The 54,920-nt window shown below is 73.6% G+C and carries 54 protein-coding genes (2 of these 54 cut by a window edge); 25 read left to right on the forward strand and 29 right to left on the reverse strand.

Going from position 1 to position 54,920, the window contains the following annotated elements; genetic code table 11:
- Window positions 1-590, forward strand: the end of a protein-coding gene (locus ACZ2G1_RS09650) for a heavy metal translocating P-type ATPase (protein ID WP_242630446.1). 1,633 nt of this gene lie to the left of the window's left edge; 590 of the gene's 2,223 nt are visible here — the last part of the coding sequence; its start codon lies off the left edge, out of view; its stop codon occupies window positions 588-590.
- 83 nt (window positions 591-673) lie between these two features.
- Here ACZ2G1_RS09650 and ACZ2G1_RS09655 read toward each other — a convergent pair whose 3' ends face one another.
- The 4 genes from ACZ2G1_RS09655 to pdxR all read right to left on the reverse strand — a co-directional run bounded on the left by ACZ2G1_RS09655 (window position 674) and on the right by pdxR (window position 3,820).
- Complete coding sequence (locus ACZ2G1_RS09655) at window positions 674-865, reverse strand: hypothetical protein (RefSeq protein ID WP_017832953.1); 192 nt, start codon at window positions 863-865, stop codon at window positions 674-676.
- A 236-nt stretch (window positions 866-1,101) separates the two neighbouring features.
- Complete coding sequence (locus ACZ2G1_RS09660; RefSeq protein ID WP_035925642.1) at window positions 1,102-1,551, reverse strand: hypothetical protein; 450 nt, start codon at window positions 1,549-1,551, stop codon at window positions 1,102-1,104.
- 60 nt (window positions 1,552-1,611) lie between these two features.
- Window positions 1,612-2,202 carry a DUF308 domain-containing protein gene (locus ACZ2G1_RS09665; RefSeq protein ID WP_017832951.1) on the reverse strand — a complete coding sequence of 197 codons (591 nt, stop codon included), beginning with the start codon at window positions 2,200-2,202 and terminating at the stop codon, window positions 1,612-1,614.
- Between the two features lie 67 nt (window positions 2,203-2,269).
- A complete protein-coding gene (gene pdxR / locus ACZ2G1_RS09670) occupies window positions 2,270-3,820 on the reverse strand; it encodes a MocR-like pyridoxine biosynthesis transcription factor PdxR (RefSeq protein WP_126346891.1) in 1,551 nt (516 codons plus the stop codon).
- A 211-nt stretch (window positions 3,821-4,031) separates the two neighbouring features.
- On the opposite strand from pdxR, the gene pdxS reads away from it, so the two are divergent.
- Window positions 4,032-4,880, forward strand: a complete 849-nt coding sequence (gene pdxS, locus ACZ2G1_RS09675) for a pyridoxal 5'-phosphate synthase lyase subunit PdxS (protein WP_229587254.1) — start codon at window positions 4,032-4,034, stop codon at window positions 4,878-4,880.
- Window positions 4,877-5,479 carry a pyridoxal 5'-phosphate synthase glutaminase subunit PdxT gene (gene pdxT, locus ACZ2G1_RS09680; RefSeq protein ID WP_017832948.1) on the forward strand — a complete coding sequence of 201 codons (603 nt, stop codon included), beginning with the start codon at window positions 4,877-4,879 and terminating at the stop codon, window positions 5,477-5,479. Before pdxS ends, pdxT begins: the two co-directional genes overlap by 4 nt.
- A 25-nt stretch (window positions 5,480-5,504) precedes the next feature.
- Here the strand turns inward: pdxT and ACZ2G1_RS09685 are convergent, their stop codons facing one another.
- The 6 genes from ACZ2G1_RS09685 to ACZ2G1_RS09710 form a co-directional block, all read right to left on the reverse strand.
- Entirely contained in the window at window positions 5,505-6,389 is an 885-nt protein-coding gene (locus tag ACZ2G1_RS09685) for a TPM domain-containing protein (protein WP_470376633.1), read from the reverse strand.
- A gap of 135 nt (window positions 6,390-6,524) precedes the next feature.
- Window positions 6,525-7,418, reverse strand: coding sequence for a universal stress protein (locus ACZ2G1_RS09690; protein WP_470376634.1), 894 nt, complete (start codon window positions 7,416-7,418; stop codon window positions 6,525-6,527).
- A 39-nt stretch (window positions 7,419-7,457) separates the two neighbouring features.
- Window positions 7,458-8,450: a universal stress protein gene (locus ACZ2G1_RS09695; RefSeq protein WP_031282733.1), complete on the reverse strand. Its 993-nt coding sequence runs from the start codon at window positions 8,448-8,450 to the stop codon at window positions 7,458-7,460.
- A gap of 50 nt (window positions 8,451-8,500) precedes the next feature.
- On the reverse strand, window positions 8,501-9,853 hold the full coding sequence (locus tag ACZ2G1_RS09700) for an MATE family efflux transporter (protein WP_035925389.1): 1,353 nt from the start codon (window positions 9,851-9,853) through the stop codon (window positions 8,501-8,503).
- A 75-nt stretch (window positions 9,854-9,928) separates the two neighbouring features.
- On the reverse strand, window positions 9,929-11,386 hold the full coding sequence (locus ACZ2G1_RS09705) for a benzaldehyde dehydrogenase (RefSeq protein ID WP_017832943.1): 1,458 nt from the start codon (window positions 11,384-11,386) through the stop codon (window positions 9,929-9,931).
- Window positions 11,387-11,513: 127 nt separating this feature from the next.
- The gene (locus tag ACZ2G1_RS09710) at window positions 11,514-11,891 is read right to left on the reverse strand and encodes an RNA-binding S4 domain-containing protein (protein ID WP_109269219.1); all 378 of its coding nucleotides are present in this window, start codon (window positions 11,889-11,891) and stop codon (window positions 11,514-11,516) included.
- A 291-nt stretch (window positions 11,892-12,182) separates the two neighbouring features.
- Here ACZ2G1_RS09710 and ACZ2G1_RS09715 point away from each other — a divergent pair, with 291 nt between their 5' ends.
- Together ACZ2G1_RS09715 and ACZ2G1_RS09720 are read left to right on the forward strand one after the other, a co-directional pair.
- Window positions 12,183-13,013: an ABC transporter substrate-binding protein gene (locus tag ACZ2G1_RS09715; protein ID WP_144836397.1), complete on the forward strand. Its 831-nt coding sequence runs from the start codon at window positions 12,183-12,185 to the stop codon at window positions 13,011-13,013.
- A 148-nt stretch (window positions 13,014-13,161) separates the two neighbouring features.
- The gene (locus ACZ2G1_RS09720) at window positions 13,162-15,141 is read left to right on the forward strand and encodes a M13 family metallopeptidase (RefSeq protein WP_470376635.1); all 1,980 of its coding nucleotides are present in this window, start codon (window positions 13,162-13,164) and stop codon (window positions 15,139-15,141) included.
- Between the two features lie 10 nt (window positions 15,142-15,151).
- On the opposite strand, the gene ACZ2G1_RS09725 is transcribed toward ACZ2G1_RS09720, so the two are convergent.
- From ACZ2G1_RS09725 to ACZ2G1_RS09735, 3 genes are read right to left on the reverse strand one after another with little or no spacing between them, the layout of a single operon-like run.
- Window positions 15,152-16,672, reverse strand: a complete 1,521-nt coding sequence (locus tag ACZ2G1_RS09725; RefSeq protein WP_109269217.1) for an APC family permease — start codon at window positions 16,670-16,672, stop codon at window positions 15,152-15,154.
- Between the two features lie 2 nt (window positions 16,673-16,674).
- On the reverse strand, window positions 16,675-17,544 hold the full coding sequence (locus ACZ2G1_RS09730) for a universal stress protein (RefSeq protein WP_109244272.1): 870 nt from the start codon (window positions 17,542-17,544) through the stop codon (window positions 16,675-16,677).
- Window positions 17,541-18,977 (reverse strand): flavin monoamine oxidase family protein, encoded by a 1,437-nt coding sequence (locus tag ACZ2G1_RS09735; RefSeq protein ID WP_181821125.1) that lies wholly within the window; start codon window positions 18,975-18,977, stop codon window positions 17,541-17,543. The genes ACZ2G1_RS09730 and ACZ2G1_RS09735 overlap by 4 nt, the downstream gene beginning before the upstream one ends.
- 110 nt (window positions 18,978-19,087) lie before the next feature.
- Between ACZ2G1_RS09735 and ACZ2G1_RS09740 the strand changes: the two genes are divergently transcribed.
- A complete protein-coding gene (locus ACZ2G1_RS09740; RefSeq protein ID WP_336649529.1) occupies window positions 19,088-19,816 on the forward strand; it encodes a TetR/AcrR family transcriptional regulator in 729 nt (242 codons plus the stop codon).
- Window positions 19,817-19,833: 17 nt separating this feature from the next.
- Here ACZ2G1_RS09740 and ACZ2G1_RS09745 read toward each other — a convergent pair whose 3' ends face one another.
- The 3 genes from ACZ2G1_RS09745 to ACZ2G1_RS09755 form a co-directional block, all read right to left on the reverse strand.
- A complete protein-coding gene (locus ACZ2G1_RS09745; protein WP_470376636.1) occupies window positions 19,834-21,267 on the reverse strand; it encodes an aminobutyraldehyde dehydrogenase in 1,434 nt (477 codons plus the stop codon).
- 162 nt (window positions 21,268-21,429) lie between these two features.
- A complete protein-coding gene (locus ACZ2G1_RS09750) occupies window positions 21,430-21,657 on the reverse strand; it encodes a sulfurtransferase TusA family protein (protein ID WP_017833997.1) in 228 nt (75 codons plus the stop codon).
- 33 nt (window positions 21,658-21,690) lie between these two features.
- Window positions 21,691-22,746 carry a YeeE/YedE family protein gene (locus tag ACZ2G1_RS09755; protein ID WP_115163133.1) on the reverse strand — a complete coding sequence of 352 codons (1,056 nt, stop codon included), beginning with the start codon at window positions 22,744-22,746 and terminating at the stop codon, window positions 21,691-21,693.
- A 141-nt stretch (window positions 22,747-22,887) separates the two neighbouring features.
- On the opposite strand from ACZ2G1_RS09755, the gene ACZ2G1_RS09760 reads away from it, so the two are divergent.
- Entirely contained in the window at window positions 22,888-23,385 is a 498-nt protein-coding gene (locus ACZ2G1_RS09760; RefSeq protein WP_035925365.1) for a DUF427 domain-containing protein, read from the forward strand.
- Here the strand turns inward: ACZ2G1_RS09760 and ACZ2G1_RS09765 are convergent.
- Genes ACZ2G1_RS09765 through ACZ2G1_RS09775 form a run of 3 tightly spaced genes read right to left on the reverse strand, consistent with a single transcriptional unit; the run spans window position 23,354 to window position 26,924 of the window.
- Window positions 23,354-24,751, reverse strand: coding sequence for an MFS transporter (locus tag ACZ2G1_RS09765; RefSeq protein WP_052132831.1), 1,398 nt, complete (start codon window positions 24,749-24,751; stop codon window positions 23,354-23,356). The two genes, ACZ2G1_RS09760 and ACZ2G1_RS09765, sit on opposite strands and share 32 nt — an antisense overlap.
- Before the next feature lie 43 nt (window positions 24,752-24,794).
- Window positions 24,795-25,799 carry a PDR/VanB family oxidoreductase gene (locus ACZ2G1_RS09770; protein WP_109244268.1) on the reverse strand — a complete coding sequence of 335 codons (1,005 nt, stop codon included), beginning with the start codon at window positions 25,797-25,799 and terminating at the stop codon, window positions 24,795-24,797.
- Between the two features lie 9 nt (window positions 25,800-25,808).
- The gene (locus ACZ2G1_RS09775; protein WP_017834002.1) at window positions 25,809-26,924 is read right to left on the reverse strand and encodes an aromatic ring-hydroxylating dioxygenase subunit alpha; all 1,116 of its coding nucleotides are present in this window, start codon (window positions 26,922-26,924) and stop codon (window positions 25,809-25,811) included.
- 174 nt (window positions 26,925-27,098) lie between these two features.
- On the opposite strand from ACZ2G1_RS09775, the gene ACZ2G1_RS09780 reads away from it, so the two are divergent.
- The 6 genes from ACZ2G1_RS09780 to ACZ2G1_RS09805 all read left to right on the forward strand — a co-directional run bounded on the left by ACZ2G1_RS09780 (window position 27,099) and on the right by ACZ2G1_RS09805 (window position 32,758).
- Window positions 27,099-27,713 (forward strand): PadR family transcriptional regulator, encoded by a 615-nt coding sequence (locus ACZ2G1_RS09780; protein WP_017834003.1) that lies wholly within the window; start codon window positions 27,099-27,101, stop codon window positions 27,711-27,713.
- Between the two features lie 177 nt (window positions 27,714-27,890).
- Complete coding sequence (locus tag ACZ2G1_RS09785; RefSeq protein WP_470376637.1) at window positions 27,891-28,850, forward strand: hypothetical protein; 960 nt, start codon at window positions 27,891-27,893, stop codon at window positions 28,848-28,850.
- Window positions 28,851-28,933: 83 nt separating this feature from the next.
- The gene (locus tag ACZ2G1_RS09790; RefSeq protein WP_095649908.1) at window positions 28,934-29,986 is read left to right on the forward strand and encodes a zinc-dependent alcohol dehydrogenase family protein; all 1,053 of its coding nucleotides are present in this window, start codon (window positions 28,934-28,936) and stop codon (window positions 29,984-29,986) included.
- A gap of 32 nt (window positions 29,987-30,018) precedes the next feature.
- On the forward strand, window positions 30,019-30,522 hold the full coding sequence (locus tag ACZ2G1_RS09795; protein WP_336649521.1) for a hypothetical protein: 504 nt from the start codon (window positions 30,019-30,021) through the stop codon (window positions 30,520-30,522).
- 115 nt (window positions 30,523-30,637) lie between these two features.
- The gene (locus ACZ2G1_RS09800; RefSeq protein WP_017834007.1) at window positions 30,638-30,826 is read left to right on the forward strand and encodes a CsbD family protein; all 189 of its coding nucleotides are present in this window, start codon (window positions 30,638-30,640) and stop codon (window positions 30,824-30,826) included.
- A gap of 264 nt (window positions 30,827-31,090) precedes the next feature.
- Window positions 31,091-32,758, forward strand: a complete 1,668-nt coding sequence (locus ACZ2G1_RS09805) for an NERD domain-containing protein (RefSeq protein WP_470376638.1) — start codon at window positions 31,091-31,093, stop codon at window positions 32,756-32,758.
- Window positions 32,759-32,786: 28 nt separating this feature from the next.
- Here ACZ2G1_RS09805 and ACZ2G1_RS09810 read toward each other — a convergent pair whose 3' ends face one another.
- The 4 genes from ACZ2G1_RS09810 to ACZ2G1_RS09825 form a co-directional block, all read right to left on the reverse strand.
- The gene (locus ACZ2G1_RS09810; RefSeq protein ID WP_144836389.1) at window positions 32,787-33,176 is read right to left on the reverse strand and encodes a CBS domain-containing protein; all 390 of its coding nucleotides are present in this window, start codon (window positions 33,174-33,176) and stop codon (window positions 32,787-32,789) included.
- Between the two features lie 73 nt (window positions 33,177-33,249).
- The gene (locus tag ACZ2G1_RS09815) at window positions 33,250-33,603 is read right to left on the reverse strand and encodes a P-II family nitrogen regulator (RefSeq protein WP_035925343.1); all 354 of its coding nucleotides are present in this window, start codon (window positions 33,601-33,603) and stop codon (window positions 33,250-33,252) included.
- Window positions 33,600-35,081, reverse strand: coding sequence for a DUF1538 domain-containing protein (locus ACZ2G1_RS09820; RefSeq protein WP_323632661.1), 1,482 nt, complete (start codon window positions 35,079-35,081; stop codon window positions 33,600-33,602). The genes ACZ2G1_RS09815 and ACZ2G1_RS09820 overlap by 4 nt, the downstream gene beginning before the upstream one ends.
- 78 nt (window positions 35,082-35,159) lie before the next feature.
- The gene (locus ACZ2G1_RS09825; RefSeq protein ID WP_109244262.1) at window positions 35,160-36,194 is read right to left on the reverse strand and encodes a DUF368 domain-containing protein; all 1,035 of its coding nucleotides are present in this window, start codon (window positions 36,192-36,194) and stop codon (window positions 35,160-35,162) included.
- Between the two features lie 139 nt (window positions 36,195-36,333).
- Between ACZ2G1_RS09825 and ACZ2G1_RS09830 the strand changes: the two genes are divergently transcribed.
- The 8 genes from ACZ2G1_RS09830 (at window position 36,334) to ACZ2G1_RS09865 (ending at window position 43,329) form a co-directional block, all read left to right on the forward strand.
- Window positions 36,334-37,776, forward strand: a complete 1,443-nt coding sequence (locus tag ACZ2G1_RS09830; protein WP_109244261.1) for a sodium/glutamate symporter — start codon at window positions 36,334-36,336, stop codon at window positions 37,774-37,776.
- A gap of 6 nt (window positions 37,777-37,782) precedes the next feature.
- On the forward strand, window positions 37,783-38,541 hold the full coding sequence (locus tag ACZ2G1_RS09835; RefSeq protein WP_470376639.1) for a dienelactone hydrolase family protein: 759 nt from the start codon (window positions 37,783-37,785) through the stop codon (window positions 38,539-38,541).
- 271 nt (window positions 38,542-38,812) lie between these two features.
- Complete coding sequence (locus ACZ2G1_RS09840; protein WP_035925329.1) at window positions 38,813-39,034, forward strand: hypothetical protein; 222 nt, start codon at window positions 38,813-38,815, stop codon at window positions 39,032-39,034.
- Window positions 39,035-39,137: 103 nt separating this feature from the next.
- Window positions 39,138-40,010 (forward strand): N-acetylglucosamine kinase, encoded by an 873-nt coding sequence (locus ACZ2G1_RS09845; RefSeq protein ID WP_095649914.1) that lies wholly within the window; start codon window positions 39,138-39,140, stop codon window positions 40,008-40,010.
- A 34-nt stretch (window positions 40,011-40,044) separates the two neighbouring features.
- Window positions 40,045-40,959, forward strand: coding sequence for an EamA family transporter (locus ACZ2G1_RS09850; RefSeq protein WP_095649915.1), 915 nt, complete (start codon window positions 40,045-40,047; stop codon window positions 40,957-40,959).
- Window positions 40,960-41,004: 45 nt separating this feature from the next.
- Window positions 41,005-41,211: a hypothetical protein gene (locus tag ACZ2G1_RS09855; RefSeq protein WP_035925322.1), complete on the forward strand. Its 207-nt coding sequence runs from the start codon at window positions 41,005-41,007 to the stop codon at window positions 41,209-41,211.
- A gap of 55 nt (window positions 41,212-41,266) precedes the next feature.
- Complete coding sequence (locus tag ACZ2G1_RS09860) at window positions 41,267-42,406, forward strand: NAD(P)/FAD-dependent oxidoreductase (protein ID WP_470376640.1); 1,140 nt, start codon at window positions 41,267-41,269, stop codon at window positions 42,404-42,406.
- A 137-nt stretch (window positions 42,407-42,543) separates the two neighbouring features.
- A complete protein-coding gene (locus ACZ2G1_RS09865) occupies window positions 42,544-43,329 on the forward strand; it encodes a VOC family protein (protein WP_470376641.1) in 786 nt (261 codons plus the stop codon).
- Between the two features lie 18 nt (window positions 43,330-43,347).
- On the opposite strand, the gene ACZ2G1_RS09870 is transcribed toward ACZ2G1_RS09865, so the two are convergent.
- Both ACZ2G1_RS09870 and ACZ2G1_RS09875 read right to left on the reverse strand, forming a co-directional pair.
- Entirely contained in the window at window positions 43,348-44,181 is an 834-nt protein-coding gene (locus tag ACZ2G1_RS09870; RefSeq protein WP_470376642.1) for a hypothetical protein, read from the reverse strand.
- The gene (locus ACZ2G1_RS09875) at window positions 44,178-44,972 is read right to left on the reverse strand and encodes a hypothetical protein (protein ID WP_035925308.1); all 795 of its coding nucleotides are present in this window, start codon (window positions 44,970-44,972) and stop codon (window positions 44,178-44,180) included. The genes ACZ2G1_RS09870 and ACZ2G1_RS09875 overlap by 4 nt, the downstream gene beginning before the upstream one ends.
- Window positions 44,973-45,037: 65 nt before the next feature.
- Between ACZ2G1_RS09875 and ACZ2G1_RS09880 the strand changes: the two genes are divergently transcribed.
- Window positions 45,038-45,247, forward strand: a complete 210-nt coding sequence (locus tag ACZ2G1_RS09880) for a hypothetical protein (protein WP_109269202.1) — start codon at window positions 45,038-45,040, stop codon at window positions 45,245-45,247.
- A gap of 84 nt (window positions 45,248-45,331) precedes the next feature.
- Here ACZ2G1_RS09880 and ACZ2G1_RS09885 read toward each other — a convergent pair whose 3' ends face one another.
- The 4 genes from ACZ2G1_RS09885 to rhaI are packed head-to-tail and all read right to left on the reverse strand — an operon-like array spanning window position 45,332 to window position 52,639.
- Window positions 45,332-47,857, reverse strand: coding sequence for a glycoside hydrolase family 3 protein (locus ACZ2G1_RS09885; protein ID WP_470376643.1), 2,526 nt, complete (start codon window positions 47,855-47,857; stop codon window positions 45,332-45,334).
- A 50-nt stretch (window positions 47,858-47,907) separates the two neighbouring features.
- On the reverse strand, window positions 47,908-49,380 hold the full coding sequence (locus tag ACZ2G1_RS09890) for a rhamnulokinase (protein WP_017834022.1): 1,473 nt from the start codon (window positions 49,378-49,380) through the stop codon (window positions 47,908-47,910).
- 5 nt (window positions 49,381-49,385) lie between these two features.
- Window positions 49,386-51,431 (reverse strand): bifunctional rhamnulose-1-phosphate aldolase/short-chain dehydrogenase, encoded by a 2,046-nt coding sequence (locus ACZ2G1_RS09895; protein ID WP_017834023.1) that lies wholly within the window; start codon window positions 51,429-51,431, stop codon window positions 49,386-49,388.
- Window positions 51,432-51,472: 41 nt separating this feature from the next.
- Complete coding sequence (gene rhaI, locus ACZ2G1_RS09900) at window positions 51,473-52,639, reverse strand: L-rhamnose isomerase (protein ID WP_017834024.1); 1,167 nt, start codon at window positions 52,637-52,639, stop codon at window positions 51,473-51,475.
- 333 nt (window positions 52,640-52,972) lie between these two features.
- Between rhaI and ACZ2G1_RS09905 the strand changes: the two genes are divergently transcribed.
- From ACZ2G1_RS09905 to ACZ2G1_RS09915, 3 genes are all read left to right on the forward strand, one after another.
- Entirely contained in the window at window positions 52,973-53,341 is a 369-nt protein-coding gene (locus ACZ2G1_RS09905; protein WP_284563147.1) for an L-rhamnose mutarotase, read from the forward strand.
- Between the two features lie 77 nt (window positions 53,342-53,418).
- The gene (locus ACZ2G1_RS09910; protein WP_017834026.1) at window positions 53,419-54,717 is read left to right on the forward strand and encodes an MFS transporter; all 1,299 of its coding nucleotides are present in this window, start codon (window positions 53,419-53,421) and stop codon (window positions 54,715-54,717) included.
- Between the two features lie 168 nt (window positions 54,718-54,885).
- On the forward strand, window positions 54,886-54,920 hold the 5' portion of the coding sequence (locus tag ACZ2G1_RS09915; protein ID WP_229587110.1) for a LacI family DNA-binding transcriptional regulator. It continues 991 nt past the right edge of the window; the window shows 35 of its 1,026 coding nt (coding positions 1-35); the start codon lies at window positions 54,886-54,888; its stop codon lies off the right edge, out of view.

A 54,920-nucleotide genomic window follows, 5' to 3' on the forward strand; every position in this document is an offset into this window, starting at 1 on the left:
CGATCCTCGTGGCCGTCGACGGGGCCCTCGTCGGCTTCGTCGACCTGCGCGACACCGTCAAGGACGACGCCCGCGAGGCGGTCGCCCGGCTCAAGGAGCTGGGCCTGCGGCCCATGCTGCTGACCGGCGACAACGAGCCCGTGGCCCGGGCCGTCGCCGCAGAGGCGGGCATCGCCGCCGAGGACGTCGTGGCCGACGTCAGCCCGGAGGGCAAGGTCGCGGTGGTCCGCGACCTCCAGGACGACGGCCGCGTGGTCGCCATGGTGGGCGACGGGGTCAACGACGCCGCGGCCCTGGCGCAGGCCGACCTCGGGATCGCGATGGGCGCCGGCACGGACGCGGCGATCGAGGCCGCGGACATCACGGTGGTGCGCAGCGACGTCGGGTCGGTGCCCACGGCCATCGCCCTGTCCCGCCGGACCCTGTCGATCATCAAGTCGAACCTGTTCTGGGCCTTCGCCTACAACACGGTGGCCATCCCCGTGGCCGCCGCGGGGCTGCTCAACCCCGTGATCGCGGGTGCCGCCATGGCCTTCAGCTCCGTGTTCGTGGTGCTGAACTCTCTGCGGCTGCGGAGCTTCGGCCGCTGAGCCCGCCGGACGCGACGACGCCCCGGGAAGGACCATCGGCCCTTCCCGGGGCGTCGTGCGTTGTGTCAGGCGCTGGTCCGGGGTCAGACGGAGCCCGGGTCGACCGGGCTCTCCTCGTTCTCCTCGAGCTCGGGCACCTCGGACTTGTGGTCCTCCTGGGCCACGTCCGTGGGGTCCTCGTCGGCGCCGTCCTCCTGCTGGTCGGCCATCCGCTGCTGGACCTTGCGCTCGAACTCCTCGTCGCCCTCGGTGGGCGGTTCCGGCTGCTGGCTCATGCTGGTTCCCGTCGTCCGGTCTCGAGCAGGGCGCGGGTTCGGGCCCTGCTGCTCAGGTGCCGTCCCAATCTACCCAGCGCCCGGCCGGACGCGACAGGGCTGTCCGCCGGAGCGGGCCCCTCCCGGGAGCGGGCGCGGAGCGCGCAGGGCCCCGGAACGAGCGGGACCCCCGGGCGAGCGGGGTCCGGCTCGTTCGGGGGCCTCAGGCGGGCGGGATGCTCAGGCGGGCGGGATGCTCAGGCGCGCGGGGCGGGGCCGTCGTCGTCCGGGCCGTCCGCCGGGGCGGGGCCGTCGGCGGGGCGGCGGCCGAGGAGGTCCTCGCCCTCGGTGTCGGGCCGGACGCGCTGGCCGAACTCGGCCTCGCCGGGGGGCCGCGCGGCGGCCTGCCGCCGGGCCCGGGCCTCGGCGTAGAGCTTGGCCGAGGAGCGGTTGACGCCCGTGCCCGCGCCGAGGTGGGGGTCGTTGGGCTTCTCGACGATCATCAGCGTGGCGCTGATCACGAGCGTCACGATGAACGCGATGCCGGCGGCGATGAAGGCGAGGTCCAGGCGCAGGGCGTTGTCCGTGCCGCCGCTGGCGAAGATGCCCACGGCGACGAACGCGATCGCCGCGAGCACGGCGGACAGGATCAGGGGGCCCTTGACGTCGGCCCGGAAGCCGCCTCTCGAGCCCTTGCGCTGTGCCACTGGTCCTCCTCGTGAGCTGATGTCCCCGGCGGGCCGGGGCCTGCCGTGCGGTAGCCCAGTCTACGCGGTCCCGGCGGGGGCCCGTCCCCGGCGGTCCTCGTGCCGGAGCGTGAGGGCGGCCAGCAGGTGGGTGACGCCGATGACCACCGCGGCGGCCCCCACCACCCCGAAGAGCGCCTTGGGGCCGAGGTCCACCACGAGCACGAGACCGGTGGCGGCGAGGACCGTGACCAGCCCGGCGATGGTCCAGTCGCGGCCCAGCGGGAAGGTCGTGCGGAACTTCAGCCCGAGCGCCAGCTCCGTGAGCCCGGCCAGGCCCATGATGGACGCCGCGTAGACCACGAGCCACGCGGGGGTGTCGGCGCCGAGGATCGTGAAGACCCCGCCCAGGAGGTACAGCACGCCGTAGGACTGCGGGATCTGCCGGGTGGGGCCCATGTCCACGTGGTCGTTGCCGTTGAGGCGCAGCTGCAGGAGCACGCTCGCCGCGCCCGTGAGCACGAGGTACAGCCCCACGCCCCAGGCCACCACGGGCAGCGTCGGCTCCTGCCAGAACACGGTCACGGCGCCGAACACCAGCGCCACGAGCGCGCGCAGCAGCGTGGGCGCGAACAGGTCGCGGTGGATGCCGGTGCTCGGGTCGGGGTTCACGGTGCGCCTTTCGGGAACGTGCTCGCGGGAGGACCCCGGCGGGGAGACCCCCGGGGCACCGGCCAGTCTAGCGACCGCGTGCGGGGCCGGGCGCCGAGAGCACCCGGGCCAGGACCGCGAGGGCGTCCGGCAGGGCGTCCCCCTCCGGGGCGGCACCGGTGGCGCCGAAGCCGACGACGACGCCGCGGCGGCCACCCCCCGCGCCGTGCGCCCAGTACGAGCCCAGCGCCGCCACCCGCACGCCCGCGGCCGCGGCCCGGTCCACGACGTCCTGCTCCGCCAGGGGCACCTCCCCGGTGAACTCGAGGACGGCGTGCAGCCCCCCGTCCATGGGCACGGCCCGCACCCCGTGGACCCCGGCGAGGGCCGCGGTGAGCAGGTCCCGCCGGCGCCGGTACTCCCGCCGCATCCGGGCGGTGTGCCGGCGCAGGCCGCCGTCGGCCAGGAAACGGGCCATGGCGTCCTGGGCGACCGCGGAGGCCGGGTTGCCCAGGTCCGTGCGCAGCCGCAGCAGGTCCTCCCGGAGGGCGGGCGGGGCCAGCAGGTAGCCGACCCCCAGCCCGGGCGCGAGGACCTTGGTAAAGGAGCCCAGCGTGGCCACGTGGCCGCCGGCGCCGAGCAGCCGGCCGGGGGCGGGGGGCTCCGGGACGGCGCCCGGGGCGTGGTCGAGGGAGGACAGCGCGGGCAGCGGCTCGCCCACGTAGCGCAGCTCGGAGTCGTAGTCGTCCTCGACGATCAGCGCGTCGTGGGCGCGCGCCCAGCCGAGCAGCTCGAGCCGGCGGGCGGCGGGCATCGACGCCCCGAGGGGGTACTGGTGGCTGGGGGTGACGATCACGGCGTCCGGGGGCCGCTCGATCTCCCACTCCCCCGGGCCGGCCCACGCCCCGGACGGCAGCCGGGCGGGGTCGAGGCCCTGGTCGTCGATCGGCACCGGCAGCACCTCGTGGCCGAGCCGCTCCGGCACCCGGCGCAGCGAGGGGTAGCCGGGGTCCTCGACGGCGACGCGCAGCCCGCGGCCCGCGTGGCCGCCGAGCACCGCGAGCAGCAGCTGGAGCCCGTCCCGCGCGCCCGCCGTGACGAAGAGGTCCTCGGGGTCCCGGACCACGCCGCGCATCAGCCGCAGGTGCTCGGCGATCTGCTCGCGCAGCGGCTCCGAGCCCTGGGGCGGGGGCGCCCCCGTGCCGGCGGCGGCCGCGGCGTCCCGCCACGCGGCGCGCCACTGCGGGGTGGCCAGCCGTCCGGTGTCGGGCCGGCCGGGCGTGAGGTCGATCATGGGCCGCTCCCGGGTCCGGCGCCGCGGCGCCGCGGCCGGGCGGGGGCCGGGCCGGGCCGCCGGGGGCTCCGTGCGGGAGCGGGCCAGGTCGGGGTGGACCACGGTGGCGCCGTTGGTCGCGTGCAGATAGCCCTCGCCGTGGAGCTGGTCGTAGGCGGTGACCACGGAGCCGCGCGAGATCCCCAGCCGGGCGGCGAGCCCGCGGGTGGAGGGCAGCGCGTCCCCCGGGCGCAGGGTCCCGGAGACCACCAGCTCCCGCAGCTGCTGGACGAGCTGGGCGGGCAGCGGCGCGGGATCGGCCCGGTCCACGCGCACGGGCAGCTCGACGTCGTGGGGGTGCCGCACGGTCCGCTCCTCTCCCTCGGAACTCCTGTGGTCCAACAGATTCTATCGATGGTGGACCTGTCGGTGGACCACTTCCGGCCGCAGGATGGACTCCATGACCGATCTGCAGACTGCCCATGCCCAGAACCCCGCCGGCGGCACCACCCGCCCCACCGCCTCGGACGCGACCCCGCTGACCGGCTCCCCGCTCGTCAAGCGCGGCCTCGCCGACATGCTCAAGGGCGGCGTCATCATGGACGTCGTCACCGCCGAGCAGGCCCGCATCGCCGAGGACGCCGGCGCCGTGGCCGTGATGGCCCTCGAGCGCGTGCCTGCCGACATCCGCGCCCAGGGCGGCGTGGCCCGCATGTCCGACCCCGACCTGATCGAGGGCATCCAGGCCGCCGTCTCCATCCCCGTCATGGCGAAGGTGCGCATCGGCCACTTCGTGGAGGCGCAGGTGCTCGAGCACCTGAAGGTCGACTACATCGACGAGTCCGAGGTCCTCTCCCCCGCCGACTACGTCAACCACATCGACAAGCAGCGCTTCACCGTCCCGTTCGTGTGCGGGGCCACCAACCTGGGCGAGGCCCTGCGCCGGCTCGCCGAGGGCGCCGCGATGATCCGCTCCAAGGGCGAGGCCGGCACCGGCGACGTCTCCGAGGCCACCAAGCACATCCGCACCATCCGCGGGCAGATCGCCGAGCTGCAGGCCCTCTACCGGATCTCCCCCGACGCCCTCTACGTGAAGGCGAAGGAGCTCGCGGCCTCCTACGACATCGTCCTCGAGGTCGCCCGCACCGGGAAGCTGCCGGTCGTGCTGTTCACCGCCGGCGGCGTGGCCACCCCCGCAGACGCCGCCATGATGATGCAGCTCGGTGCCGACGGCGTGTTCGTGGGCTCCGGGATCTTCAAGTCCGGCAACCCCGCGGCCCGGGCGCAGGCCATCGTGAAGGCCACCGCCTACTTCGACGACCCCGAGAAGATCGCCGAGGCCTCCCGCGGGCTCGGCGAGGCGATGGTCGGCATCAACGTGGGCGACCTCCCGGCCCCGCACCGGCTCGCGGAGCGCGGCTGGTGAGTTCCGCGCCCCGCGTGGGCGTCCTCGCCCTCCAGGGCGGGGTCGCCGAGCACGCCGCGATGCTGCGGGAGCTGGGCGCCGAGCCCGTGCTCGTGAAGACGGCCGAGCAGCTCGCCGGGCTGGACGCGATCGTCCTGCCCGGCGGGGAGTCCTCCACCGTGGACCGGCTGCTGCGCCTGTTCGGGCTGCGGGAGCCGCTGCGGGACGCCGTGCTCGGCGGCCTGCCCACGCTGGGCACGTGCGCCGGCCTCATCCTGCTCGCGTCCGGCATCGAGGACCCAGCCCCCGGCCAGCAGACCCTCGAGGTCCTGGACGTCACCGTGGCCCGCAACGCGTTCGGACCCCAGACGGCCTCCGAGGAGGTCGTGCTCGCGTGGGGCCGCGGCGGGGACGTGGTGCGCGCGGCCTTCATCCGCGCCCCCGCGGTGACCCGCGTCGGCGAGGGCGTCGAGGTCCTCGCCCGGCACCGGGGCGAGGTGGTCGCGGTGGCGAGCGGCGCCGTCGTCGGCATCTCGTTCCACCCCGAGCTGACCGGGGAGACCACGGTGCACCGGCACCTGCTCTCCCTCGTGGCCGCCCGGCGCGGACTCCCCGCCTGAGCCGCCCCGCCCCGTGCGGGGCGGCTCAGTAGCTGCCGGACGCCCCGCCGCCGGTGAATCCGCCGCCCCCGCCGAACGAGGAGCCGCCCTGCCCGTCCCCGCTCGTGCCTCCGCCCGAGCCGCCGGAGTACAGCCCCGGGTTGGCCAGGTAGAGCGGGAGCCACACGGCCGGGTTCGTGACGGCGTCCGGCTTGCGGTGGTGGTAGCGGTACGTCCGGTACGCCGCGTGCTGCTCCTCGGTGAGCCGCAGCTCCGGGTCGCGCTGCCGGGCCGCCCGCAGCTCCTCGTCGGCGATCCGGCGCCGGCGGCGGAGGTCCGCGGCGATCCACCACGCCACCAGCACGCCGACCAGGCCGAAGCCGCCCGCGACCCAGCCGAGCAGGGCCCAGTCGAAGGGCTCCCGCGGCGGCTCCCCGCCCTGCGCGTAGACGTGGATCTGCTCGACGGCCTCGCCGAGGCCCTGCGCGTAGCGCTCGTCCGCGAAGGCCGGCGCCAGCACGTCCTCCACCACGCGTTCCGCCTCGTCGTCCGAGAACCGCTCGCGCACCCCGTCCGCGGTCTCGATCCGCAGCTCCCGGTCCCCGGTGGCGGCGACCACGAGCACGCCGTTGTCCGCCCCGGCGTCGCCCACCTCCCAGGCGGTGGCGACCTCGCGGGCGTAGTCCTCGATCGACCCGGTCGCCTCCTCCACCGTGAGCACGGCGACGCGTGCCGCGTCCGTGCCGGCCCCGCGGTCCTCGATCAGGGCGTCGAGCTGCTGCTCCTGCGCGTCCGTCAGGACGCCGGCGGAGTCCAGGACGTTGGACCCGGCCGACCGGGCGGGGACCTCCACCGGGTCCTCCGCCCCGCCCGAGCACCCGGTGAGCGCGGCGAGGGCCAGGGCGGTCGCGGCGAGTGCTCTGCGGTCCACGGTGTGCTCCCGTCCGTCCGCGGGCGCTCCGCGGGCTCGTCCCCAGGATGGCCCGCCGGCACCGCTCGGCGGATCCGCCCGCAGGAGGAGCCCCCGGTCCTGGACGGGCGGGGGCTCCTCCTGCGGGCGGACGGGTCAGCTCTTCCGGCGGTTCGGGACCACCATCACGGGGCCCTCGCCCTCCTGCAGCACGGCCTGGGAGACGGAGCCCATGAGCAGCCCGCGGAACCCGCCGTAGCCGCGGCTGCCGACCACCACGAGCTCCGCCGACCGCCCGGCCTCCACGAGCTGGTCCGCCGGCTGGCCGGAGAAGACGAACGTCTCGACGTCCAGCTCCGGGTGGTCCTCCCGGACCGACTCCGCCACCTGGTCCACGAGGGACTGGGCGGGCTCGGTGAGCTGCTCGCGCACGGCCCGGTCCAGGTCCGCGGAGCCCGTCGGCATGCTCATGGCCTCCGGCACCACGGTGACCAGCGCCAGGCCCGCGCCGTGCCGTGCGGCGTACCGCCCGGCCGCCAGGACGGCCGGGTTGTCCCGGCCGAGCCGGTCCACGCCGACCACCACGCGGCCCGCGAAGGGGCCGGTCGCCCCGCGGGCGTCCCGTGCCCGCGGGTCCCAGCGGTCCGGGAGGACGATCACGGGGCACTTCGCGTGCGCCGCCGCCGCGGCCGTGACCGATCCGAGGCGGCCCCGCACCCCGCGCCGGCCCCGGCGGCCGAGCACCAGGGACGCGGCGTCCTCCGACTCGTGCACCAGCACCCCGGCCGCGTCACCGCGCTCGACGACCGCGACCGCGGTGACGCCGGCGTCCCGGGCCCGGGTGACGGCGGCGGCGGCGACCTTGTCCGCCTCCTCCTCGATCGCCTCCAGGAACGGCCCGTAGAGACTGGGGTCCACGGCGACGGGCCGGCCCATGGAGACCACCACCCTGAGCTCGCCGGCGAGGGTGCCGGCCTCCTGGATCGCCCAGTCCAGGGCCCGTTCGCTGTTCTCGGAGCCGTCGTAGCCGACGACGATCTGTTCCGGCATGGGGTGCCGCCTCCTGGTCTCGCCGTGGGGGTGGGGTGCTCAGGGGCGGTGCGCGGGCACCACCATGACCGGGCCGGTGGCGTTCTCCAGCACCGCCTGGGAGACCGAGCCGAGCAGCAGCCCCCGGAAGCCGCCGATGCCGCGGGAGCCCACCACGACCATGTCCGCGGAGTGCGTGGCGTTCATCAGGATGCGGGCGGGCCGGCCCACGAAGATGTGGTGCTCGACCGTCAGCTCGGGGTGCTGCGCGGCGATCTCGTCGGAGATCTGGGTGAGCTTCTGGTCCGCCTCGTGGAAGTACCGGGCCTGGTTGAACTCGTCCTGGAACCAGGAGGGCGTGCCGGACAGGGCCCCGTTCACGGAGACCAGCGCCAGGGCCTTGCCGTGCTCCTGGGCGTAGGCCACGGCCTTGCCCAGCGCCGGGCTGCGGGAGCCGAGGGCGTCCAGGCCCACGACCACCCGGCCGGTGAAGTCGATCTGGTCGGCCTTGACCGGCCCGTCGGCCTCGAGCGCGAAGTCGCCCGCGCTGCCGCCGCGCCGCTCGGGGTGCCGTTCGGGGCTCCGGCTCTCGGCGGCCTCGGGGACGATGATCACCGGGCACTTCGCGTGCGCGGCGACCGCCGCGGACACCGAGCCCAGCCGGCCGCGCAGCGCGCCGCCGCGGCCGCGCTTGCCCATGACCACGAGCGCGGCCTCGCCCGACTGCTCCACGACGGCCTTGGCGGCGTCCCCACCCGCCTCAACGACCTCGACGGGCAGCCCCGCCTGCTCCACGGTCTGCCGGGCCTCGGCCAGGTGGCCGGCGTTCTCCTTCATCACGGCCTCGGTGAACCGCATCTCGAGGCCGGGGTCCCCGACCCCGATGACCGGATAGGCGCCGAGCAGGCGCACGGTCAGGTCCTGGGCGCGAGCCTCCTCGAGGGCGCGCTCGAGCGCGTGGCGGGCCTGGTCGGATCCGTCGATGCCGACGAGCACGACGTTGTGCCCGGAGTCGGCGGTGGGCTGGTTCTCTGCGCGAGGATCACTGTTCATGTCTGCATCGTAGGTGATCCGCCCCACAACACCGGGTGCGCTCCGGGTTGTTACCGTGCGTTCCGGAGCAGCCAGGAGTCGCCGCGGGCCCGCAGCCCCAGGGTCAGGGCCCGGGCCCCCAGGTAGCCGCCGGCGTAGGCGGTCCACAGCCACACGAACCCTCCGGTCCCCGTCCCGGCGGAGTGCGCCACGAGCAGCAGCAGCGGGGCGTAGACCGCCAGGTTGAGCACTCCGGCCACCGCGAGGTAGCGGGCGTCCCCGGCCCCGATGAGCACCCCGTCCAGGACGAAGACGTACGCGGCCAGCGGCTGGCCGACCGCCACCACCAGCAGGGCCGCCGCGAACAGGGCCTGCACCGCGGGATCGGGGCTGAGCAGGAACCCCAGCCGGGTGCCGACCAGGGCCACCAGGAGGCCCGTGACCACGCCGAAGCCGAGCCCCCACAGGACCAGCCGGTTCATGAGAGCCCGGACCGCCCGCCGCTGCACGGGGTCGGTCACGTCCCGCGCCCCCATGTCCCGGCCCAGCAGCGCCTGCGCCGCGATGGCGAGGGCGTCGAGGGCGTAGGCCAGGAAGTTGAAGAACGTCATCACGAGCTGGTGCGCGGCGAGGTTCTGGGCGCCCTGTCCCGTGACCACCAGGACGGTCGCGAGGATCGCGACCCGCAGGGAGACGGTGCGCAGCATGAGCCAGGAGCCCACCGTGAGGTGCGAGCGCAGCCGGGGCCACGTGGTCGCGGGCCCCACGCCGTGCTCGCGGGCGAGCCGGCGGAGGATCCGCAGGTACGCCAGCGCCATGGCCCACTGCACGGCGCTCGTGCCGATCGCCGCGCCGGCCACCCCCAGGCCCGCCCCGTGCACGAGCAGGAGGTTGAGCCCCGCGTTGGCCGCGGCCCCGACCCCGGCGATGAGCAGCGGGGTCCTGGTGTCCTGGAGGCCGCGGAGCACACCGGTGGCCGCGAGCACCAGGAGCATGGCGGTCAGTCCGGGCAGGGACCAGTGCAGGTAGACGACGGCGTGCTCCAGGACCTCGCCGCGCGCGCCCATCAGCGCCAGCAGCGGCCGGCCCAGCGCCCAGCCCGCCGCGGACAGGAGCAGGCCGAACCCCGCGGCCACCCACAGCCCGTCCCGGCCCACCGCCACGGCCTCCTGGAGCCGGCCCGCACCGAGGTGCCGGGCCACCGCAGGGGTGGTGCTGTAGGCGAGGAAGACCATGAGCCCCACGACCGTCTGCAGGACGGCCGCGGCCACGCCCACGCCGGCGAGCTGGGGGGTGCCGAGGTGGCCGACGATCGCGGAGTCCGCCAGCAGGAACAGCGGCTCGGCCACGAGCGCCCCGAAGGCGGGGACGGCCAGGGCCAGGATCTGCCGGTTGAGGCCGCGGGGGCGGGAGGTCGTCGTCACCGGTCCAGGCTACCGACGACCTCCCGCCCCCCGCGGCGCACCCCCGGACGGGACGCGGCCCGGGAGCGGCGGTGCTCAGAAGGGGTAGTGCGGGACGTCCGGGCTGATCGTGATCCACTGCGTCTCGGTGAACGCGTCGATGTTGGCGGTCGGCCCGCCGAACCGGGAGCCGGTGCCGGAGGCGCCCATGCCGCCGAAGGGGGCGTTGGCCTCGTCGGCGACCGTCATCTCGTTGATGTGGATCTTGCCGGAGCGGATCCTGTCGGCGATCTTCATGGCCTCGCCGACGTCCCCGACGATGGACACCGAGAGCCCGTACTCGGAGGCGTTGGCGAACTCCACCGCCTCCTCCGCGCTGGACACCTTCATCACGGGCGCCACCGGCCCGAAGATCTCGTCCTTCCAGGCCGTCATCTCGTGGGTCAGCTCGGAGAGCACCGTGGGCCGGTAGAACAGGCCCTCGTGGGACCCCCCGGCCACCACCCGGGCGCCGGCGATGGCGGTCTCCTGCACGATCGCGTCGATGGCCTTGAGCTGGCGCTCGTCGATGATCGGGCCGAGGTGCACGGGTCCGCCGGAGGGGTCCCCGACCACCAGGGCCTCCGCCTTCGCCGCGAGCTTGTCCACGTACTCGTCGTGCAGGTCCTCGTGCACCAGGTGGCGCCCGGTGGTCATGCAGATCTGTCCCTGGTGGAAGAAGGAGCCCATCGCCCCGACCCCCGCGGCCAGGTCCACGTCCGCGCCGGGCAGGACGATGACCACGTTGTTGCCGCCCAGCTCGAGGTGGGCGCGCTTGAGGTGCTGCGCCGCCGCGGCGCCCACGTGCCGGCCGGCGGCCGTGGACCCGGTGAAGGACACGACGTTCACGTGCGGGGCCTCGACCGTGGCGGCCCCGACGTCACCGCCGCCGGGCAGCAGCTGCAGGACGCCGGGCGGCAGCCCGGCCTCCTCGAAGACGCGCATGATGAGCGCGCCGCCGGTGACCGAGGTGCGGGGGTCCGGCTTGAGCAGCACCGCGTTGCCCAGGGCCAGGGCGGGGGCCACGGAGCGGATCGAGAGGATCAGCGGGAAGTTGAACGGCGAGATCACGGAGACCACCCCGACCGGCACCCGGCGGGACAGCGACCAGTGCGGGGCGTCGGAGGGCAGGTACTCCCCGTGCGGGTGGCTCGGCAGCGCCGAGGACTCGTAGCACTCCGCGGCCGCAACCGAGGCCTCCAGCCCGGCCTTGGGCTGGATCGCCCCGGTCTCCCGGACCACCCAGTCCATGACCTCCTCGGCGTGCTCCTCGAACAGCAGGCCGGCGCGACGCAGCACCGCGGCGCGCTCGGAGGGCTTCAGCGCCGCCCACTCCTTCTGGGCCGCTGCGGCCTTCTCGGCCGCCTCGTACACGTCCTCGGGGGAGGCGAAGCCGATCTGCCCCAGCGTCTCGTCCGTCGACGGGTTCGTGACGTCCTCGGTGCCGCCGCGGCCGTCGCGCCATCCGTTGACGTAGATCTTTCCGGTCCACACCGATGTGTCCAGCAGTGCCATGGGTCGAACTCCTCGGGTTCCGGCCGCGGGTCGGACCGCCGGACGGCGGGGTGACCCACGGCACACGTGCAGTGCGGATTATTCTGCGCCTTCCTGGGAGCGCGCACGGAACGCCGCGCGGACGCCGTCACAGCCCCCGGAGGCGGTCCATCTCCCGGCGGTCCTTCTTGGTGGGCCGCCCGGTGCCCCGGTCCCGCCGCGGGACCGCGGCGTGCAGCGCCGGGGGCGGGGGCGGGCTGTGGTCGACGTAGGCCTTCGCGGCGACGGGCGCCCCGACGCGCTTGGTCAGCAGCTGCACCACCTCCAGGACCTGTTCGTGACCGGGACGGCGCACGGTCACCCGCTGGCCGGGCCGCACCGGCTGGGCGGCCTTGACCGAGGTGCCGTCGATCTTCACGTGGCCGGCGCGGCACGCGGCCGTGGCGGCGGAGCGGGTCTTGAACACGCGCACCGCCCACAGCCACACGTCCACGCGCACGCTCGCGGGGGCCTGCGGCGCGGTCATCGCGCGCCCCGGTCGCTGCGGCGCTGGTCCTCGGTGCGGGTCATGGGGCCATTGTGCCGAATCCGCCGAGCACGGCCGACGCCGGACGGCTCCGCCGCGGCCGCCCGGGCGCGCCGCCCCGGAGGTGTCGCCCGGAGTGGGGACAATGAATTGACTACCGACCAGTGGTGTGCAACATCCCGGCAACGCGCGAACACCTACACTGAGGCACATTCACCGGCGGGCCGCGCACGGGGCACGACGCCGTGCAGCCGGCGGCGGCCCGCCACCTCCCGAGGGAAGGACAGATCCATGAAGAGCAGGTTCCACGGGGCAGCGACCCTGTCCGTGCTGGCCGTCTCCGCGCTGGCCCTGAGCGCGTGCACGAGCACCGGAGGGGGCGAGGAGGCCGCCGGCGAGGGCGAGCTGAGCCTGATCAGCTCCGGCACCCTCACGGTCTGCTCGGACATCCCCTACGCCCCGTTCGAGTACGTCGAGAACGGCGAGACCGTGGGCTTCGACATCGACCTGGTCGACCGGATCGCACAGGACCTCGGCGTGGAGTCGAACGTCATCACCACGCCCTTCGAGGCCATCGAGACGGGCTCCGCGCTGGACACCGACCAGTGCGACCTCGCCGCGTCCGGCATGACGATCACCGAGGAGCGCGAGTCGGTGATGGACTTCTCCGAGCCGTACCTCGACGACAACCTCGCCCTCCTGGTCGCGCCCGGCTCGGACATCCGCTCCGTGGCGGACATCGCGGGCAAGCGCATCGGCGTGCAGCAGGCCACCACCGGGGAGGCCTACGCCCAGGACAACGGGGCGGACGTGGTCCAGTACGAGACCTCCTCGCTGATGATCCAGGGGCTCAACACCGACGACGTCGAGGCCGCGCTCGGCAACATCTCCGTGACCGGCCCCGCGATCGAGGACAACCCCGAGCTGCAGCTGGTCGAGGAGATCGAGACCGGGGAGCAGCTGGGCCTGGCCGTCAAGACCGGCAACACGGCCCTGCTGGAGCGGGTCAACGAGACGCTGGCGGCCATGCAGGAGGACGGCTCCCTCGAGGAGCTCGAGGCCGAGTGGCTGGGCGCCGACGAGGCGGCAGGGTCCGCGAGCCCGGAGCCGGCCGCGAGCTGACCCGTCGTCGCCCCCGGTGCACGGGGGTGACGAGCAGCACGGACGCCGTGGCCCGCGCGAAGCGGGCCGCGGCGCCGTCGTCCGCAGGCTGGAGCCGGGCGGACGCCCCCGCGCCCTCCGCCCCGCCACGACGACAGGGGAAGCTCCCGTGACCACCGACTCCGGCCTCGAGCTGCAGCACGTCCATCCCGGCGTCCGGCCGCAGGACGACCTGTACCGCCACGTCAACGGCGGCTGGATCGAGGCGCACGAGCTGCCGGACGACCGCGCGTTCGACGGCGCCTCCGCGATCCTCACCGACCGCAACACGCAGCGGGTGCACGAGATCGTGCAGGAGGCGCCCGCCGGGTCGCGGGTGGGGGCGCTGTACCGGTCCTTCCTCGACGAGGCGGAGATCGAGCGCCGCGGCCTGGCCGCCCTGGCCCCGGACCTCGCGGTGCTCGACGCCGCCCGAGGCCGGGAGGGACTCGCCCGCGCCTCGGCCGCCCTGCACCGCACCGGCGTGGACGGGCCGCTGTCCTTCTTCGTGGAGAACGACTCCCGGGACTCCTCCCGCTACTCCTTCTTCCTGCGTCAGGACGGGCTGTCCCTGCCCACGGACAGCTACTACACGGACCCGCAGCACGAGCGGCTGCGCACGGCGTTCACCGCCCACGTCGCGGCGATGCTCGAGCTCGCGGGCCTGCCGGCCCGCTGGGGCGTGCCCGCCCGGGACGCCGCGGCGACCGTGCTCGCCATGGAGACGCAGCTCGCCGCCGCCCACTGGGACACCGTCTCCGCACGGGACGTCGAGGAGATGTACAACCCCGTGGACGTGGCCGGCCTGGAGGCCATGGCGCCCGGCTTCCCGTGGACGGCGTGGCTCGAGGGCACCGCCCCGGAGCGCGGCGCGGGGATCTTCGACCGGGTCATCGTGCGCCAGCCCTCCTTCGTGGCGCAGCTGGGCGGGCTGTGGCAGGAGTGGTCCGAGGAGCAGATCCGGATCTGGCAGTCGTGGCGGATCGTGTCCAAGCGCGCCCCGTTCCTGCCCCGGCCGTTCGTCGAGGAGAACTTCCGCTTCTACAGCACCGCCCTGTCCGGGATCACACGCCCCCGCGAGCGCTGGAAGCGGGCCGAGTTCCTGGTCACCCGGATCCTCGGCGACGACGTGGCGCGCGAGTACGTGGCCCGCTGGTTCCCGCCGGCGCACAAGGCCCGGGTGGAGCAGCTCGTGGCGCACCTGCTGGCCGCGTACCGGGAGCGGATCTCGCGGCTCGAGTGGATGTCGGGGGCCACCCGGGCCCGCGCCCTGGAGAAGCTGTCCACGTTCACCGTCAAGGTCGGCTACCCGGAGACCTGGCGGGACTACTCCTCCCTGGAGCCGGACCCCGAGGACCTGCTCGGCAACGTCCGGGCGGGGCTGGCGCTGGAGCACGACCGCACCGTCGGGAAGATGGGCACCCCCGTGCACCGCGGCGAGTGGTTCCTCTACCCCCACTGGGTCAACGCCTACTTCCACCCCGTGCTCAACGAGGTGGTCTTCCCCGCCGGGATCCTGCAGCCGCCGTTCTTCGACATCGAGGCCGACGACGCCGTGTGCTACGGCGCGATCGGCTCCGTGATCGGCCACGAGATCGGCCACGGCTTCGACGACCAGGGCGCCAAGTACGACGCCCGGGGCCACCTGGAGAACTGGTGGACGGACGAGGACCGGGCGGAGTTCGCCCGGCGCACCGCCGCGCTCGTCGCCCAGTACGACGGCTGCACGCCGCGCGGGCTGGACCCGGCCCGGCACCGCGTCAGCGGGGCCTTCACGGTGGGCGAGAACATCGGGGACCTGGGCGGGCTGGAGATCGCCCTGGTGGCCTACCGGATGTCCCTGGCCGAGCGGGGCCTGGACCAGGACAGCGCGCCGGTGCTCGACGGCCTGACCGGCGCGGAGCGCTTCTTCTACGCCTACGCGGCGCTGTGGCGCTCGACCGCCCGGGAGCAGGAGCTGGTCAACCGGCTGGCCACCGACCCGCACGCCCCGGACGAGTTCCGCTGCAACCGGGTGGTGCAGAACATGTTCGCGTTCCACGACACCTTCGGCACCCGCCCCGGCGACGGCCTGTGGCTGCCCCCGGAGGAGCGCGTCAACATCTGGTGAGTCGGTACGGCTAGTCCAGGACCGGCAGCTCGGTGGTCTCGAAGCGCTCCCGGAAGAAGGCCGGGTTGCGCCGGTACTGGACGAGCATCATCGCGACGCCGAGCAGCAGGATGCCCACGCCCAGGAGGAACACGAGGCCCACGCCGCCGATCTGCGAGCCGGAGCCGTAGTCCGGGTCCATCGAGTCGTAGGCCGTCTGCCCGAAGAACACGAGCAGCAGGATCCCCCCGAGCAGCGGCGCGAGGAACTTGGTGAACGCGTTCTTCGGCCCCCTGAAGGCCTCGCGGCGGAAGTACCACACGCAGGCCAGGGCGGTGACCCCGTAGTAGAAGCAGACCATCATGCCGAGGGTGGTGATGGTGTCCCAGAGGACGTTCTCGGAGACCACGCGCATCACGGCGTAGAAGCCGGCGGAGATCACGGCCGCCGCGATCGTCGCGTAGCCCGGGGTCTGGAACCGCGGGGTGACCCGGGCGAACTTCCCCGGCAGCGCGCCATAGTAACCCATGGCCAGCATCGTGCGGGCCGGGGAGACGAACGTGGACTGCAGGGAGGCCGCCGAGGAGGACAGCACCGCGAGGGACATCAGGATCGCGAAGGGGCCCATCACGGGCCCCGCGAGGGCCGCGAAGATGTTCTCCTGGATCTCCTCGTTGCCCATCCCCAGCCCCTGGTCGGAGACCCCGGAGAACGTGAGCACCGCGAGGGCGATGGTCATGTAGAGGGCCACGATCACGAAGATGGTGGTCAGGGCGGCCCTGCCCGGGGTGGTCGCCGAGCCCTTGGTCTCCTCGTTGATGGTGAGCACCACGTCCCAGCCCCAGTAGATGAACACGGACAGGGACACGCCCGCCGCGAACGCGGAGAAGGACTCCACGCCGAACGGGTTGAACCACTCGGCGCGCACGGTCAGCCCCTCGTAGGCGGTGCCGGCGGCCACGTGGCCGAAGGCCGCGATCGAGAACCACAGGAGCACGATCGCCTGGAACGCCACGAGCACGTACTGGAACGCCTTGGTGGTCTCCATCCCGCGGTACGAGATCCAGGCGGCCAGGGCCACGAACACGAGGCACGTGGCCACGTTGACGGGCACGTTGCGCGTCAGCTCGGCGATGGCGTCGTTGCCGGTGATCTGGGCGAGGGCGAGGTAGAGGAAGTCCACGGCCACACCGGCGAGGTTGGAGAGCACCAGGATGGTGGCGGCCAGCAGCCCCCAGCCGCCCATCCAGCCCAGCCACGGCCCGAAGGCCTTGGAGCCCCAGGTGAAGGTGGTGCCAGAGTCCGGCATGGCCCGGTTGAGCTGCTGGTAGCCGAAGGCCACGAGCAGCATGGGGATGAAGCCCACCAGGAAGATCGCCGGCAGGGAGGTGCCGACCTCCGCGGCGGTGGGGCCCAGGGCGGCGGAGAGGGTGTAGGCCGGGGCGATGCAGGAGACGCCGATGACCACGGAGCCGAGCAGCCCCACGGCGCCCTTGCTCAGGCCCTTGTCGGTGCCGGAGCGTGCCGGCGCCTCGATGTCGGAAGCGCTCATGATCAGTTCTCCTCCGTGCGGGCCGGTCGTGGGACCACGACCATCGGGACCGGGACGTGCTTGAGCAGCCGTGCTGCGGTGGTGCCCAGGAAGGTCTGCCGCCCCTGGGCGAGGCGGGACGAGCCGATGAGCAGGAGGCCGCCGGGAGCCCAGTCGACGTCCTGCGCGGCCTTCTTGAGGGTCCGCCCGGAGGCGACCCGCACGGTCACGGGCCCGGTCCGGCGGGCCTCGGCCGCTGCGGCCTCCAGGTGCTCCTCGACGCGCCGGCGGGCCTGCTCGGTGGCGCCCGGGTCCGCGGCCTCGCCCTCGAGGAACGAGAGGAGCTCCAGCTCCAGACCGGAGCGCTCGACCGCCTCGGCGGCCTCCCGGATGACCTGGTGCGCCCCGGGGCGGGTGCCCACGGCGGCGTAGACCCGGGTCAGTGGCTCGTCCCCGGGATACCGGCGCGGGGCGAGCGCCACGGGGACCGGCGAGCTGTGCAGCAGCGCGTTCACCACGGAACCCAGGGTGAAGCGGCCGCCGCCCGTCCCGGCGCCGACCACGATCATCGCGGCCCCCAGCTCGGTGGCGGCCTCGACCAGGCCGGTGGGCACGGACCGCGCCTCCCGCACGTGGGTGCGGGCCGTGATCCCCTCGGGCACCAGGGCGGCGGCCTCGCGCAGCCACTGGTGGGCCTGCCGGCGGAGCACGGGCGAGATGTCCCCCACCGGCGGGTAGACCTGCTGGTACGGGTCGTCCGCGCGCAGCACGAGGACGATCTCGAGCTCGGCGCCCACGTCGCGCGCGAGCGCGACGCCCAGCCGCACGGCGTCCCGGCTGCGCCGGTCGCCGCTGTAGCCGACCACGTAGCGCGGCACCCCGGCGGTGGTCATCGCTCCGCGCCCGTCAGCGAGCCGGCGCCGAGGACCTCGGCCGCGGCGAGCCGGCCCTGCCGCAGGGCGCCGTCGACGTGCTGGTAGCCCTCGGCCGCGAGGTCGGAGCAGGCCCAGCGGATCGGGCCCACCGGGGTGCGCTGGTGGGCGCCGTAGCGGTGCAGGCCGCCGAGGTCGTAGCTGGCGGCGTAGGCGCCGCGGGTCCACTCCTCGGAGCCGAAGTCGGACTCGTAGTAGACCACCGGGTGCAGGGCCTCCTCCCCCAGGTAGTGGGAGAGGGACTCGAGGATCAGCCGGCGGCGCTCCTCGGCGGGCAGGCCGAAGAGCTCGTCGGCCCGCTCGTCCGAGACGAAGCCGACCAGGGTGCCGCGCGGGTCCCCGTGGTTGGTGTTGTCGTAGACCTCCTGGGAGAGCTCGTGGGCGCCGAAGCCGGTGCCGGAGAGGCCCTTGTCCCGCCAGAAGGGCGTCTCGTAGACGGCGTGCACCTTGATCACGAGGCCCAGCGATTGGTGCTGGTGCATCTGGTGCTGCAGCCGCGGCAGGGGCGGCTCGAAGGAGATCCGGGAGTAGAGGTTGGGCGGGACGGCCACGACCACGTCCTTCGCCCGCACCGTGAGCCGGTCGGACCACACGGTCACCGGGGTGCCCGGGACGTGCTCGGCGTAGGTCCCGTCCGCGCCGGCCCAGCGGATCGTGCGCACCGGGGTGTCCAGGAAGACGACGTCCTCGCCCAGCTCCGCCGCCATGGTCTCCGAGACGGACTGCATGCCGCCGACCACGCGCCGGTCGAGGATGAAGTCCTCGTCCACGAGGTTCGAGAAGGACCCGGCGGAGGCGGCCATGAGCACGGCCTGCAGCACGGAGAACGCGTGCGCGGGCTTGGTGAGCATCCCGCCGGCCACGAAGATCCCGATGTTGCTGCAGGCGGCCTCGTCGTCGGAGTGCTGCCGCAGCCAGTGGTGGAAGGAGATGGTGTCCAGCTCCCGGGCCGCCGGGTGCGCCCACGGCTCGGTGGCGCCGATCTCGGCCACGAGCCCGTCCAGGAGCGCGACGAGCTTCTCCATCTCGGCGATCGTGGACTCCCCCGCCGGGAACATCGAGCCGGTGTAGGTGTGGCGGGTCCCGTCCGGCGCCAGGTAGACGGACTCGCCCTCGCGGTAGCGCTGGTAGGTCTCCAGGCCGAGCTCGTCGACCAGCGCCAGCAGCTCGGTCTGGTCGGGGGAGATCCACTGCCCGCCGATCTCCAGGAACGCGCCGTCCACGGTCTTCGACCAGGTCCGCCCGCCCACGCGGTCGCGGGCCTCGAGGACCGCCACGGTCCGCCCGGCGGCCACGAGCGTGCGGGCGGCCATGAGCCCGGCGGGGCCGGCCCCCACGACGACGACGTCGCGCTCGATCGCGGTCTCGCTGCCCAGGGTGCGTTGATCGGTCACTGTGCTCTCCTTCACACTAAAATGAATTAGGTTCATTAAATGGGCTCCGGCCCGTGCTCGTCAAGAGCCGTCACCAACTCGTTGCACCTAGACTCAGGAGGAAGCGCCACATGCCCCGACCGCAGGAGGATCTGCTCATGGCTCCCGCCGGCCCCGCCCCTCGGCGTCGCGGTCGCCCGCGCCATCCGGTGCTCTCCGAGGAGCGGATCACGAAGGCCGCGATCAAGATCGTGGCCACCCGGGGCTACCGGCACCTGACGATGACCGAGCTCGCGCGGGAGCTGAAGGTCTCCACCTCGGCCCTGTACAACCACACGCCGTCGAAGCGCGAGGTGCTGATCCGGGTCCAGGACGCGATCAACCAGGGCATCGACTGCTCCGCCTTCGGCACCGTCCCGTGGGACCGGGCCCTCGAGAGCTGGGCGCGGTCCTACCGGGACTGCTACGCCCAGCACACGGCCATGATCCCGATCATGGCCGTCCAGCCTGTCGCCGACTCCCCGCACACCCTGCAGATGTACGAGACCGTGGCCTCCGGGCTCGCGGACGCGGGCTGGGAGCGCGCCAGCATCGTGGACGTGATCGTCTCGATCGAGTCGCTCGTCTTCGGCGCCGCGTACGACGCGACGGCGCCCGCCGACATCTTCGACCCCGGGGAGCGCGCGGACCTCGCCCCGGTGTTCGCCGCCGCCGTGCAGGCACGGCCGGCGGACGCCACCGCCGCGGCGGACGCGGCCTTCGACGCGGCCCTCACCGCCATGCTGGAGGGCTTCCGGCTGCGCCTGGCGGCCGCCCGGGACCGGGCCGGCCGGCAGGACGGATCCGCCGGTCAGGACTGAGCCCCGGCCGCGCCGGCTCAGGCGTCCAGGGCGTGCATCACGTGCTTGACCTGGGTGTACTCCTCGACCGAGTAGAGCGAGAGGTCCTTGCCGTAGCCGGAGTCCTTGAACCCGCCGTGCGGCATCTCGGAGACCAGCATGACGTGGGTGTTGACCCAGACGCACCCGAACTCGAGCTCGCGGGAGACCCGCATGGCCGTGCCGTGGTCGGTGGTCCACACGCTCGAGGCGAGGGCGTAGTCGACGTCGTTGGCCAGCTCGAGCGCCTCCTCCTCCGTGGCGAAGGGCTGCACGGTGAGCACCGGGCCGAAAGTCTCCTCCTGGACGAGGGCGTCGTCCTGGCGCACCCCGGACACCACGGTGGGCTCGAAGAAGTAGCCGGGGGAGCCCGCCACCGGCTTCCCGCCGGTGACCACGCTCGCGTGCTCGGGCAGCTCGGCGAGCTTGCGGCACACGTCCTCGAAGTGGCGGGCGTTGTTGAGCGGGCCGTAGAAGTTCTTGGACTCGTCCGGGTCGCCCGTCACGATGTCCCGGGCGGCCGCGGCGAGCAGGCGCACGAACTCGTCGTGGGCGCTGTCCTGGACCAGGACGCGCGTCACCGCGGTGCAGTCCTGGCCGGCGTTGAAGGTGCCGAACTCCACGAGCGCCTTGGCCGCGGCGGGCAGGTCGGCGTCCGCGAAGACGACCGCGGGCGCCTTGCCGCCGAGCTCCAGGTGCCCGCGCGTCAGGTTCTGCGCTGCGGCGAGGGCCACGGCGCGGCCGGCACGGACGGAGCCGGTGATCGAGACCATGGCCGGGGTCCGGTGCCCGGTCATGAGCGCTCCCGTGGAGCCGTCCCCGAGCAGCACGTTGACCACGCCGGCCGGGAAGATCCCGTCGATGAGCCGGGCCAGGACGAGGGTGGACGCGGGGGTGGTGTCGGAGGGCTTGAGGACCACCGTGTTGCCGGCGGCCAGCGCGGGGCCGAGCTTCCAGATCGCCATCAGCAGCGGGTAGTTCCACGGCGTCACCTGCGCCACGACGCCGACCGGCTCGCGCCGCACGTAGGAGGTGTGCCCGCCCAGGTACTCCGCCGCGGCCTTGCCCTCGAGGGTCCGGGCGGCGCCGGCGAAGAAGCGCAGGTTGTCGGCGCCGGCGGCGACCTCCTCGTCGGCGATCATCTGCCGCGGCTGGCCGGTGTTGCGGTGCTGGGCCTCGACGAGCTCGTCGCTGTGCGCCTCGAGCGCGTCCGCGAGCCGGAGCAGCAGGAGCTGCCGCTCGCTCGGCGTGGTGCGCTTCCAGCTCCGGAACGCCGCGCGGGCGGCGGCGAAGGCCCGGTCCACGTCCGTGGCGTCGGAGACCGGGGAGACGGCGACCGTGGTGCCGGTGGTGGGGTCGACCACGTCGATCCGGCCGGTGCCGTGGGCGTCGACGAAGACGCCGTCGACGTAGTTCTGCAGGACGTCGCTCATGGTGGTTCCTCTCTGCGGGCGAGAACGCGGTGCCTGCCACTCTAAATGATCAGCGTTCATTTTAGTAGGGTCCGGTGTGACCGGGCCCACCGACGACGACGGACCCCCGCGCCCGAGGATGCTCGGTCGCGGGGGTCCGCCGCTGCGTGGAACTCCCGGGGATCAGGCCTTCTGCACGGTGATCGACCACTCGGCCGCACCGCGCTTGCTGAACTGCGTGACGGGGTAGCCGTTCTCGGCCGCCCAGCGCGGGATGGCCTCGGTGCCCTGGGTGCAGTCGAAGTTGATGACGAGCTCGTCGCCGGCGGGCATCTCGGCCATCGCGGCCTTCGCCTCGACCACGGGGAACGGGCAGACGAGACCGTCGGTCTCGAGGATGTGCTGTGCCATGGATGGTGCCTCCTGGGACTGGGGGTCGGTGGGTCAGACGCCGGCCGGGACGCGGCCCGGGGCGGCGGACGTCTTGCGGGGGGCGATGAAGAGCTTGGCGGCCGCGCCGGTGCCGAGGATCATGACGGCGAAGCTGACCCAGCCCTGCCACTCGAACGCGGCGGTGGCGACCAGGGCGTTGCCGATGGTGCAGCCCCCGGCCCACGCCGCGCCGACGCCCATGAGGGCGCCGCCGCCGATGGAGCGGACGATGGTCTGCGCGTCGGGGACGCGGAGCTTGAACTCGCCCGAGCCCTTGGCCGCGATGAACGAGCCGATCAGGATGCCCAGGACCAGGAACACGCCCCAGTCGACGAGCTCGACGTCGCCCGTGGTCAGGTAGCTCGCGATGTTCGCGGACGGGGTGGTGATGCCGAGACCCGACTCGCGGCCGGTGGCCCAGCTGGCGGGCCAGGCGATGATCGCGATGACGCCGATGACCACGGCGGTGGCGAACGGGTTCCAGGCCTTCTCGAACAGCAGGTGGTTCAGACCGGTCCGCTCCGGCGGGAGCGTGGCCATCTTCATCCGCGGCTTGGTGAGGTGGTGGCGGGCCCACAGGCCGGTGACGGCGACGAGGACCAGCACGAGCACCCACGGGGAGACGCCGAGGGTCTCGTGGATCGAGCCCTGGGTGCCGACCGTCACGCCGCGCATGGCCTCGGTGGTCCCGGCCAGCGGGCCGTACTTGGAGATGGTCGCGAACAGCGCATAGAAGATGAGCGCGAACCAGGAGCCGACGAGACCCTCGGAGGCGCGGTAGTAGGTGCCGGTGGCGCAGCCGCCGGCGAGGACGATGCCGAAGCCGAAGACGAAGCCGCCCACGATCGTGGCCAGCCACGGGAAGGCCGAGGCCTCGAGGGTGATGACGCCGAGGGCGTTCAGCACCCAGATGCCGACCGCCTGGACGGCGATGGCCACGAAGAAGGCGGACAGCCACCACGTGTTCTTCGCGATCCAGACGTCGCGGAACGCGCCGGTGACGCAGAAGCGGCCGCGCTGGAGGACGAACCCGAGGGCGGCGCCGATGAGAAGGCCTGAGATGAGCATCCCAGAACCTTATGATTTCCGGGGCAAGCACTCCAGGGTGTCGTCATGCGCCGTAGCATAGTGATGCAGCACTCACCACTGTGTGACGCCCGAAGACCGCGCCGGCCGGCGCGGACGGGCGGGCGTCCGGACGGAGCGCAGATGAGACGACCCCGGCCCGAGACCCCCGGCCCCGGCCAGGAGTCCGTGTGGGACTACCCGAGACCGCCCCGGACCGAGCCCACCCGGGAGCACGTGGAGGTGTGGCTGGGCGGTGCGCGCATCGCCTCCACCACGGCCGCGCTGCGGGTGCTCGAGACCAGCCACCCGCCCACCTACTACCTGCCCCGCGAGGCCTTCGCCGAGGGCGCCCTGGTCCCGTGCGAGGGGGGCTCGTGGTGCGAGTGGAAGGGCGCGGCGGCGTACTTCGACGTCCGGGGCGGGACCCGCACCGCGCCGCGGGCGGCCTGGACCTACCCCTCCCCCGCGCCGGGCTTCGAGTCCCTGCGCGGGCACGTGGCGCTGATGCCCGGGATGATGGACCGGTGCCTCGTCGCCGGGGAGCAGGTGCTCCCGCAGGAGGGCGGTTTCTACGGGGGCTGGATCACCTCGCGGGTGGTCGGTCCGTTCAAGGGCGCTCCGGGGACCCGGGGCTGGTGAGCCCCGGCCGCTCACCGGCCGGTCCGGCCGCGCCCGCGGCGGACGCGGCGGCGGACTCCTCGGCGGTCTCCTCAGCGGTCTCCTCAGCGGTCTCCTCAGCGGTCTCCTCGTAGGGGCGCAGCCGGACGAGGGCCAGGGCCGCGAGCGCGACGACGACCGCCACGCCGACGTAGAGCTGCGTGGGGGTCCAGCCGGTGTCCAGCAGCGCGCCGACCGCGATGGGGGCGAGGATCGCCCCGGCCCGGCCGACCCCGATGCCCCAGCCCACGCCGGTGGTCCGGATGCCGGGCTCGTAGGTCATGGGCGCCACGGTGTAGAGCCCGGCGATGCAGCCGTTGATGAGCATGCCGACCACCACGCCGGAGGAGAACGCCAGCAGGGGCACGGACGTGGTGGTGATGAACAGCACGAGGGTCACCGCGGAGAGCACCGTGAAGGCCATCAGGGTCAGCCGTTCGTCCCACCTGGTGGTCAGCGCGCCGTAGAGCAGGGACCCGAAAGTGCCGCCCATCGTGAGCATGAGCCCGCCGACGATGCCCTGCTGCTCGGTCATCCCGGTCTCCACGAGGAGCCGGGGCGTCCAGGAGTTGGCGAAGTAGAAGCCGAACATGATGACGAAGAAGGCCGCCCACAGCAGGAGGGTCGCGGTGCGGTAGCGGCCGCTGAGCAGCAGGCCCACGCTGCTCCGCCGCTCGCCGGCGCCCGCCGGGACGGGGCCGAGCTCGACCTCCCCCTCGAGGCGCAGGCGACGGGCGATGCGGTCGAGCTTCTGCACGGCGCCCGCGGGCCGCCGGGTGCGGAGGTAGTCCACGGACTCGGGCAGCACTGCCAGCACGAGCGCGATCGCCACGAGGGTGAGCAGGCCGCCGGTGAGGAACACGGAGCGCCAGCCGAAGGCGGGGATCAGCTGGGTCGCGCCCATGCCGCCGAGGGTGGCGCCCACGCCGTAGCCCGCGGTGAAGATGCTCACGGCCATGCCGCGGTGGCGGGCGCTGGCGTACTCACTGGTGATCACCGTGGCGGAGGCGAGGATGCCGCCCACGCCCAGGCCGGTGACGACGCGCCACAGCCCGAGCTCGAGCACGGACCCGGCCGTGGTGGACAGGAACAGGCCGAGGGCGTTGACGGCGAGCGCCAGCACGAGGATCCTCCGCCGGCCGTACCGGTCCGCGAAGGGCCCGAGGACGAGGGAGCCCACGGCCATGCCGATGAGCCCGGCGCTGAGCAGCCAGCCCAGCTGGGAGCCGGAGAGCCCGAACTCCTCGGTCACGGAGGTGGCCGTGAACGCCATGGCGAGCACGTCGTAGCCGTCAAGGGCGTTGAGGAACGTGGTCACCGCGATGATGAGCCACTGGTACGACGACATCCTGGATGCGTCGATCTGGTGTCGGATGTCCATGGGGAGCCTCTCAGGGGACGTCGATGGTGAGGACGGCGGCCGGGCGCTCGCCGGGATCGGCCGCCGGTGCGGCGGAGACCACCCGCGAGACGCAGCAGCACATGGACGTGCCGGTCTGCTTCTGCCGGTCCGAGTAGAACACGTCGCGGTGGTCGATCCGCCCGGCCAGGCCGAGGACCTTGACCTGGCAGAGCCCGCACTCGCCCTTGCGGCAGTCGGACATCATGTCGAGTCCCTCCCGCTCGAGGGCCTCGAGCAGGGACTCGTCGGGGCCGACGACGGTCTCGGCGCCCAGCCGGGGGACGCGGACCACGAACGGCTCGGCCTCGAACCAGCCGCTGTTGCCGAAGGTCTCGTAGCGCAGGCCGGTCGGGTCCAGCCCGCGCTCGGCCCAGGCGCGGCGCACCGCGTCCATGAGCCGGATGGGGCCGCACATGTAGAGCTCGGCGCCCGCAGGCACGCCGGCCACGAGGGCCGGGACGTCGAGCGAGCCGCCCTCGTCGTCGATGTGCGCCTCGAGCCGGTCCCCGTGCAGGGCGGCCAGGTCGTCGAGGTAGGCCATGGCGGGCCGGGAGCGGGCAACGTAGACGAGGCGGTAGTCCGCGCCGAGCCGGCGCAGCAGCGCCGCCATCCCGGCGATCGCGGTGATGCCGATGCCGCCGGCCAGCAGGACGTAGGACGGGGCCCCCACGCGCAGCGGGAAGTTCTGCAGCGGCTGGGTGATCTCGAGGACCTGCCCGGGCTCGAGACCGTGCATGAAGATCGAGCCGCCGCGGGAGGTGGGGGTGCGGAAGACGCTGACGGCGAGCTGCGCGCCGTCAGCGTCGGCGTCGACCACGGAGTAGGAGCGCACCTGCTGCTCGCCGTGGACGAGGACGCGGACGTCCACGTGCTCGCCCGGCCGCACCGGGCAGGGCCGGTCGGGACGCAGGACGACGCGCCGGATGCCGGCGGCGACGTCCTCGACGGCGACGACGGCGGCGCGCTGCCAGACCTCGTGCTGGGAATCGGCCACGACCCCTCCTCAGGCCCCGGCGGGAGCGGCCGGGGCGGCGGCGGGGCGGCCCTCGGCCTCGAGCGCGCGCTCGAGGAGCCGGCGCACCCACATCCCGCCCATGTCGATGTTGAGGTTGTAGAACTCGTGCTCGGGGTTGGCGTCGATGGCCGCCTGCTGGGCCTGCAGCATGGCCTCGTCCTCCCCGAACACCCCGTGCACGCCGTTGCGCAGCTGGGTGGTGATGAGCTGGCTCTCCAGGCGGTAGTTGCGCATGAAGGCCCAGAAGTAGTGGCAGGAGCGGTCCGTCTCCGGGGTGATCGTGTTCATCACGTAGCCGTTGACCCCGCGGGAGCGGTCCCCCTCGGGCGCCCCGGTGCCGGCCTCGGCGACGCCGACGTCGATGCAGATGGTGGAGGGAAAGGTGTAATGGATGATCTGCCAGCGGTCCACCTTGCCCTCAAAGCCCGGGAACCGGTCCCGCATGTTCTTGAGCCAGAAGGGCGGGGGGTCGATGTTGCGCATCCAGCGGGTCACGGTCACGGAGCGCTCGTCGTGGGTGGTCTCGAACTCCGACTCGGAGAGCTCCTCCTGGCCGATGCTGGAGGAGTGCACGAACTCCTCGTGCGTGAGGTCCATGAGGTTGTCGAGGACCAGCTGGTAGTTGCAGGGGGCGTGGATGGTCTCGCCGTCGCCGGCCCACTCGGGGCTGTCCATCTGGTGCATGTCGGGCAACAGGGCGGGGTCCGCCCGCGTGGGGTCGCCCAGCCACACCCACACGTAGCGGTGGCGCTCGAGCACCGGGTAGGACGGCACGGTGGCGGAGGGGTTCAGCGTCTCCTGGGCGGGCATCGAGGTGCACCGCCCCGCGGCGTTGTAGCGCAGCCCGTGGTACGGGCACTGGATCTCGTCGCGGCCCACGAGCCGGCCCTGGGAGAGCGGGGCGAGCCGGTGCCAGCAGGCGTCCGCCAGGGCCACGGGACGGCCGTCCTCGGTGCGGTACAGGGCCAGCGGGCGTCCCGCCACGGTGCGGGAGAGGATGCCCTTGGCGGTGATCTCGTGGTCCCACCCGGCCACGTACCAGGCGTCGAGCGGGTGGGACAGGAGCTTGGCGGTGGAGGTGGTCCTCGTGGCGGCGACGGTCATGGTGCGGTCCTCTGCTGGGCGGTCCGGGGCGAGCACGATCCACTCACTATCTCGATAGATAGTCGTGGCGCAGGACACACAATATCTATGTCCATAGTGAGTGACAAGGGTCACGGGGCCGGCTCCCGGCTAGGCTCAGCAGGACGACCCCTGCTGCGACGGAAGGAACCGCCCGTGAGCCTCCGCTCGGCCCTGCTGGCACTGCTCTCCTCGGGGCCGCTGACCGGCTACGACGTGGTCAAGCAGTTCAGCTCCTCCGTGGGCCACGTGTGGCACGCCCCCGACTCGCAGATCTACCCGGAGCTGCGCAAGATGCACGCGGAGGGGCTGCTCACGAGCCGGCCCGTCCCCTGGGGATCGCGCGGGGCCACCAAGACGGAGTACTCGATCACGCCCGAGGGCGAGCGCGCCCTGCGGCAGTGGCAGGACCAGCCGCTCGGCTACGTCCGGGAGCGGGACCCCGCCCACCTGCGGGCCGCCTACTTCGAGTGGGCCTCCCCCGGCGCCGCGGCCGCGCAGCTGCACGCCCACATCGAGCACTACCGGGACCAGCGCGCGCAGGCCCTCCAGCAGATCAGGGCGCTCCAGGACCGCACGAGCCCCACGCTGGCGCGCCGGCTGGCGGCCAACCCCGAGGAGCAGTGGGAGCGGATCACCCGGTTCAAGGTCTTCGCCTACGAGGGGCAGGTGGCCCGCGCCGACCAGGAGATCGCCTGGGCCGAGCGCGGCCTGCGGCTGCTCGAGGAGCTGGGCGAGCTGGGCGGGTCCGGGGAGCCCGGCACCGCCTGAGGTCCGGCGGGCCGCCGGGTCCCGGGCCGCCCCGGTCGCGGGGTCCCGGACCGCCCGGGTCGCCGCGTGACGCACCCGCGCCGCGGCCGGCACCGTTCCGGGTCCTGTTCCCGCCCGGCGCACCGGCCGGTGCGTAGGCTGGACGGACCCCCCTGCCCCTCGGCCCCAGGACAGACCATGACCCGCTCGCCGCTGCCCCGCCCCCTCGCCCTGGCCCTGTGCGCCGCGCTCCTCCTGACCGGCTGCGCCCAGGGCGCCGGCAGCGGCTCGGCGGCGACACCGGCGGCGGACGCGTCGCCGTCGTCGGCCGCCCCCTCCCCGACCCCCGTGCCCACGGAGCCCGCGGAGCTGATCGGCGGGGGCACCGAGGTGTTCCCCGACCGGCGGATGGTCGCCCTCTACGGCCGCCCCGGGACGCCGGCGCTGGGCGTGCTCGGGGAGCAGGGCCCCGAGGAGTCGGCCGTCCGGGCGAAGGAGCTCGCCGCCCAGTACGAGCCCTTCAGCGACGTGCCGGTGGTCCCCGCGTTCGAGATCATCGCGACCACGGCCTCCGCGGGCCCCGGCGAGGACGGGGACTACTCCGAGGAGCTCCCGGTCGAGGAGCTGCGCCCGTACGTGGAGGCCGCGGCGGAGCACGACGTCTACGTGGTGCTGGACCTCCAGCCCGGCCGGCAGGACTTCCTGAGCCAGGCGCAGCAGTACCAGGAGCTGCTCGAGCTCCCCAACGTGGGCCTGGCCCTGGACCCGGAGTGGCGGCTGGGGCCGGACCAGGTGCACATGGTGCAGATCGGCTCGGTGGACGCCGCGGAGATCAACGCGACCACGGCGTGGCTCGCCGGCCTGACCCGGGACCACGACCTGCCGCAGAAGGTGGTGGTCCTGCACCAGTTCGCGGAGTCGATGATCACGAACCGCCACCTCGTGGACGCCTCCCGCCCGGAGCTCGCGCTGGTCCTGCACGCCGACGGCCACGGCACCCCGGAGCTGAAGACGGGCACGTGGGAGCGGCTGCAGCAGGGCCTGCCGGAGGGGATCCGGATGGCGTGGAAGAACTTCTACGACGAGGACACGCCCACCTTCACGCCGGAGGAGACGTCCGCGATCGAGCCGCAGCCATGGTTCGTCTCCTACCAGTGAGCCCTGCCGGCCCGGGATCCTCGCGCCTACGATGAGGACGGGCGGCCCGGCAGCCCGCCGGACCGGCGACCGAGGAGGACCCCATGAAGGCACTCGTCTACCACGGACCGGGCCGCAAGGCCTGGGAGGAGGTCCCGGACCCGACCCTCCAGGACCCCACCGACGTCATCGCGAAGGTCGACACGACCACCATCTGCGGCACCGACCTGCACATCCTCAAGGGCGACGTCCCCGCCGTCGTCGACGGCCGGGTCCTCGGCCACGAGGCGGTCGGCACGATCACCGAGGTCGGGGACGCCGTGACCGGGCTGGAGCCCGGCGACCGGATCATCATCCCCGCGGTCACCAACTGCGGGAAGTGCTCCTACTGCAGGAACAACCAGCCCTCCCACTGCCAGACCCTGGGCGGCGTGGGATGGGTGTTCGGGCACCTCATCGACGGCACGCAGGCCGAGTACGTGCGCGTGCCGTTCGCGGAGACCTCCGTGCACAAGGTCCCGGAGGGTCTCGACGACGAGGACGTCCTGTTCCTGACCGACGCCCTGCCCACGGGCTTCGAGATCGGCATCCTCAACGGCAACACGAAGCCCGGCGACACGGTCGCGATCGTGGGCGCGGGGCCGGTGGGCCTGGGCGCGGTCATGACGGCGAACCTCTGCGGCGCCGGGCGCGTCATCACCGTGGACCTCGACGAGAACCGGATGGACAAGGCCCTCGAGCTCGGGGCCACGGACAAGGTCAACGCCGGGGACCCGGACGCCGTCGAGCGGATCAGGGCGCTGTCCCCGGACGGCCTCGGCGTGGACGTGGCCATCGAGGCCGTGGGCGTGCCCCAGACCTTCCGGACCTGCCTGGACGTGGTCCGGCCCTACGGCACGGTGGCCAACGCCGGCGTGCACGGCAAGCCGGTGGAGCTGCCCCTGGACCGGATGTGGATCTCCAACGTCCGCATCAACATGGGGCTCGTGGACTGCCGCACCGTGGGCAGCCTGCTCAACATGGTCCGGTCCGGCCGGCTGGACGCGAAGGCGATGGCCACCCACCGCTTCACCATGTCCCAGATGGAGGAGGCCTACGAGCTGTTCGGCAACGCCGCGCAGCACCGCGCGGTGAAGGTGGTCATCACGGCGGACTGAGCCGCCGGCCCGGCGCTTGCTAGCGTGTGCCCGTGCGGACCGACAGACTCCAGAGCCCCCGGCAGCGGAAGACCATCGACCGGCTGGCCCGGTGGCTCGTTCGCGCCCACGGCACCGAGCCGGGATGGGACGCGCTCGTGCTGGACGTCCTGAGCGTGGGCCGGGACCTGCGCCTGCAGGTGCGGGAGGTCCGTGGCGACCGCACGACCCGCCGGCCCGTGGACGCCGAGGGCCTGCGCAGCACCCCGCGCCGGCTGGCCCGGACCCTCCAGGAGGACTACGCCGACCTCGTGGACGGGTCGTGGCTGTCCGCCACCCTGATCGTCACCGTGGCCGGGCGGCGCTGGCAGCGCCCCGGCGTGGAGCTCGTGCTCAACTACGACGACGACCCCGCCCTCCCGGCGCACGCCCCGCACCCGGTCGCCGCGGAGGACTGGCGCCGGCACCTCGGGCGCTACCGGAGGATGGACCGCAGGATCCCGGCCTGGCTGCGCCAGCGCCTGACCGCGGCCGGCCTCGACGTCCCGGAGCGCTGAGCGGCCGCTGTTCGCCCTGGGGGGAATGACCCCTTCCGGGGCGCCCCGCCTGTTCCCTCAGCATGCTGAGGGGTCTACGCTGGTAGCACCTGTTCACCGACCGGAGGGAGAGCCCATGGGACTCGGAGACAAAATCAGCAACGCCGCGGAGAAGGCGGGCGGCACCGCTAAGGAAAAGGTCGGCGACGCCACCGACAACCGCGACCTCCAGGCCGAGGGCCAGGCGGACAAGCTGTCCGGCAGCGCCAAGCAGGCCGGCGAGAACGTCAAGGACGCGGGCAAGAACTTCAAGGACGGAATGTAGCAGCACGGTTCAGCCGTCGAACCACCCGGAGGGCCCCGGTGTCGCAGTCGACACCGGGGCCCTTCGCCGTGCTCCGCCTCCCCCGCCGCCGCGAGGGGTCGCGTTCCGCCTCCTCCCACCGCGAGGGGTCGCGTCCTGTCGGGATGCGCCGCTCGTACCGGCAGATGCCGACCCGCCGGCACGAGGGGGTCGCGGATCGCGCCTCGTCACGCGACGGCGCACCGCCTCCCGGTTGCGATGGCACATCCTGGGTAGCCTGGGGCCATGCCGCAGACCTTCCCGGAGTCCCCGGAGTTCCCGCCCGGCTTCGAGGCGGAGCAGTGCGTCTGGGAGGCGCTGCGGGCGCAGCTCCCCGAGGACGCGGTGCTGATCTCGGGGCAGCGCATCACCGGGGACGAGGTCGAGGCGGAGCTGGACCTTCTCGTGCTGTGGCCGGGTGTGGGCAACGCGGTGATCGAGGTGAAGGGCGGGGAGGTCTCGGTCCGGAACGGACAGTGGCACCAGTCAGGACGGGGTGGGGCGCACCGGCTGAAGCGGTCGCCGCTGGAGCAGGCCCGGTCCGGGATGCACGCCCTCCTGGACTACCTGGCGCCGCGGCTGTCCCGTGGGGGCGGGCGGACCACGTTCTTCGCCGCCCTGCCCTACACGCGCCTGCCCGGGGACTGGGACGTCCCCGACGCCCCGCGGGACCGGCTGTTCGACCGCACCGACCTGGACGGCATCGCCGGACGGCTGAACCAGGTGCTGCGCCGCAGCACGCAGGCCTACCGCCCACCGGATGCGATCACCGTGGAGCTGATCGTCAAGAACCTGCGCCGCACCCACCTGTCCCTGTGCAACGTGCAGGACCTCGCCCGGGAGCTCGAGGACTCCGGCAACCAGCTCACCCGGGAGCAGGAGCGCACCCTGTCCCTGCTGCGGTGGCAGCACCGCGCGCAGATCACCGGAGGCGCCGGTTCCGGCAAGACCCACCTGGCCATGCTCAAGGCCCGCCGGCTGACCCGCGACGGGCACCGCACGGCGCTCGTGTGCTACTCCCGGGGACTCGCACGGTACTTCGAGCTGATGTCCCGGGCGTGGCCGGAGGAGGAGCGCCCGGCGTACATCGGCCTGTTCCACCGGCTGCCCGTCGAATGGGGTGCGGAGCCCGGCGAGGACGACGACCCCGACTACTGGGAGCACCGGCTCCCCCAGCGGCTGCGGGAGCTGGCCGCCGCCCGTCCGGACGGGGACCGGTTCGACGCGATCGTCGTGGACGAGGGACAGGACTTCGGGGAGCTGTGGTGGGAGGCGCTGGTCCAGTGCCTCGAGGACCCGGACCGGGGCGTGCTGTTCGTGTTCACCGACGAGCACCAGCGCATCTTCGACCGGGACGGGCACGCCCCCATCGACCTCAACCCGTTCCCGCTGGACGACAACCTGCGCAACACCGCCACCATCGCCCGGGCCTTCGCCCCGCTGGCCCGGGAGCCGCAGCGGTGCCGGAACGGGGAGGGCCCGGCGGTGCGGTTCGTCGACGTCGAGCCGGGGGCGGTCCTGGAGCTTGCCGACGACGCCGTGGTCGCCCTCCAGGACGAGGGGTGGGACCCGGGCCGCATCGCGCTGCTGACCACCGGCAGGCGCCACCCGGTGCAGCGGGAGATCGTGGACACGGAGGGCTTCGGAGCCTACTGGGACGGGCACTTCGCGGAGGAGGACGTCTTCTACGGGCACGTCCTGGGCTTCAAGGGCCTCGAACGCTCGGCCGTGGTCCTGGCGGTCAACGGCTTCCAGGACATGGCCCGGGCCCAGCACATGGTCTACGTGGGCATGTCCCGCGCGAGGTCGCTGCTCGTCGTCGTCGGCCCCCGCGAGGTCGTGGGGGAGGCCGCCGGCCCGCGCCTGATGGCCGCGCTCGACGCGGGTGAGGCATGGCGCCCGCCCGCGGGCTGACCCGCAGCCGCCCCTGCCGGCGGGCCAGTCAGGTGAGCTCGCTGATCAGCCGCGCCAGGATGTCGTTCATCGCCAGCAGCCCGATGAGCTCGTTGCCCTGGACCACCACCAGGCGGTTGAGCCGGAAGCGGGTCATCAGCGCCGCGGCCTGGTTCACGGACAGGTCCTCGCCGACCGTGACCACCGGCTTGACCGCGGCGTCGTAGACGTTGAGGAGGTCCACGTCCCCCTCCTCCGCCACGATGGCCTGCAGCAGCTCGCTGTAGCTGAGCAGCCCGTAGCCGTCGTGGGGGTGCTGCGGCTCCACCACCAGGCTCTTGACCTGGCGGGTGCTCATGGTCGACAGCGCCTCCCGCAGGGTGCTGTAGGGGGAGATGGTGATGACGTCGCGCACCATGACGTCCTTGACGGTCAGCACGGGGTTCCTCCTGGGAATCTCGGACGGTGGGAATCTCGGACGGAGCTCGATCGGGGTTCGAACGGGCGTCGGGTCAGGCGCCCTCGCGGCGCATGTGCTCCTCGAACCGGGCGACCTGCTGCATGTCGATGCCCGTGAGGTGGTCGATGGGGATGCTGAAGGCGATGCCGCGGGAGCCGCCGCCGCCGTCGACGAGCAGGTCGTGCATCACCTTGAGGATGGGCGTGGCCAGGTGCGTGCCCACGACCATCAGGAGCACGGTCTGGGCGCCCTCGAAGGTCAGGCCGAAGAAGGTGCGCTTGGTCTCACCCCCGATGCCCTTGCCCGGGAGGATGGTCACCCCCGTGGCCCCGGCGCGCTGGGCCTGCTCGATGACGGTGTCCTCGAGCTCGTCGGGGGCGATGACCACCACGGCGGTGAACTTCATGTCGGCTCCTTCTGCAGGCGGGGGACCCTCTCCAGGATCATGGCGTACCCGAGCACCGAGATGATCGGGAAGATGGACGCGAAGGCGATCAGGCCGAACCCGTCGATCAGCACGTCCCGGCCCTCGATCGCGCCCGCGAGCCCGATGCCGAGGGCGGTCACGAGGGGCACGGTGACCTCCGAGGTGGTGACGCCGCCGAGGTCGAAGGCGAGGGCCACGATGTGCTTCGGTGCCAGCAGGACCAGGACGATGACCACGGCGTAGGCGGCCATGATCACGTAGTGCAGCGGTGCTCCCACGAGGATGCGGTACACGCCCAGGGTGATGCCGACCGCCACGCCGACGGCCACGACGAGCCGGATGGCGGAACCGCTGATCCGGCCCGGCGAGGCCGCCTCGGCCTGCTGGCCGATGGCCACCAGGGCCGGCTCGGCCATGGTCGTGGCGAAGCCGATGAGCAGGGCGAAGAGCAGGATGAGGGCGGGCGCCCCGCGCTCGATCAGCTGCTCCGCCATGATCGTCCCGATGGGGAAGAGCCCCATCTTGAGGCCGACGACGAACGCGTACAGCCCCACGAGGACCATCACGAAGCCCACGGCGACCCGCAGCGGGTGGGCCACGCCGCGCCGCAGCACCACGTACTGGAAGAACAGGACCACGAGCACCATGGGCAGCACGTCCCGGACCATCTCCGCGAGCCCCAGCACGTGCTCCAGGGCCCAGTGCACCGGGGCGCCCCCGGACCCGGCGGCGCCGACGGCCTCGGCGTCGCCGAACGTGTAGACCCAGATCCCGTACAGCTGCACGCCGATCATCGGCACCATGACGCACAGGGCCACGAGGCCGAAGCCGTCCGAGAGCGCGCTGCGGCCCCGGATCGAGTTGGCGAGACCGATCCCGATGGCGGCGATCAGCGGCACGGTGACGATGTTCGTGGTGACGCCGCCGGAGTCGTAGGCGAGGCCCACGATCTCCGGCGGGGCGACGTACGTGGCGACCAGGACGAGCACGTAGCCGGGCAGCAGCAGCCTCTGCACCGCCCAGCCCCGCAGGATGCGCAGGATGCCGAGGACGAGCACCGCGCCCACGGACACGGCGATGACGAGGCGCAGCACGAGGGCGCTGATCCGTCCCTCGCTGACGAGCTCGGCCTGCTCGGCCACGGCGATCAGCGCGGGCTCGGCGACCACGGCGGCGAAGCCGATGGCGAAGCCGAACGGGAGCAGCAGCCCCAGGGCGCCGCGGCGGGCGAACTGGTTGGCCAGGTTCTTGCCGACCGGGAACACGCTGAGGTCGAGGCCCTGCAGGAACAGGGCGATGCCGACGCCCACGACCAGCAGCCCGGCGACGAGCCGCAGGGGCTGCTCCGGGACCTCCCGGAACACGGCCAGCTGGAACACCACGACCACCACCACGATGGGCAGCAGACTCCGCAGGGCCTTCAGGAACTCCCGGGAGAAGTGCGTGAGGTGCTCCATGGGCGCTGCCGGACCTCCTCCGGGGGAGCCGCGGGCGGGGTGTCTCCCGCCAGTCTGTCGCGGCCGGCCCGGGGCCGTCTACCGGGTGCTGTCGGTGGCCTCGTCGGCGTCGTCGCCGGACTCGACGCCGGCGAGCTCCTCCTGGGAGCCGTGCCCGGTGCGCGCCCGGGTGCGGGCGTCGACGGCCAGCAGGGCGAGGACGACGACGCAGCCGGCCGCCGCCGCGAGCAGCTGGATCCACCAGTCCCCCTCGGGGGAGAGCAGCGTGCGGTCCTCGAGCTGCCAGGGCCACAGCGTGCGCAGGGCGCCGAGCATGAGCCCGGTGAGCGCCAGCATGGTGACGCGGTGGTGGTGGTCGAGGAGCCACTGCAGGCCCTTGACGATGACCACCATGCCCAGGGCCGCCCCGAGGAAGAACAGGGACAGATAGCCGAGGTCGAGCTCGTCGACGGCCCGCAGCGTCGGCTGGTAGAGCCCGATCGTCAGAAGCAGGAAGGAGCCGGAGAGCCCGGGGAGCAGCAGCGCGGACACCGCGACCATGGCCGCGAGCACGATGAGCAGCGGCGCGGGGGCCACCGTGGTGGGCGGCACGGACACGAGCACGAACGCGAGCACGGCCGCGAGCGCCACGACGGCGGCGTCCCGGGCCCGCAGGGCCCCGCCCGCCAGACGGAGGGGCACTCCGATGGAGGCCAGGACCATGCCGAAGAACAGCGCCCGCATGGTGACGGGGTACTCCTCGACGAGGTGGCTCATGGGCCCGGCCACGGTGAGCAGGGCCGCGACCATGCCGATCACCACGGGCACCACGATCCGCCAGTGGACCCGGGCCAGGTGGTGGCGCACCCCGGCGGCGCGGTCGGGCCCGAGCAGCGCCCGCCTGCCGGCGGAGACCACGTGCCCGGCGGAGTTGATGAGCTCGTCGTAGATGCCGACCACGAGGGCCACGGTGCCGCCGCTGACCCCGGGGACGGTCTCGACCACGCCGATGAGCGCGCCGCGCACCACGTTGCCCGGGATGCTGCGGCGGACCTCCCCGCCGGGGGTGGTCGTGGCGGTGGTCGTGGTGGCCGGCGGTGTCGAGGGACGGTCCGGGGGCGACGAGGGCGTCACAGGTGCTCCTGGGCAGGGGAAGAGGGGACGCCTGCCAGGGTACCGGGGCGGGCGCCCGCCCCGGCGGCCCCGGGTGTGCCGCCGGACACGCGTGCGTAGACTGGCCCGACCGCACGAGCCTTCGACCCAGGAGCCCGCCATGAGCCCCAACCACGTCGGTTTCGCCCTGATCCTGCTGGCAGCGCTGTTCCTCGTGGGGAAGTGGTTGCGGGTCCGGGTGCGGTGGATCCAGAAGATCTTCCTGCCCAGCTCCATCATCGCGGGCTTCCTCGCCCTGCTCGCCGGGCCCCAGGTCCTGGGCCGGGTCGGGGAGGCCGCCGGGGTCGGCTGGCTCGCGGACGGGGGCGTGTTCACCCCGGAGATCCTCGAGGTCTGGGCCGCCCTGCCCAGCCTGCTCATCAGCGTGGTCTTCGCGACGCTCTTCCTCGGGGCGTCCATCCCCGGTCCGCGGCGCGTCGCCCGGCTCGCCGGCCCGCAGCTGTCGGTGGGTCTCGCCTTCGGCTCCGGCCAGTACGTCGTCGGCCTGCTGCTGGTGATCGCGGTCCTCGGTCCCCTGTTCGGGATCTCCCCCATGGCCGGGGCCCTCATCGAGATCGGCTTCGAGGGCGGCCACGGCACCGCGGCCGGGATGCGCCCCGTGATGGAGGAGCTCGGCTTCGAGGAGGGCGCGGACCTGGCCCTGGGCATGGCCACGATCGGTCTGGTGGGCGGCATCGTCATCGGGATCGCCGTCATCAACTGGGGTGTGCGCACCGGCCGCACCAAGGTGCTCAAGGGCAACGTGGAGCAGTCCGTCGAGGAGCAGAAGGGCCTCTACCGCCGGGACGAGAACATCCCCGCGGCCATGATGACCTCCCGGCCGGCCTCGATCGAGCCGCTGACCCTGCACGTGGCCGTGGTGGGCATCGCGATCCTCATCGGCTACCTCATCCTCACGGCCCTGCAGTGGGTCGAGCAGGCCCTCTGGGCGGACACCGTGGAGCTGCTCGCGTTCGTGCCCCTGTTCCCGCTCGCCATGCTGGGCGGCGTGGTGGTGCAGCTGGTGATGGACTGGCGGGGCATCGGCCACCTGCTGGACCACCAGATGATGCTGCGCATCCAGGGGCTCGCCCTCGACTTCCTGATCCTCGCCGCGATCGCGACCCTGTCCCTCACCGCGATCGCCGCGAACTGGGAGGTCTTCCTGGTCCTGTCCGTCGCCGGCGTCGTCTTCTGCACCGGCTTCCTGCTCCTCTTCGTGCCCAAGGTCATCCCCGACTACTGGCTCGAGCGCGGCATCGCGGACTTCGGCCAGTCCATGGGCGTCACCGCCACCGGCCTCATCCTGATGCGCATCGCCGACCCGCACGACGAGAGCCCGGCGATGGAGGCCTTCGGCTACAAGCAGCTGTTCTTCGAGCCGTTCTTCGGCGGCGGGCTGATCACCGCCGCCTCGGTGCCGCTGATCTACCAGTTCGGCCCGTGGCCGCTGCTCGTCGTGATGTCGGTGCTGTTCGTGGTGGCGCTGGTCGGCGGCATGGCCTACCGCCGCCGGCTCGTGGCGGCCGGCTCCGCCGACGCCGTGCACGCCCGGCAGGCCTGACGGGCCATGAGCGACGTCCTCGTGGCCACCGGTCACGGGCAGATGCCCGTCCACGTGGCGGTGCCCGACGGCCCGGGGCCCTGGCCCGGGGTGGTGCTCGTGCACGACTTCACCGGGATGAGCCAGGACCTGCGCCACCAGGCGGACTGGCTGGCGGGCGAGGGGTTCCTCGCCGTGGCCCCGGATCTCTTCCACTGGGGCGGCCGGCTCCGCTGCCTGCGCACGATCATGAAGGACATCGGCGCCCGCCGGGGACGCACGTTCGACGACGTCGAGGCGGCGCGGTCCTGGCTCGCCGCGCGCCCCGACTGCACGGGCCGGATCGGGGTCGTCGGCTTCTGCATGGGCGGCGGCTACGCGCTCGCCCTCGCCGTGGAGCACGGGTTCTCGGCCGCGAGCACGAACTACGGCGGATGCCCCGAGGGCGCCGAGCAGTGGCTCCCGGACGCCTGCCCCATCGTGGGCAGCTACGGCGGGGCGGACACCACTCCCCTGGGCGCCGACGCCGGCCGCCGCCTGGAGGGCATCCTCACCGAGACCGAGGTGGCGCACGACATCAGGATCTACCCCGGGGTGGGCCACGGCTTCATGAACGACCACGACCCCGAGGACCTCTCGCCGATGCTGCGGGTGCTCGGCCGGTTCAGCCGCACGGCCTACGACGACCCGGCCACCCAGGACGCCCGGCGCCGGATCGTCGCGTTCTTCGACCGGCACCTGCGGGAGCCGGCCGGTCCGGACGGAGCGCAGGGCTCCGAGGGCTGAGCACCCGGCACGAGGGCGCGCACGACACGGATGACGGTGTGCGACGACGATTTCGTGACGTGTTGTTGTTCACGCGCCCGGCCGGGACGGCCGTCACAGAACGCCGCCCTCGGCACCCTCCGGGCAACCGTTGCAGGTTGCCGACCGGACGGGGGTGTGACGAAGCTCAAGACCCGCGGGCCGTTTGTCAAATCGGGGTCGCTGCGCAGGTCACCTCGGACAGTGCACCATGGAAGCACACACGAACGAAGACTTGATGGGAGGTGGCGGAATGACCGCTGCTGAGAAGTGGATGACCGACCTGAGCCAGATCCAGCCCGGCGACCGGCTCGAGATCTGGGACGAGTTCTACGAGAGCTGCGTCGGCACCGTGGGGCAGGTCTCGCACCCCCTGGGCGTCCTGTGGGTCCTCGAGGCCGGCACCGGCGTCCGCCGGCTGTTCTCCTTCGAGGACTGCCGCCTGCGCCCCGCGCCCCTGGCCCTCGCGGCCTGACCGGACACGGTCCACGACGCCCGATCGGGCCGGTTCGCACCGGCGCCCGGTCGGGCGTCGTCGTGCCCTGGGCCGGCCCGGCCGCGCACGGCAGGATGGACCCATGAGCATCCTCATCGGCCTGGACATCGGCGGCACCACGACCCACGGCCTGCGGGCCGAGGACGGCCGCCCGGTGCAGGAGGTCGTCGGCGGCAGCGCCAACGTGCAGAACGTCAGTCCCGCCCAGGCCTCCCGCGCCCTGGCCGGCGTCCTCGGTGAGCTGGGCGCCTCCGCCGCGGACGTGGTCGTGGCAGGGGCGGGCGGCGTCGACACGCCCGCGGACGCCGAGGCGCTGCGCGCGCTCATCGCCCCGCACACGGGGGCGGCGCGGATCGTCGTCGTGCACGACACCCGGCTGGTCCTGGCCGCCGGCGGGTGCAGCACCGGCATCGCGGTCATCGCCGGCACCGGCTCCGCCGCCTGGGGCGCCGCCCCGGACGGCCGGGAGGCGCGCGCCGGCGGCTGGGGGCACCTGCTGGGCGACGAGGGCAGCGGCTACTGGCTGGGCCGGGAGCTCGTGCGCCGCGCCCTCGCCCGGCTCGACGACGGGCTGCGGCCCGACGCCCTGGACCGGGCGGTGCTGGCGCAATGCGGGATTCCCGAGCCCGGTCAGCTCATCGAGCGCTTCCACAGCGGCGTGGACCGCGGGTTCTGGGCCGGGCTCTCCCGGGTCGCCTTCGAGGCCGCGGCGCACGACGACGACGCCCTGCAGCTGGTGGAGCGCGCGGCCGGGGCGCTGGCCGACCTCGCCGCCACCGTGTCCCGGCGGCTGGAGCTGACCGGCCCGGTGGTGGTGGGCGGTGGCCTGGCACGGCACCAGCCGCTGCTGCGGGACCGGCTGCAGCAGGCCGCCGCGGCCCGCGGTCTCGGGGAGCTGCGGGTGCTCGAGCGCGATCCCGTGCACGGCGCCCTGCGTCTCGGCGAGCGCCGGTGACGGCAGAGCCGCCGGGGAGCCCTACCCTGAACGGGTGACCACCCTCGCTCCCGCCCGCGGCCCCCGGCTGCGCCCGACCCTCTACGTGCTGGCCGCCGTCGTCTCCGTCCAGTTCGGCGGGGCCCTCGCCGCCGTCCTGGTGCCCCTGATCGGGGCGTCCGCCACGGTGACCATGCGGCTGCTCATCAGCGCCGCGATCATGCTGGCCGTCATCCGGCCGCGGCTGCGCGGCCGGAGCCGGGAGGCGTGGCGGTCCGGTCTGTTCTTCGGGGCGGCCCTGGCCGGCATGAACTTCGCGTTCTACCAGTCCCTGGCCACCCTCCCGCTGGGCGTGGCCGTGACCATCGAGTTCCTGGGCCCGCTCGCCCTGTCCGCCGTGCTCTCCCGCCGCGGCCGGGACGTCCTCGCCGTGGCGGCGGCCCTGGGCGGGATCGTGCTCATCTCCCAGGCCCTCACCGTGCCGTGGCCGGAGCTCGACCTCGCCGGCATCGCCTGGGCGGCGCTGGCCGGGGCGGGCTGGGCCGCCTACATCCTGGGCAGCCGGTCCGCGGGCCGGCACTTCGACCAGCTGGACGGTCTCGCCGTGGCCCTGGTCGTGGCGGCGGTCCTGGTCACCCCGGTGGGGGTCCTCACGGCGCACGTCCCCGCCCTGACGTGGGGCGTGCTGGGCGCGGGGGTGGGGATCGCGATGCTCTCCTCCGTGGTCCCCTACTCCCTTGAGCTGCTCGCGCTGCGGGCCATCCCGCCCAAGGTCTTCGGGATCCTGCTGAGCCTGGAGCCCGCGGTCGCGGCCCTCGCCGGGCTGCTGGTGCTCGGGCAGGCGCTCACGGGCCCGCAGCTCGTGGGCATGGGCCTGGTGGTGGCCGCGAGCGCCGTGGTCATGGTCGGCGGGAGCTCCCCCGAGCTCGCCGCGGACGCCGCGGCGGACCCGGCGGCCCGCGAAAACTGATCAGCCCCCTGTTCAATGTCGGACGGCCGTGATGGGATGGAGACCATGGAAGCCAACGAGATCATGGACCGCATCCGCTCCGCCCGGGACCACGCCCTGGAGCAGGAGCGCGAGGAGCGCAGCAACATCGAGAACGCCGACACCGCGGACAAGCAGGGCGCGGCGAGCGTGCGCCTGGCCACCCGGCAGGCCGTGCGGGAGGCCTTCGACGACATCCTCGGCGAGAGCACCGACCCCGGGCAGGACAGCTGAGCGCCCGGACGGCCGCGCGCCCGACCGGTGTGACGAGCGTCCCCGGAGTCCTCCGGTGACCCGCACGGCCGTGGTCGGCGCGGGCATCGTGGGCCTGGCCGCCGCCCACGCCCTGCGGGCGCGCGGCGCCGACGTGACCCTGTACGAGTCCGGGCCGCCCGGCAGCGGGCAGTCCGCCGGGCAGGGCCGGATCTTCCGGCACGCCCACGAGGACCCCCGGCTGGTGGCGCTGGTCGCCCGCAGCCGGGCCCTGTGGCGGGAGTGGGAGCAGGAGTTCGGCGTCGAGCTGGTCTCCCCCGACGGCGCCGTGGCGATCGGGGACGGCGTGGAGGGCAAGCTCCGCACCCTGGAGCCGTTCGAGGACGTCCCCGTGCGGCGCCTGTCGCCCGCGGAGCTGCACGAGCGGCTGCCGCTGCTCGCCGACTGGACCGGCCCGGCGATGCTCGACGTCCGCGGCGGCGCCATCCGCACCCTCGCCGCCGTCGCGGCGCTGTCGCGCCGGCTCGAGGGGTCGATGCTGCGCGAGCACGTGCTCGCGGTCCGGCGCACGGGCACGGGAGCGGTGGAGGTGCGCACCGGAACCACCTGCGAGACCTACGACCACGTGGTGCTGTGCGCCGGCCGGGGCACCGCCCCGCTGGCCCGCGGCGCCGGGCTCGACCTGCCCGTGGCGGTGGGCGCCCACGTCCGCATCACGTTCGCCCTGGCCCCGGACGGACCGGCCCGTCACGGTCCGGTCCCGGACGGAGCGTCCCCCGGTGCCGCCCGGGGCCTGCCGACCTTCCAGGACGGCAGCGGGGCCTTCGGCGAGACCGGCGTGTACGCCGCGCCGTATCCGGACGGCCGCCACTTCTCGGTGGGCCTCAGCGCCGACACGCCCGCCCACCCGGACGGCGGCCTCGCCGATCCCGCGGCGCTCGCCGCCCTGGCCGACCGGACCGTGGCCTACGTGCGGCGCGCCCTGCCCGGCCTGGACCCGCGCCCGGTGGACCACGTGCACTGCTGGGTCACCCGGCTGCCCTGGGGCGACGACGGCGTGGGGATCTGGTCCGAGGACGGGCTCACCGCCCTCGCCGGGCACAACCTGTTCAAGCAGGCCCCCGCGCTCGGCGAGGCGCTCGCCCGGACCGTGCTGACCGGCACGGTCCCCGGCCACCTCCACCACGGGGAGCAGCTGGGCCGCTCGGCCGGCTGAGCGGACCCGTTAGCGCGTCCGAGCGGGCGCCTAGCCTGGAACGTGTCGGAGGTCACACCGCACCGTGTCCGGGTCCCGGACGCCGTGGCGGACCCCCGGCAGCACCGCTGCACCCGCTTCCCGGAAGGACCCTCGCCATGACCACGCACACCGAACCCTGGTCGGCCGGCACGCCCTGCTGGGTGGACCTGATGGCTTCTGACCTGGGCCGCACCCAGGCCTTCTACCGCGACGTGCTCGGCTGGACCTACTCCGAGTCCCAGCCCGAGTACGGCGGCTACTGCAACGCGCTGCTCGGCGGTCGGGCCGTCGCCGGGCTCTCCCCCACCATGGAGGGCATGGCGGACGCCCCGCACGTCTGGTCGGTCTACCTGGCCACCGAGGACATCTCCGCCCATGCCGCCCTGGCGGTCGAGGCCGGGGCCACCCCGGTGTTCGAGCCCATGGAGGTCGGGGCCTTCGGCTCCATGGGGATGTGGGTCGACCGCACCGGGGCGGCCTTCGGCATGTGGCAGGCCCACGAGCACACCGGCTTCGAGGCGTACGGGGAGCCCGGCGCGGTGGTCTGGTGCGATCTCATGACCGGCGATCCCGCCGCCGCCCGGGGCTTCTACGCCGCGGTCTTCGGCTACGCCTACCAGGACATCGGCGACGACCGGATGCCCTACGCCCTGTTCACCGTTCCCGGCGGGCAGATGCCCGCCGGCGGCATCGGCGGTCTGGACCCCGCGGCCGGTGACGCCCGGCCCGGCTGGTCGGTCGCGTTCCAGGTCGAGGACGTCGACGCCGCCGTGCGCCGCGTGCGCGAGGCCGGGGGGTCGGTCGTCCAGGAGCCCTCCGACTTCGAGTACGGGCGGATGGCGGCCGTCGCGGGCCCCGACCAGGAACTCTTCGTGCTGATGACCCCGCAGGAGGAGATGTAGCTTCGCTGCCGGGGCGCCTCAGCCCCGGTCGAGGCGTCCCAGCGCCGCGGCGACCGGGCGGGCGCCGGCCAGACCGGGCAGCGCGGCGAGGTCCTCGTCGACCGCCAGCAGGTCGGCGCGGGCGGCCGGGTCCGCGAACAGCCGGCGGACCCACGCCCGGTGCGGACCAGGGTCGCCGTAGCGGGTGCCGGGCCACCGCCACCGGGCCGCCCCGGAGCGGGCGAGCCGGCGCGCGCTCGCGCTGCGGGCCAATCGCGCTCCGGCCTCCTCGGCGAAGAACGCCAGGTGCCGCTCCTTCAGCCGCACGATCTCCCGGGCCGTGCCGGCCAGCCGGGGCTCGACGGCCCCCAGGCGCCGGTAGACCGCGGCGATCGCGGCGGTGTCGAGTCCTCCGGTGACCATCTGGGCGCCGGTGGTCTCAGCGCCCAGCAGGTTGCTGGAGACCGCGCCGAGCGCGGGCCGGGCCCGTTCGTCCCAGGTCCGCCGGGCCCGGCCGAGGGGCGTGTCGGCGGGCTCCCGGGCGGTGCGGCCGTTGGCGGCCAGGACAGCTCCCAGGGTCTCGGCGAGCCAGTGCTGCTCGTAGGCCCACGCGGTGAGGAAGGCCGTCACCCGGGCCTCGGCGTGGGTGGGGGTGACCAGCAGGTCCCGCAGCCGGTCCAGCAGGCCGCGCTCGACGCACCACAGGTGCGCCAGCACCTCCAGGGTCCCGGGGGCGAGGTCGTTCAGGGCCTGGCGGTCGAGGTCGGCCGGGCGCAGCGCGTGCGGGTCGCGCGCGTAGGCGCGCACGTCGAACCGGGGCGGGCGCACGTCCGACCGGGGGCCGCCCACCGCGGAGGTGCTGCTCGCGCTCACGCGGCCACGCCCCGGGCGTCCAGGGCGTCGGCCACCACCGTCAGTCCCGCCATGCCGGGCAGCTTCGCGATCTGGCGGTCGATGGCGTCGACCTCCCGGCGGCCCTCGGCCCCGGCGAAGAGGTGGCCCATGACGTGGGTGACCTCCTCCTCGGGCGAGACCCCGGAGCCGACCGGCTGCCAGGCGGTGCGCAGGGCCAGGCGGGCGAGCTTCTGCGCCTTCGGGTTGTCCTGCAGCCGGGCCCGGGCCTGGGTGGTGTAGAACGCGATGTGCTTGGTCTCCTGCGCGGCGATGCGCCGCAGCAGCGGGGCCAGCACGGGGTGGTCCTCGAGCGCGGCCAGGCGCCGGTAGGCGGCGGCCGCGGAGCGTTCGTTCACCGCGCCCCAGAGCATGTGCACGGCGACGAAGTCGGTGCCCACGATGTTGGACAGCAACGACTGCTTGACCGGGCCCACCCGGTCGCGCCAGCCGAGCTTGACCCGCTTGGCCTTGAGCTCGTCGAAGGCCACGGTGATCCCGTGCAGGGACAGCACGTGGGCGAGGGCCTCCCCGTGCCAGAACTCCTCCCGGTTCCACATGGTCATGAAGGTGCTGACCTCGGGGTCCTTGCGGGAGGGGCTGACGAGCATGTCCCGCAGGTAGCAGACGGTGTGGAACTCGACGTCGCACATGTACCGCAGCGTGCGCAACGTCTCCGGGGGCAGGGGGTCCTCGCGCAGGGCCTCGAGCCCCAGGTCCTCCCAGTGCAGACTGGTGGACTCCTCGGCGAACCGGTCGATGTCGAAGGCCATGACGCCTCTTTCTCCTCCTCGATGGGGTGCTCTCGTGAGGATGTTCGGCGCCGGGGCGGCATCGGATGGGTGGGTCCCTCCACGGCGTGGACCTCGAGGTCCGGGTCGGGGAGGCGCCCTGGATGGAGCGGATCTCCCCCTTCCACTGGTACATCGGCGCCGAACCGCCGGCCACCGGCGTCGACTGGTCCGGTCTGGGGCTGCTGGCCGCGCCGGCGGTCCTGGCGGCGGCAGGGGGCGCCGCTGCCTTCGAGCGGCGCGACCTCATGGTCTGATCCACGGGCCCGTCCCGGCGCGTCACCGGGCGTCCGGACGGGCACGACGTCCCTGCGGCCCCGCGCGCAGGGACGTCCCCACCGTCAGGCCAGGGGAACCCGTGCCCGGACGTCCCCCAGCCCGCGGGCGAGCACGAGCTCCCCGCCCCCGGCCAGGGGTGCCCAGGTGCCGGCGGCGTCGTCCCAGCGGCGGAGCAGCCGGTCGTCGCAGCGCACCCTGACGGCGGCCGTGGCCCCGCTGGGGACGTCCACCCCCTGGTAGCCGATCAAGCGGATCGGCTGGTCGTCCTCGGCCGGGTCCAGGTAGACCTGCACGGTCTCCCGCGACGCCCGGGACGAGGTGTTCGTGAGCTCGACGTCCACCACCGGTCCGCCCTCGCCCGCCCGGGCCCGCACGGTCCCGTACTCCCAGGTGCCGTAGCCCAGGCCGTGCCCGAACCAGAACAGCGGGGCGGGGGCGTGCCCGGCGTTGTAGCCGCGGTGGCCGATGAACGTGCCGTCGTCGTAGCTCAGTGCCCGGTCGCCGTCCGGGACCACGTCCCACGCCGGGGCCGCCCCGTCCGCGGCGGGCCAGGAGGTGACCAGTCGCCCGGTGGGCTCGAGTGCGCCGGTCAGGGCGGCGGCCACGGCGTGTCCTCCCTCCTGACCCGGCAGCCCGGCCACCAGCACCGCGTCCACCTGGTCCAGCCAGGGCATGAGCACGGGGGTGGCGGCGTTGACGACGACCACGGTCCGCTCGGCGGCGGTGGCCACGCGTCGCACGAGCTCGTCCTGGCGCCCGGGCAGGACGAGGGTCGTCTTGTCGGCGGCCTCGGTCTCCTGCTCCTCGGTCAGGCCGACGACGACGACGGCGGTGCCGGCGGCGGCCGCCGCGGCCTCGGCGGCGGCGAGCAGGTCGTCGTCGGGGCGCGGGGCCTGGGCGGCCACCAGGGCCGTCTTGCCCGCCGTGGCCATCTGCAGCAGGTGGCTCTCCTCGGCCAGTCCCAGACCCGGATCGCCCAGGAGCACCTCCCGCCAGTCGACCGGGGCCGGCGCCACGGTGGCCGTGAGGGTGGCCGCAGCCGGCAGCTCCACGGTCTCGGCGAAGGCCGGTGGGCGCAGCATCGCCTCGCCCGGGTCCTGCCCCTCGAGGCGCAGCTCGGCCGACAGCTCCTGCCCCTCCGCCACCAGGTCCCAGCGCCCGGCGCCGACGGCGCCCAGCCGCACCGGTCCCGCGTCGTTGGCCAGGATGGTGGTGAGCACCGCGGTGGCCGGGACCTCGCCGAGGTCGTCGTGCCCGTCGAGCGAGATCGCCGGGGAGTCGGAGTGGTACCGGGTGAGCTCGGTGCCGTCGGCGCCGAGCAGCACCACCTGCATCCCCGGGGTTCCGGTGGCCGGATCCGTGAGGAAGGCGGGGTCCGCGGGGACCGGGCGGGTCCGCACGGCCGGTCCGTCGGCCACGCGCACGCGGTCCCCGAGCAGCGCGGCCAGCCCCTCGGCGATCGTGGACAGGTAGGGCGGGTTCACGACCGCCGAGCCCCCGCCCATGTCAACGGTGTCGATAGCGTGCCGTCCGATCAGCGCCACGTCCTGGCCGGCATTCCCCTCCACGGCCAGGGGCAGGACGCCGTCGTTCGCCACGACCGTCATGCCCCGGACGGCGATCCGGCGCAGCTGTTCCTTCCGCTGCGGGGAGTCCACCGCGGGCAGGTCCTGGGCCCACGGGCGGGACTGCCGCCCCGGCGGGGTGAGCCCGCCGACCCGCTCGGCCAGGTGCAGCAGCCGCAGCACGTGGTCGTCGATCGTCTCCTCGGCGACCTCACCGGCCCGGACCGCGGTCACGAGGCGCTCGCCCCAGGGCCCGCCGGGGCCGGGCATGACGAGGTCCAGGCCGCCGCTGGCGGAGGCCGCGGTGCGCTTGGTGGCGAACCAGTCGCTCATGATCAGCCCGTCCCAGGCCCACTCGCCCTTGACGATCCCGTTCTGGACGTGGTCGTGCTCCGTGGCCGCCACCCCGTTGACATCGTTGTAGGCGGCCATCATCGACCAGGCGCCCGCGTCCTGGACCGCCATCTCGAAGGGCAGCAGGTACAGCTCGCGCAGTGCGGTCTCCGGGACCCGGGAGTCCATGAAGTTGCGCAGCGTCTCGGACTCGTTGGCCACCAGGTGCTTCAGGCAGGCGGCGGTCCCGCGCTCCTGCATGCCGCGCACGTAGGCGGCCGCCGTGCGCCCGGTGAGGTACGGGTCCTCGGAGTAGGCCTCGAACAGCCGCCCGCCCAGCGGGGTCCGGTGCAGGTTGATCGTGGGACCGAGGACCACGTGGATGTGCTGGCGCTGGGCCTCCTCGGCCAGCATCCGCCCCACCTCCTCGGCGATCCCGTCGTCGAAGGCCCCGGCGATCAGGGTCGCGCTGGGGAACAGGGCCACGGCGTCCCCACCGACGAAGGTCAGCCCTCGGACGCCGGTGGGACCGTCCGAGAAGGCCAGGGCCGCCAGGCCGATCCTCTCGTTGCCGGGCAGGGTGAAGGCGGTCTCGCCGGTGAGCAGGTGGACCTTCTCCGCCAGGGAGAGCCGGTCGACGAGCTCCGTGAGGCGGGCGGCCCGGCCGGAGGTCCGGGTGGCGTCGGTCATGGCGGTGTCGCTTTCTCCCGGGGCGTGCTCCTCACCGTGCCACAGATCGCTCACGACCGGCGGGCGGGGCTGAGCACCCGCGGCTCGTAGCGGACGGGTTCGAACGTCCGGGTCACGAGCTCCCGCAGGGCCTCCAGGGTGCCGGAGAGGACGCCGGCGGCCCGCAGCTGGACCAGGACGTTGCCGATCGCGGTGGCCTCCACGGGGCCGGCGTGCACGGTGCGGCCGGTGCGGTCGGCGGTGAGCTGGCACAGCAGGGCGTTCTGCGAGCCGCCGCCCACCACGTGCACGGTGCGGATGCTCCGCCCGGACAGCCGCTCGGCCTGCTCGATCGTGGTGGCGTAGGCCGCGGCCAGGGACTCCAGGATCGAGCGCACCACCTCGGCGCGGCCGCGCGGGGGCTCGACGTCGTGCTCCCGGCACCAGGCGGTGATGCGTGCGGGCATGTCGCCGGGGGGCGTGAAGCGGTCGTCGGTGGCGTCGAAGACGGCCACGGGGCGGGTCACGGCGGCGGCCTCGGCGAGCAGGGCCGCGAGGTCGCTGCTGCGCTGGGCGTCGGTGGCGCCGGGCCCGTCCCAGGTGCGCATGGACTCGGTGAGCAGCCACAGCCCCGAGACGTTCTTCAGGTAGCGGACCCGCCCGTCCACCCCGCCCTCGTTGGTGAAGTTCGCCGCCCGGCTCTCCTCGCCGAGCACCGGGGCGTCCAGCTCGATGCCGACCAGCGACCAGGTCCCGGAGGAGATGAAGGCCGCGTCCTCGGCGGTGCTCGGCACGGCGGCCACGGCGGAGGCGGTGTCGTGGGAGCCGACGGCGGTGACCGGCAGACCCGGGCCGGCGCCGAGCTCGGCCGCCACCGCCGGCAGCAGCGCACCGATCGTGGTGCCGGGGGCGACGACGGGGGCGAGCAGCTCCCGGGCGAACCCGAGCTCGTCCAGCAGCCCGGTGTCCCACTGCCCGGTGCGGGCGTCGAGCAGACCGGTGGTGGAGGCGTTGGTGGCCTCGGCGACCTGTTCCCCTGTCAGCCAGTACCCGATCAGGTCGGGGATCAGCAGCGCCCGGTCGGCCACGGCCAGGTCCCCGGCGAGCCGGTCGGCGGCGAGCTGGAAGACCGTGTTGAACGGCAGGTGCTGCAGCCCGTTGCGCCGGTACAGCTCCTCCCGCCCCACCCGGGCGTGCACCGCCGCCACCCCGGCGGCGGTGCGCTCGTCCCGGTAGTGGTAGGGCACCCCGAGCATCCGTCCGTGGCGCAGCAGCGCGTAGTCCACCGCCCAGGAGTCGACGCCGACGGAGGCGACGTCGTCCTCCTGGCGGAGGGCCTGGGCCAGCCCGGCGGTCACGGACCGGTGGAGCTCGGTGATGTTCCAGTGCAGACCGGCCCGGTCCCCCTCGTGCAGGCGCACGGGCTGGTTGGGGAAGCGGGCCACGTGGCGCATCCGGAGCCGCCCGTCCACGAGGCCGCCGAGAATCACGCGCCCGCTGGTGGCCCCGAGGTCGACGGCGGCGACCGCCGCGGTGGTGCGCACCGGGCTCACCGGAGGAAGGCGGCGGCCACGCCGGCGTCGACGGGCACGTGCAGGCCGGTGGTGTGGGAGAAGTCGGCGGTGCACAGGGCGAACACCGCGTTGGCGACGTTCTCGGGCAGGACTTCCCGCTTGAGCAGGGTGCGCTGGGCGTAGTACGCGCCCAGCTCCTCCTCCGGCACGCCGTAGACCGCGGCGCGCTTGGCGCCCCAGCCGCCGGCGAAGATCCCGGAGCCGCGCACCACGCCGTCCGGGTTGATGCCGTTGACCTTGATCCCGTGCTCGCCCAGCTCGGCGGCGAGCAGCCGGACCTGGTGGGCCTGGTCGGCCTTGGTGGCGGAGTAGGCGATGTTGTTGGGCCCGGCGAAGATCGAGTTCTTCGAGGAGATGTAGACGATGTCCCCGCCCAGCCCCTGGGCGATGAGCACGCGGGCGGCGTTCTTGGAGACCAGGAAGGAGCCCTTGGCCATCACGTCGTGCTGCAGGTCCCAGTCGGCCTCGGTGGTCTCCAGCAGCGGCTTGGACAGCGACAGGCCGGCGTTGTTGACCACCAGGTCCAGCCCGCCGAAGGCCAGCACGGCCGCCTCGATCGCGGCCTGCACGGCGGCCTCGTCCGAGACGTCGACGGCGACGCCGACGGCCACGTCGGTCCCGCCGAGCTCCGCGGCCGCGGCGCGGGCCTTCTCGGCGTCCAGGTCGGCGATGACCACGCAGGCGCCCTCGGCGGCCAGGCGGGTGGCGATGGCCCTGCCGATGCCCGAGGCCGCCCCGGTGACCAGGGCGATCCGGGTGGCCAGCGGCTGGGGCGCGGGCATGCGCCGGAGCTTGGCCTCCTCCAGGGCCCAGTACTCGATGCGGAACTTCTCGGCCTCGTCGATCGGGGCGTAGGCGGAGATGCCCTCGGCCCCGCGCATGACGTTGATCGCGTTGAGGTAGAACTCCCCGGCCACCCGGGCGGTCTGCTTGTCCTTGCCGAAGGAGAACATGCCCACCCCGGGGACGAGCACGATCGCCGGGTCCGCCCCGCGGATCGCGGGCGAGTCCGGGCCGGCGTGACGGTCGTAGTAGTCCTGGTAGTCCGCGCGGTAGGCCTCGTGCAGCTCCTTCAGCCGTACGACGCAGTCCTCGACCGGGGCGCCGGCGGGCAGGTCCAGGACCAGGGGCTTGACCTTGGTGCGCAGGAAGTGGTCCGGACAGGAGGTGCCCAGTGCGGCCAGGCGCGGGTGCTCGGCGGCAGCGAGGAACTCCAGCACCCGGGCGTCGTCGGTGAAGTGGCCCACCTGCGGACGGTCGTGCGAGGCCAGCCCGCGGATCACCGGGGCCAGGGCCGCCGCCTTGGCCCGACGCTCCGCCTCGGGCAGCGCCCCGTAGCCGTCCAGGACCGGGCCGAAGGGCTCGGGCCGGCCGTGCTGGTCGATGTACTGCTCGGCGGTGCGGATGATCCACAGCGAGTTCTGCTCGGACTCCTCGCTGGTGGCGCCCCAGGCGGTGATGCCGTGCCCGCCGAGGATGCACCCGATCGCCTCCGGGTTCGCGTCCTTGATCGCCGCGATGTCCAGGCCCAGCTGGAAGCCGGGGCGGCGCCAGGGCACCCACACGACCTTCCCGCCGAAGATCTCGGCGGTGAGCCGCTCCCCGTCGGCGGCGGTGGCGACCGCGATGCCGGAGTCGGGGTGCAGGTGGTCCACGTGCGGGGCGTCGACCAGCCCGTGCATGGCGGTGTCGATGGACGGCGCCGCCCCGCCCGCCCCGTGCAGGCAGTAGTCGAAGGCCGCGACCATCTCGTCCTCGTGCTCGACCCCGCGGTAGACGCCGGTCAGCGCGCGGACCCGGTCCAGCCGCAGCGCGGCGAGGCCCCTCTCGGTGAGGGTGCCGAGGTCACCGCCGGAGCCCTTGACCCACAGCAGCTCGACGCCCTCGCCCGTGACGGGATCGGTCGCGGTGCCCTTGGCGGAGGTGTTCCCGCCGGCGTAGTTGGTGTTCTTCGGGTCCGCGCCGAGCCGGTTGGAGCGGACGATCAGGTCGGCGACGACGGAGTGCGTGGTGGTCTGCATGATCAGGTGTCTCTCTGCGAGGTGGTGTGCAGGGGGTGAGGTCAGGAAGCCCAGGAGGCCTGGGTGCCGCCGACGCGCTCGGCGGCCAGGCGCTGCTGGTGCCCGGAGGCGGCGTAGGCGGCCATCGGGTCCGCCGGAAGGCCGCGGGCCTCGCGCCAGTCCGCCAGGGCCGGGCGGACGTCGGTGTAGAAGGCGTCCATCAGGACCTGGTGGGCGCCGAGCACGTCGCCGGCCTCCTGGGCGGCGGTCAGGGCCACCCGGTCCAGCAGCAGGGCGCGGGCGGTCATCTCCTGGACGTTGAGCACCGAGCGGATCTGGCCGGGGATCTTCTCTTCCACGTTGTGGCACTGGTCGAGCATGAAGGCCACGCCCGAGTCCGGGTCCAGGGCCCCGCCGCGGATCACCTCGACCATGATGCGGAAGAGCTGGAACGGGTCCGCCGCGCCCACGATGAGGTCGTCGTCGGCGTAGTTGCGGGAGTTGAAGTCGAAGGAGCCGAGCTTCCCGAGCCGCAGCAGCTGCATCACGATGAACTCGATGTTGGTCCCGGGGGCGTGGTGGCCGGTGTCCAGGCAGACCAGCGCCCGCTCCCCGAGGGCGGTGACCTGGGCGCAGGCCGTCCCCCAGTCCGGGACGTCGGTGTGGTAGAACGCCGGCTCGAAGAACTTGTACTCCAGCACCAGCCGCTGCTCCGCCCCGACCTGGGCGTAGATCTCGGCCAGCGACTCCGCCAGCCGGTCCTGGCGTCCGCGCAGGTCCTGCTGGCCGGCGTAGTTCGAGCCGTCGGCCAGCCAGATCTTCAGGTCCCGCGACCCGGTCTCGGCCATGATCTCCAGGCACCGCAGGTGGTGGTCGACGGCCTTCCGGCGCACCGTGGGGTCCGAGTGGGTGAGGGAGCCGAACTTGTAGGCGTCGTCCTGGAAGGTGTTGGAGTTGATCGTGCCCAGCGCCACCCCCTGGTCGGCCGCGTACCGGGCCAGGGCCCCGTAGTCGTCCACCTGGTCCCACGGGATGTGCAGGGCGACGGTCGGGGCCAGTCCGGTGAACCGGTGCACCGTGGCGGCGTCGGCGATCTTCTCCTCGACCGTGCGCGGGGTGCCCGGGGTGGAGAAGACCTTGAACCGGGTCCCCGAGTTGCCGAACGCCCACGAGGGCAGCTCGATGGCCTGGGCGGCCAGCTGGGGCGCGATGTCGTCGAATGCAGTCATGGGCTTCACATCTTCCGTGCGGGGATCGGGGACGCGACCGGGACGGCGGCGTGGTCAGGTATTGAATCGTTTCATGACCATATGCGGTGACCCCGGTCACGTCAAGGCCCACCGGAAGTGACGGCGGCGGGGTGCCCTTTCTCCGCGCAAGGCATCCTCGGAGAAAACTGTGGCGGGGGTATTGAAACGACTCAAAGTGTGACTACGATGGCTCGGTACTGAGAGGCACCTCACATGCCGCGGTCGGCGGGACGTCCGCCCCGCGCCGCGGAGCATCGCCGTCTCTCGTCCCCGGCCGGTCGTTCCGACGGCCCCACCACGAAGGAGTCCCGCATGGGCGCCCACCCGTCCGCCGTGACGCTGCAGGAGCTGATCGAGCTGCCCGAGGAGATCACCCGCACCCGCCGGTGCTTCCTCCTCCACGTCCGCCCCGAGAAGCTCGCCGAGTACGTCGAGGTGCACCAGCAGGTCTGGCCCGCGATGCTCGCCGCCCTCCGGGAGACCGGCTGGCGCAACTACTCCCTGTTCCTGCACCCGGAGGACGGCCTGGTCGTGGGCTGCTTCGAGGCCGACGACGTCGCGTCCGCCCAGACGCTCATGGACGACCACCCGGTCAACGCGCGCTGGCAGGCCGAGATGGCCCAGTACTTCGTCGAGGGGTCGCACCCCGAACCGCTCCTCCCGTACTTCCACCTGGCCTGAGCCGGGACCACCACCCGCACGGCACCACCGTCACCGTCACCGTCACCGTCACCGTCACCGTCACCGAAGGATCACCCATGACCACCACGAAGCTCGGGGGCTGGAAGGCCACCATCGCGGTCTCCATGTCCAACTACATCGAAGCCGGGTCCATCATCGCGCTGGCCACCAGCCTGAGCCTGTGGCAGGAGTACTTCGGCTTCACGAACCTCGCCGTCGGCCTCGTGGCCGCGCTCAGCGCCAACGCCTTCGGCGCGGCCCTCGGCGCGCTGATCGGCGGGCCGCTCGGCGACCGGTACGGGCGCAAGTTCATCTACACCTACGACCTGATCCTGTACATGATCGGCACCGCCTTCGTGATCTTCGCCGTGGCGCCGTGGATGCTGGTGCTCGGCGTGGTCCTGACCGGCATCGCCGTGGGCGCCGGTGTTCCCGTGGCCTGGACCTACATCGCCGAGGAGGCGCCGTCCGAGGCCCGGGCGAAGCACGTGGGCACCGCCCAGTTCGCGTGGTCCCTGGCCCCGGCGCTGGTGTTCCTGTTCGCCACCTTCGTGGTGCCGCTGGGGCTGCTGGGCACCCGCATCGTCTTCGCCCACCTGTTCGTGGTCGCCTTCGTCACCTGGTGGGTCCGCCGGGGCCTCTCCGAGTCCCACACCTGGAAGAAGTCCGACGAGGAGCGGCGCGCCTCGGAGGCCACCGGGATCAAGCGGCGCAACTACCGCGAGCTGCTCACCAACCGCACCAACCTCAAGGCGCTGCTCTTCCTCGTGGGCGTGTACGCGCTGTGGAACCTCGTCGCGGGGCAGATGGGCATCTTCATGCCGCGGGTGTACGAGACCGCCGGCGTCGAGTCGGCCACCCAGCAGAACCTGCTCCAGGTGCTGCTGTGGAGCTTCACGGTGCTGGCCACCTGGTTCGGCTTCATGCGCTACGGCGACCGGGTCGACCGGCGCCTGCTCTACGGCATCGGGGCGCTCCTGGGGATCGCCGCCTGGGTGCTGCTGGTCTTCGCCCACGTCACCATGCCGGTGCTGATCCTCTTCGCCGTGCTCTGGGGCGTGTCCGCCGGCATCGGCGCCCAGGCGTTCTACGCCCTGTGGGCCGCGGAGATGTTCGCGACCCGCTACCGTGCCAGCGCGCAGGGCGTGCTGTTCTTCGTCGCCCGCATCGTCGTGGGCCTGCTCAGCTACTGGTTCCCCACCCTGCTCGCCGAGCACGGCGTGCCCTTCGTGGGCATGATCATGATCGGCGCCCTCCTGGTCGCACTGCTCGTCGGCGTGATCGGCGCCCCGGACACCCGCGGCAAGAGCCTGGAGCAGATCGAGGAGGACCGCTACGGGACGCCCGCCTCCCGGCCGGCCCAGCCGGTGGGCTGAGCGCGGCGGACCGCAGCGAGACCACCGGGCCGCGGCTCCTCGGCGCGCCGGCCGAGGAGCCGCGGCCCGGCGCGTCGAGGGGACCGCGGCCCGCCCGCGCGCCGGGCACGTCGGGCGGCCGGATCGTTAGAATCGAGGACCTGGACAGTTCCGAGGGAAAGTGACGACGTGACCCCTGCGCGACCGGCGGTGAGCATCAAGGA

This window comes from Kocuria sp. KKT182 (assembly GCF_055635395.1).

Coding starts and splice junctions, on each gene's coding strand:
- ACZ2G1_RS09865 (WP_470376641.1), top strand. CDS start 42,544: ATGACCACGCACACCGAACCCTGGTCGGCCGGCACGCCCTGCTGGGTG.
- ACZ2G1_RS09840 (WP_035925329.1), top strand. CDS start 38,813: ATGACCGCTGCTGAGAAGTGGATGACCGACCTGAGCCAGATCCAGCCC.
- ACZ2G1_RS09710 (WP_109269219.1), bottom strand. CDS start 11,891: ATGACCGCGCCGCAGGCCCCCGCGAGCGTGCGCGTGGACGTGTGGCTG.
- ACZ2G1_RS09740 (WP_336649529.1), top strand. CDS start 19,088: ATGCCCCGACCGCAGGAGGATCTGCTCATGGCTCCCGCCGGCCCCGCC.
- ACZ2G1_RS09805 (WP_470376638.1), top strand. CDS start 31,091: ATGCCGCAGACCTTCCCGGAGTCCCCGGAGTTCCCGCCCGGCTTCGAG.
- ACZ2G1_RS09655 (WP_017832953.1), bottom strand. CDS start 865: ATGAGCCAGCAGCCGGAACCGCCCACCGAGGGCGACGAGGAGTTCGAG.
- ACZ2G1_RS09875 (WP_035925308.1), bottom strand. CDS start 44,972: ATGGCCTTCGACATCGACCGGTTCGCCGAGGAGTCCACCAGTCTGCAC.
- ACZ2G1_RS09775 (WP_017834002.1), bottom strand. CDS start 26,924: ATGACCGTCGCCGCCACGAGGACCACCTCCACCGCCAAGCTCCTGTCC.
- ACZ2G1_RS09695 (WP_031282733.1), bottom strand. CDS start 8,450: ATGAACAGTGATCCTCGCGCAGAGAACCAGCCCACCGCCGACTCCGGG.
- ACZ2G1_RS09855 (WP_035925322.1), top strand. CDS start 41,005: ATGGAAGCCAACGAGATCATGGACCGCATCCGCTCCGCCCGGGACCAC.
- ACZ2G1_RS09790 (WP_095649908.1), top strand. CDS start 28,934: ATGAAGGCACTCGTCTACCACGGACCGGGCCGCAAGGCCTGGGAGGAG.
- ACZ2G1_RS09895 (WP_017834023.1), bottom strand. CDS start 51,431: ATGCAGACCACCACGCACTCCGTCGTCGCCGACCTGATCGTCCGCTCC.
- ACZ2G1_RS09815 (WP_035925343.1), bottom strand. CDS start 33,603: ATGAAGTTCACCGCCGTGGTGGTCATCGCCCCCGACGAGCTCGAGGAC.
- pdxS (WP_229587254.1), top strand. CDS start 4,032: ATGCTCAAGGGCGGCGTCATCATGGACGTCGTCACCGCCGAGCAGGCC.
- ACZ2G1_RS09750 (WP_017833997.1), bottom strand. CDS start 21,657: ATGGCACAGCACATCCTCGAGACCGACGGTCTCGTCTGCCCGTTCCCC.
- ACZ2G1_RS09800 (WP_017834007.1), top strand. CDS start 30,638: ATGGGACTCGGAGACAAAATCAGCAACGCCGCGGAGAAGGCGGGCGGC.
- ACZ2G1_RS09745 (WP_470376636.1), bottom strand. CDS start 21,267: ATGAGCGACGTCCTGCAGAACTACGTCGACGGCGTCTTCGTCGACGCC.
- ACZ2G1_RS09910 (WP_017834026.1), top strand. CDS start 53,419: ATGACCACCACGAAGCTCGGGGGCTGGAAGGCCACCATCGCGGTCTCC.
- ACZ2G1_RS09690 (WP_470376634.1), bottom strand. CDS start 7,418: ATGCCGGAACAGATCGTCGTCGGCTACGACGGCTCCGAGAACAGCGAA.
- ACZ2G1_RS09905 (WP_284563147.1), top strand. CDS start 52,973: ATGGGCGCCCACCCGTCCGCCGTGACGCTGCAGGAGCTGATCGAGCTG.
- ACZ2G1_RS09880 (WP_109269202.1), top strand. CDS start 45,038: ATGGGTGGGTCCCTCCACGGCGTGGACCTCGAGGTCCGGGTCGGGGAG.
- ACZ2G1_RS09760 (WP_035925365.1), top strand. CDS start 22,888: ATGAGACGACCCCGGCCCGAGACCCCCGGCCCCGGCCAGGAGTCCGTG.
- ACZ2G1_RS09830 (WP_109244261.1), top strand. CDS start 36,334: ATGAGCCCCAACCACGTCGGTTTCGCCCTGATCCTGCTGGCAGCGCTG.
- ACZ2G1_RS09715 (WP_144836397.1), top strand. CDS start 12,183: ATGAAGAGCAGGTTCCACGGGGCAGCGACCCTGTCCGTGCTGGCCGTC.
- ACZ2G1_RS09845 (WP_095649914.1), top strand. CDS start 39,138: ATGAGCATCCTCATCGGCCTGGACATCGGCGGCACCACGACCCACGGC.
- ACZ2G1_RS09705 (WP_017832943.1), bottom strand. CDS start 11,386: ATGGCACTGCTGGACACATCGGTGTGGACCGGAAAGATCTACGTCAAC.
- ACZ2G1_RS09765 (WP_052132831.1), bottom strand. CDS start 24,751: ATGTCGTCGTACCAGTGGCTCATCATCGCGGTGACCACGTTCCTCAAC.
- rhaI (WP_017834024.1), bottom strand. CDS start 52,639: ATGACTGCATTCGACGACATCGCGCCCCAGCTGGCCGCCCAGGCCATC.
- ACZ2G1_RS09725 (WP_109269217.1), bottom strand. CDS start 16,672: ATGAGCGCTTCCGACATCGAGGCGCCGGCACGCTCCGGCACCGACAAG.
- ACZ2G1_RS09885 (WP_470376643.1), bottom strand. CDS start 47,857: ATGACCGACGCCACCCGGACCTCCGGCCGGGCCGCCCGCCTCACGGAG.
- ACZ2G1_RS09755 (WP_115163133.1), bottom strand. CDS start 22,746: ATGCTCATCTCAGGCCTTCTCATCGGCGCCGCCCTCGGGTTCGTCCTC.
- ACZ2G1_RS09820 (WP_323632661.1), bottom strand. CDS start 35,081: ATGGAGCACCTCACGCACTTCTCCCGGGAGTTCCTGAAGGCCCTGCGG.
- ACZ2G1_RS09835 (WP_470376639.1), top strand. CDS start 37,783: ATGAGCGACGTCCTCGTGGCCACCGGTCACGGGCAGATGCCCGTCCAC.
- ACZ2G1_RS09785 (WP_470376637.1), top strand. CDS start 27,891: ATGACCCGCTCGCCGCTGCCCCGCCCCCTCGCCCTGGCCCTGTGCGCC.
- ACZ2G1_RS09730 (WP_109244272.1), bottom strand. CDS start 17,544: ATGACCACCGCCGGGGTGCCGCGCTACGTGGTCGGCTACAGCGGCGAC.